The sequence below is a fragment of the Glaciecola sp. 1036 genome, assembly GCF_050306235.1.
GTDB lineage: Bacteria > Pseudomonadota > Gammaproteobacteria > Enterobacterales > Alteromonadaceae > Glaciecola.
In genome coordinates, this window is record NZ_JBLWFH010000014.1 from 1 (window position 1) to 57671 (window position 57671).

The 57671-nt window shown below is 41.0% G+C and carries 55 protein-coding genes (1 of these 55 running past the window's edge); 20 read left to right on the top strand and 35 right to left on the bottom strand.

The window, feature by feature from the left end:
* Positions 1-63: 63 nt before the first annotated feature.
* From ACNKW3_RS16470 to ACNKW3_RS16480, 3 genes are all read right to left on the bottom strand, one after another.
* Positions 64-1116: an AAA family ATPase gene (locus ACNKW3_RS16470; RefSeq protein ID WP_427400422.1), complete on the bottom strand. Its 1053-nt coding sequence runs from the start codon at positions 1114-1116 to the stop codon at positions 64-66.
* Between the two features lie 36 nt (positions 1117-1152).
* On the bottom strand, positions 1153-2295 hold the full coding sequence (locus tag ACNKW3_RS16475; protein WP_427400423.1) for an HNH endonuclease: 1143 nt from the start codon (positions 2293-2295) through the stop codon (positions 1153-1155).
* Positions 2296-2438: 143 nt separating this feature from the next.
* Positions 2439-4232 carry a glycoside hydrolase family 9 protein gene (locus tag ACNKW3_RS16480; RefSeq protein ID WP_427400424.1) on the bottom strand — a complete coding sequence of 598 codons (1794 nt, stop codon included), beginning with the start codon at positions 4230-4232 and terminating at the stop codon, positions 2439-2441.
* 270 nt (positions 4233-4502) lie between these two features.
* Here ACNKW3_RS16480 and ACNKW3_RS16485 point away from each other — a divergent pair, with 270 nt between their 5' ends.
* The 7 genes from ACNKW3_RS16485 to ACNKW3_RS16515 all read left to right on the top strand — a co-directional run bounded on the left by ACNKW3_RS16485 (position 4503) and on the right by ACNKW3_RS16515 (position 9765).
* Positions 4503-5318 (top strand): CPBP family intramembrane glutamic endopeptidase, encoded by an 816-nt coding sequence (locus ACNKW3_RS16485; protein WP_427400425.1) that lies wholly within the window; start codon positions 4503-4505, stop codon positions 5316-5318.
* A gap of 126 nt (positions 5319-5444) precedes the next feature.
* Complete coding sequence (locus ACNKW3_RS16490) at positions 5445-5648, top strand: hypothetical protein (protein WP_427400426.1); 204 nt, start codon at positions 5445-5447, stop codon at positions 5646-5648.
* An 80-nt stretch (positions 5649-5728) separates the two neighbouring features.
* A complete protein-coding gene (locus ACNKW3_RS16495; protein ID WP_427400427.1) occupies positions 5729-5923 on the top strand; it encodes a hypothetical protein in 195 nt (64 codons plus the stop codon).
* Between the two features lie 274 nt (positions 5924-6197).
* Positions 6198-7658, top strand: coding sequence for an amidohydrolase family protein (locus ACNKW3_RS16500; protein ID WP_427400428.1), 1461 nt, complete (start codon positions 6198-6200; stop codon positions 7656-7658).
* A gap of 3 nt (positions 7659-7661) precedes the next feature.
* Entirely contained in the window at positions 7662-8660 is a 999-nt protein-coding gene (locus tag ACNKW3_RS16505) for a helix-turn-helix domain-containing protein (RefSeq protein WP_427400429.1), read from the top strand.
* 312 nt (positions 8661-8972) lie between these two features.
* On the top strand, positions 8973-9164 hold the full coding sequence (locus ACNKW3_RS16510; RefSeq protein ID WP_427400430.1) for a CsbD family protein: 192 nt from the start codon (positions 8973-8975) through the stop codon (positions 9162-9164).
* A 202-nt stretch (positions 9165-9366) separates the two neighbouring features.
* On the top strand, positions 9367-9765 hold the full coding sequence (locus ACNKW3_RS16515; RefSeq protein WP_427400431.1) for a GFA family protein: 399 nt from the start codon (positions 9367-9369) through the stop codon (positions 9763-9765).
* Between the two features lie 55 nt (positions 9766-9820).
* Here ACNKW3_RS16515 and ACNKW3_RS16520 read toward each other — a convergent pair whose 3' ends face one another.
* Both ACNKW3_RS16520 and ACNKW3_RS16525 read right to left on the bottom strand, forming a co-directional pair.
* Positions 9821-10378: a hypothetical protein gene (locus tag ACNKW3_RS16520; protein ID WP_427400432.1), complete on the bottom strand. Its 558-nt coding sequence runs from the start codon at positions 10376-10378 to the stop codon at positions 9821-9823.
* A gap of 11 nt (positions 10379-10389) precedes the next feature.
* Positions 10390-12837: a DUF7619 domain-containing protein gene (locus tag ACNKW3_RS16525; protein ID WP_427400433.1), complete on the bottom strand. Its 2448-nt coding sequence runs from the start codon at positions 12835-12837 to the stop codon at positions 10390-10392.
* Positions 12838-13028: 191 nt separating this feature from the next.
* Here ACNKW3_RS16525 and ACNKW3_RS16530 point away from each other — a divergent pair, with 191 nt between their 5' ends.
* On the top strand, positions 13029-15203 hold the full coding sequence (locus tag ACNKW3_RS16530; protein ID WP_427400434.1) for a winged helix-turn-helix domain-containing tetratricopeptide repeat protein: 2175 nt from the start codon (positions 13029-13031) through the stop codon (positions 15201-15203).
* Positions 15204-15208: 5 nt separating this feature from the next.
* Here the strand turns inward: ACNKW3_RS16530 and ACNKW3_RS16535 are convergent, their stop codons facing one another.
* Positions 15209-16120 (bottom strand): winged helix-turn-helix domain-containing protein, encoded by a 912-nt coding sequence (locus ACNKW3_RS16535; RefSeq protein WP_427400435.1) that lies wholly within the window; start codon positions 16118-16120, stop codon positions 15209-15211.
* Between the two features lie 226 nt (positions 16121-16346).
* On the opposite strand from ACNKW3_RS16535, the gene ACNKW3_RS16540 reads away from it, so the two are divergent.
* The 3 genes from ACNKW3_RS16540 to ACNKW3_RS16550 all read left to right on the top strand — a co-directional run bounded on the left by ACNKW3_RS16540 (position 16347) and on the right by ACNKW3_RS16550 (position 18666).
* Entirely contained in the window at positions 16347-17198 is an 852-nt protein-coding gene (locus tag ACNKW3_RS16540) for a hypothetical protein (RefSeq protein WP_427400436.1), read from the top strand.
* Between the two features lie 55 nt (positions 17199-17253).
* Positions 17254-18099, top strand: a complete 846-nt coding sequence (locus ACNKW3_RS16545) for a hypothetical protein (protein WP_427400437.1) — start codon at positions 17254-17256, stop codon at positions 18097-18099.
* A gap of 111 nt (positions 18100-18210) precedes the next feature.
* The gene (locus ACNKW3_RS16550) at positions 18211-18666 is read left to right on the top strand and encodes a DUF2721 domain-containing protein (RefSeq protein ID WP_427400438.1); all 456 of its coding nucleotides are present in this window, start codon (positions 18211-18213) and stop codon (positions 18664-18666) included.
* Here the strand turns inward: ACNKW3_RS16550 and ACNKW3_RS16555 are convergent, their stop codons facing one another.
* The 6 genes from ACNKW3_RS16555 to ACNKW3_RS16580 all read right to left on the bottom strand — a co-directional run bounded on the left by ACNKW3_RS16555 (position 18667) and on the right by ACNKW3_RS16580 (position 26945).
* Complete coding sequence (locus ACNKW3_RS16555) at positions 18667-21327, bottom strand: response regulator (protein ID WP_427400439.1); 2661 nt, start codon at positions 21325-21327, stop codon at positions 18667-18669.
* Between the two features lie 105 nt (positions 21328-21432).
* Positions 21433-24051, bottom strand: a complete 2619-nt coding sequence (locus ACNKW3_RS16560; RefSeq protein ID WP_427400440.1) for a response regulator — start codon at positions 24049-24051, stop codon at positions 21433-21435.
* Positions 24052-24157: 106 nt separating this feature from the next.
* Positions 24158-25432: an HD-GYP domain-containing protein gene (locus tag ACNKW3_RS16565; protein WP_427400441.1), complete on the bottom strand. Its 1275-nt coding sequence runs from the start codon at positions 25430-25432 to the stop codon at positions 24158-24160.
* A gap of 184 nt (positions 25433-25616) precedes the next feature.
* Positions 25617-25904, bottom strand: coding sequence for a high-potential iron-sulfur protein (locus tag ACNKW3_RS16570; RefSeq protein ID WP_427400442.1), 288 nt, complete (start codon positions 25902-25904; stop codon positions 25617-25619).
* 178 nt (positions 25905-26082) lie between these two features.
* Positions 26083-26754 carry a flavin reductase family protein gene (locus ACNKW3_RS16575; protein WP_427400508.1) on the bottom strand — a complete coding sequence of 224 codons (672 nt, stop codon included), beginning with the start codon at positions 26752-26754 and terminating at the stop codon, positions 26083-26085.
* The gene (locus tag ACNKW3_RS16580; protein ID WP_427400443.1) at positions 26754-26945 is read right to left on the bottom strand and encodes a CPXCG motif-containing cysteine-rich protein; all 192 of its coding nucleotides are present in this window, start codon (positions 26943-26945) and stop codon (positions 26754-26756) included. Before ACNKW3_RS16580 ends, ACNKW3_RS16575 begins: the two co-directional genes overlap by 1 nt.
* Before the next feature lie 205 nt (positions 26946-27150).
* On the opposite strand from ACNKW3_RS16580, the gene ACNKW3_RS16585 reads away from it, so the two are divergent.
* Positions 27151-29310 carry an exonuclease domain-containing protein gene (locus ACNKW3_RS16585; RefSeq protein ID WP_427400444.1) on the top strand — a complete coding sequence of 720 codons (2160 nt, stop codon included), beginning with the start codon at positions 27151-27153 and terminating at the stop codon, positions 29308-29310.
* Here ACNKW3_RS16585 and ACNKW3_RS16590 read toward each other — a convergent pair.
* A complete protein-coding gene (locus tag ACNKW3_RS16590) occupies positions 29307-30149 on the bottom strand; it encodes a substrate-binding periplasmic protein (protein ID WP_427400445.1) in 843 nt (280 codons plus the stop codon). The two genes, ACNKW3_RS16585 and ACNKW3_RS16590, sit on opposite strands and share 4 nt — an antisense overlap.
* 111 nt (positions 30150-30260) lie before the next feature.
* Here ACNKW3_RS16590 and ACNKW3_RS16595 point away from each other — a divergent pair, with 111 nt between their 5' ends.
* Positions 30261-30536 carry a TIGR03643 family protein gene (locus tag ACNKW3_RS16595; RefSeq protein ID WP_427400446.1) on the top strand — a complete coding sequence of 92 codons (276 nt, stop codon included), beginning with the start codon at positions 30261-30263 and terminating at the stop codon, positions 30534-30536.
* 81 nt (positions 30537-30617) lie between these two features.
* On the opposite strand, the gene ACNKW3_RS16600 is transcribed toward ACNKW3_RS16595, so the two are convergent.
* The 6 genes from ACNKW3_RS16600 to ACNKW3_RS16625 all read right to left on the bottom strand — a co-directional run bounded on the left by ACNKW3_RS16600 (position 30618) and on the right by ACNKW3_RS16625 (position 35299).
* Positions 30618-31304: a DUF4919 domain-containing protein gene (locus tag ACNKW3_RS16600; protein ID WP_427400447.1), complete on the bottom strand. Its 687-nt coding sequence runs from the start codon at positions 31302-31304 to the stop codon at positions 30618-30620.
* A 160-nt stretch (positions 31305-31464) separates the two neighbouring features.
* Positions 31465-31887: an OsmC family protein gene (locus tag ACNKW3_RS16605; protein WP_427400448.1), complete on the bottom strand. Its 423-nt coding sequence runs from the start codon at positions 31885-31887 to the stop codon at positions 31465-31467.
* Between the two features lie 144 nt (positions 31888-32031).
* The gene (locus ACNKW3_RS16610; RefSeq protein WP_427400449.1) at positions 32032-32457 is read right to left on the bottom strand and encodes an FKBP-type peptidyl-prolyl cis-trans isomerase; all 426 of its coding nucleotides are present in this window, start codon (positions 32455-32457) and stop codon (positions 32032-32034) included.
* Between the two features lie 118 nt (positions 32458-32575).
* The gene (cynS, locus tag ACNKW3_RS16615; protein ID WP_427400450.1) at positions 32576-33025 is read right to left on the bottom strand and encodes a cyanase; all 450 of its coding nucleotides are present in this window, start codon (positions 33023-33025) and stop codon (positions 32576-32578) included.
* Positions 33026-33319: 294 nt separating this feature from the next.
* Positions 33320-33994: an aldo/keto reductase family protein gene (locus ACNKW3_RS16620; protein WP_427400451.1), complete on the bottom strand. Its 675-nt coding sequence runs from the start codon at positions 33992-33994 to the stop codon at positions 33320-33322.
* Between the two features lie 120 nt (positions 33995-34114).
* The gene (locus tag ACNKW3_RS16625; RefSeq protein ID WP_427400452.1) at positions 34115-35299 is read right to left on the bottom strand and encodes a serine hydrolase domain-containing protein; all 1185 of its coding nucleotides are present in this window, start codon (positions 35297-35299) and stop codon (positions 34115-34117) included.
* Positions 35300-35608: 309 nt separating this feature from the next.
* Here ACNKW3_RS16625 and ACNKW3_RS16630 point away from each other — a divergent pair, with 309 nt between their 5' ends.
* The 3 genes from ACNKW3_RS16630 to ACNKW3_RS16640 are packed head-to-tail and all read left to right on the top strand — an operon-like array spanning position 35609 to position 39101.
* A complete protein-coding gene (locus ACNKW3_RS16630) occupies positions 35609-37801 on the top strand; it encodes a TonB-dependent receptor (RefSeq protein WP_427400453.1) in 2193 nt (730 codons plus the stop codon).
* A gap of 3 nt (positions 37802-37804) precedes the next feature.
* Positions 37805-38893 (top strand): PepSY-associated TM helix domain-containing protein, encoded by a 1089-nt coding sequence (locus ACNKW3_RS16635; RefSeq protein ID WP_427400454.1) that lies wholly within the window; start codon positions 37805-37807, stop codon positions 38891-38893.
* Between the two features lie 10 nt (positions 38894-38903).
* A complete protein-coding gene (locus ACNKW3_RS16640) occupies positions 38904-39101 on the top strand; it encodes a hypothetical protein (protein WP_427400455.1) in 198 nt (65 codons plus the stop codon).
* 15 nt (positions 39102-39116) lie between these two features.
* Here ACNKW3_RS16640 and ACNKW3_RS16645 read toward each other — a convergent pair whose 3' ends face one another.
* Positions 39117-39773, bottom strand: coding sequence for an NAD(P)H-binding protein (locus ACNKW3_RS16645; protein WP_427400456.1), 657 nt, complete (start codon positions 39771-39773; stop codon positions 39117-39119).
* Positions 39774-39986: 213 nt separating this feature from the next.
* Between ACNKW3_RS16645 and ACNKW3_RS16650 the strand changes: the two genes are divergently transcribed.
* The 4 genes from ACNKW3_RS16650 to ACNKW3_RS16665 all read left to right on the top strand — a co-directional run bounded on the left by ACNKW3_RS16650 (position 39987) and on the right by ACNKW3_RS16665 (position 42747).
* Positions 39987-41018: a hypothetical protein gene (locus ACNKW3_RS16650; RefSeq protein ID WP_427400457.1), complete on the top strand. Its 1032-nt coding sequence runs from the start codon at positions 39987-39989 to the stop codon at positions 41016-41018.
* 70 nt (positions 41019-41088) lie between these two features.
* On the top strand, positions 41089-41400 hold the full coding sequence (locus ACNKW3_RS16655) for a hypothetical protein (protein WP_427400458.1): 312 nt from the start codon (positions 41089-41091) through the stop codon (positions 41398-41400).
* A complete protein-coding gene (locus ACNKW3_RS16660; RefSeq protein ID WP_427400459.1) occupies positions 41381-41623 on the top strand; it encodes a hypothetical protein in 243 nt (80 codons plus the stop codon). Before ACNKW3_RS16655 ends, ACNKW3_RS16660 begins: the two co-directional genes overlap by 20 nt.
* A 128-nt stretch (positions 41624-41751) precedes the next feature.
* Positions 41752-42747: a S41 family peptidase gene (locus tag ACNKW3_RS16665; RefSeq protein WP_427400460.1), complete on the top strand. Its 996-nt coding sequence runs from the start codon at positions 41752-41754 to the stop codon at positions 42745-42747.
* A 68-nt stretch (positions 42748-42815) separates the two neighbouring features.
* Here the strand turns inward: ACNKW3_RS16665 and ACNKW3_RS16670 are convergent, their stop codons facing one another.
* From ACNKW3_RS16670 to ACNKW3_RS16740, 15 genes are all read right to left on the bottom strand, one after another.
* Positions 42816-43808 (bottom strand): AgmX/PglI C-terminal domain-containing protein, encoded by a 993-nt coding sequence (locus tag ACNKW3_RS16670; protein WP_427400461.1) that lies wholly within the window; start codon positions 43806-43808, stop codon positions 42816-42818.
* A complete protein-coding gene (locus ACNKW3_RS16675) occupies positions 43805-44332 on the bottom strand; it encodes an ExbD/TolR family protein (RefSeq protein WP_427400462.1) in 528 nt (175 codons plus the stop codon). Before ACNKW3_RS16675 ends, ACNKW3_RS16670 begins: the two co-directional genes overlap by 4 nt.
* Before the next feature lie 3 nt (positions 44333-44335).
* Entirely contained in the window at positions 44336-44893 is a 558-nt protein-coding gene (locus tag ACNKW3_RS16680; protein WP_427400463.1) for an ExbD/TolR family protein, read from the bottom strand.
* An 11-nt stretch (positions 44894-44904) separates the two neighbouring features.
* On the bottom strand, positions 44905-45567 hold the full coding sequence (locus ACNKW3_RS16685; protein WP_427400464.1) for a MotA/TolQ/ExbB proton channel family protein: 663 nt from the start codon (positions 45565-45567) through the stop codon (positions 44905-44907).
* Between the two features lie 114 nt (positions 45568-45681).
* On the bottom strand, positions 45682-46077 hold the full coding sequence (locus tag ACNKW3_RS16690; RefSeq protein WP_427400465.1) for a hypothetical protein: 396 nt from the start codon (positions 46075-46077) through the stop codon (positions 45682-45684).
* Complete coding sequence (locus tag ACNKW3_RS16695; protein ID WP_427400466.1) at positions 46077-46883, bottom strand: tetratricopeptide repeat protein; 807 nt, start codon at positions 46881-46883, stop codon at positions 46077-46079. The genes ACNKW3_RS16690 and ACNKW3_RS16695 overlap by 1 nt, the downstream gene beginning before the upstream one ends.
* The gene (locus ACNKW3_RS16700; protein WP_427400467.1) at positions 46873-50088 is read right to left on the bottom strand and encodes a tetratricopeptide repeat protein; all 3216 of its coding nucleotides are present in this window, start codon (positions 50086-50088) and stop codon (positions 46873-46875) included. The genes ACNKW3_RS16695 and ACNKW3_RS16700 overlap by 11 nt, the downstream gene beginning before the upstream one ends.
* Positions 50088-52151 (bottom strand): hypothetical protein, encoded by a 2064-nt coding sequence (locus tag ACNKW3_RS16705; protein ID WP_427400468.1) that lies wholly within the window; start codon positions 52149-52151, stop codon positions 50088-50090. The genes ACNKW3_RS16700 and ACNKW3_RS16705 overlap by 1 nt, the downstream gene beginning before the upstream one ends.
* A gap of 9 nt (positions 52152-52160) precedes the next feature.
* Positions 52161-52700, bottom strand: coding sequence for a hypothetical protein (locus ACNKW3_RS16710; RefSeq protein WP_427400469.1), 540 nt, complete (start codon positions 52698-52700; stop codon positions 52161-52163).
* A gap of 2 nt (positions 52701-52702) precedes the next feature.
* A complete protein-coding gene (locus ACNKW3_RS16715) occupies positions 52703-53866 on the bottom strand; it encodes a DUF3570 domain-containing protein (protein ID WP_427400470.1) in 1164 nt (387 codons plus the stop codon).
* A gap of 20 nt (positions 53867-53886) precedes the next feature.
* Entirely contained in the window at positions 53887-54174 is a 288-nt protein-coding gene (locus ACNKW3_RS16720; RefSeq protein WP_427400471.1) for a DUF4266 domain-containing protein, read from the bottom strand.
* A 12-nt stretch (positions 54175-54186) separates the two neighbouring features.
* The gene (locus ACNKW3_RS16725) at positions 54187-54672 is read right to left on the bottom strand and encodes a TlpA disulfide reductase family protein (RefSeq protein ID WP_427400472.1); all 486 of its coding nucleotides are present in this window, start codon (positions 54670-54672) and stop codon (positions 54187-54189) included.
* Between the two features lie 12 nt (positions 54673-54684).
* Entirely contained in the window at positions 54685-55356 is a 672-nt protein-coding gene (locus ACNKW3_RS16730) for an outer membrane beta-barrel domain-containing protein (protein WP_427400473.1), read from the bottom strand.
* A gap of 12 nt (positions 55357-55368) precedes the next feature.
* Positions 55369-56130, bottom strand: a complete 762-nt coding sequence (locus ACNKW3_RS16735) for an SH3 domain-containing protein (RefSeq protein WP_427400474.1) — start codon at positions 56128-56130, stop codon at positions 55369-55371.
* Between the two features lie 4 nt (positions 56131-56134).
* Positions 56135-57671 carry the 3' portion of a hypothetical protein gene (locus tag ACNKW3_RS16740; protein ID WP_427400475.1) on the bottom strand. It continues 1151 nt past the right edge of the window, so 1537 of the gene's 2688 nt are visible here — the last part of the coding sequence; its start codon lies beyond the right edge, outside the window; it ends in the stop codon at positions 56135-56137.

The window sequence follows — 57671 nt, forward strand, 5'->3', positions numbered from 1 at the left end:
ATATTTGTTTCTCATAACACTTCCTATCATACTTCATTTTGAACATAAAAAGTGTCTAGTGTTTTAGGGGAAGATCAATTTTTGGGGATTTTTCTTGGCTTTTTGGCAGAAACTCTTAAAAATACCATTTACTAATTCAAATTTAATATTTCCATCTGATGACACTCCTTTCGGCTTTATGCCATCTATAAAATCTTCGTAAGTAAAAGAGGGGTGGAATTGTACTATTTCATATCTTGTTCTGTCGCCTTGACACACGAAATCCAGACTTTTTTTGACTTCATAAGTTTTTCCGGTACCAGGCGGTCCATAGAAGATTACATTAGGAGTGTCCTTATCAACTATTTCCTTTGTGTTTGCAAACTTCCATAAAAATCTTGAGATTAAAACCCTTGTAACCTCAGAACTGTCTAATTCAAAAATTGTGTCCACAATTTGTCTGATTTCGTAATTTTTTTTTAAATTTGTTTTTTTGTTAGGTTTGTCTTTATTTTCTAAATTTGTTTCTTGCTTTTCTTCTGAAAATTCTCGATAAAGTTCATCAATAGTCTCATCAGAATATATGGATAAAAAGTCGCAGGGGTGTTCTAGTACCGCTATTTTTCTAAGAAATTGTTTAGCCGCATATTCAGCACCTTCAACTATATCAATCTTCCCTAGAGGATGTTCACATTTAATAATGTTTTCCAGAATCGTTTTAACATTTTTTTCATAGAAATATCTTGCTTCTGACTCATTAGTTTTACCCCCTACTTTACTACCAGAGAGATGTTTCAAAATTGAATAAGTTTTTCCATCATTATTCATCTTAACTTCAAAGTTATTTGCATTACCGGGTTTAGAAGAACCAAAAAATTCCGGAGTAGTGCGTTCCAGGAAGTTACATAGATAATTTCCTGGTAAGTTAGCATCATCGTTAGCTTTTATATTGGTGTATTCTCTAAGAGTTAAATTACTTTCCCTTATTTTTTCTCTATAAATCTTCCATTGTTCATTTATTTTAGGGACCTGTTCAGAAATTTTATTTTTTTCCGTTTCAGGCATATCTTTTAAATAACTTGCCCATAATGTTCTTAGTTCAGATATCCGTTTTTCATCTAACTTACAATTTTCCATTTAACTTCTTCTTTATACAATTTTTAGTTTTTATTATCACAGTCTAAACTGCATTTCCCGATGAAACGCTAAATAATCCTGATGCTTTTTGGACACCAAAATATTCATTTCTGGATGAATACCTAGGGTCTGGCGTTCTTCTAAATGCTCAGAAATCATTATCTTCCCTTTTTCGCTAAAGCTGATGAACCCAAGATCAAATGCTTTATCAATATTTGCTAGGAGCAACAGACCATTGTAAGGATCTAGCCTTTCTTCATTATTTGATTTTGACCACGGTTTTATATGTGAAGCGATTAAAAATCGGTAATTCGGATATTGCGTAACAGCGCAACCTTTCCAGTAGCCAATTAAATTTTCCCTAAATTGTCCTTGACCCACTCTAGCATTCACCATCACCGCTTTTTGAGTATCGGGAATATTCTTGTCCAAGATAATTTCATCGATGTCTTGCTTGATATCAGCTTGGGTAATATCTAAAAGAAAGTCTTTGTAACTGTTAATTGCCGCGCTATACATACCTTTACCGCGAGCGTTGTATTCTTTGAACTCTTTGACTTCGTAGGTTTTACTTACGATTTTTTGATATTCAGTAAATGAACTTATTCCCAATAAACCTTTATCAGAAACACCTACTTCATCCATCCATTTCGGAATTGAGTTTTTAAGCGCACCAAGATAATTTTGGATTGTTTTATCTGACTTACCAATTGATTTTGCCCATCTGCCATATTGCTCTTCCATGGAATCAAGATTGGATGTTAAGCAATTTCTAAGCACCGCTGCAGATTCAGGAACGAGCAATAACTCAAAAAGGGTTTCATCAAGGTAGGCAAAATTAACTAGCTTTTTAATATTTGAATCTGTTGCAGATTTAATCGATTTAAAAGCTTGCTGATTTTCAGGCGCTACATCTAGATGCCACCATCCAGAAGATTGTAGATGATAAAAGGGTAAGAATGGATTTTCAGCATCATTCTTCTGTTTTAAACGAGAAAAATGCCAACTAAACCGTTGTTTTAATAAATCATCATAGTAGATATGGTTATTCTGAATATGTCCTAACTCGATCAAATCCATTACTGCGAACATCATACAAACTTTGTGAGGTTTGGCGTGTCCCGATGATTTATCCGGTTTCAGACTTTGGAATTTTTCTGCATATTGAGCCAAACTCATTTCATTGAAACCATTATCGCTCGATAGCTAGATTTCAAAACTGTCATATACAACATAACTTTCCTCCATGAATTATGAGTGATATCTCTAGCCCCTCAAAGGTTCATCCTATGACAATATCACTCATTTTCAAAATTTATTCCCTACTGCGCTCCATGTAAAGCAGCTAACACATACACCAAAGGTGCGTTCCAGTTGATGGTGACCTCGTTTGTGGCGTAGCTGCACCAATCATCTACATATGTGGTGGCGGGTTGGTCGCCTGTGTAGTTACAGCCGTCTTCTCGTCCTGGGTGCGGGCCGCCAACTAAAAAGCCGGGCACTGGTGCGCTGACATCATCGGCAAACGACTGTCTGTGGTGAGGGTCTTGTGGCGTCTTGCTTCCATTGCCGGTTACAAAGGAATAATCTGTAGGGTTTTTCCCTAACACATAATCGATTAATCCAATGGCGGCGTTCACGTATTCCACCGATGCGGTTTGGCGATAGGCTTGCATTAAAATAAAGGCTTTGTTCATCGCGCCTGAATTGCTGCCCCAGACAAAATCATTGGTTTCCATGGCTACGCCATAAGCTGAGTTTGAGTGGCTGTTAACTATGCCGTCGGCTACCGCAATTAGGCTATTTTTCAGGCTGATATAGGCGTCTGTGGCGAGCATATTTTCCCCTTCTGCCAACAATGACACATAGGCCAATCCCATTGTATTTGGCCAACCAGGAATGCTTGCGCCTGTGGCGTATTGGTTAAAATCATCTAAATATTGAGCATCAGCGGTAAGCAAATAAAGCTCTGCGGCAGCCCAAGCGAACTCGCCAGCATAATTTGAATCTTGATAACCGCCGGTTTGAATATCCGCCGGTTGCACGTATTCAACGTTTGGATTTGCTACCGCCCATGCGTAGGCGTCAATAGCGGCTTGAGTATAGCTTGCCGCTTGATTAGCGTATTCTGGAATATTGGCATAAACACGACTAGCGGTCGCCATTACACCCGCAAAATTGAGGGTGGCGCCTGTGCCTTTTTGCACTACATATCGCTGTGCGGTGGCTTCGTGAGGCATTACCGTACCGGCAAAAGACGCAGTAGTTAACTTATGATACACACCGCCATCGTTGGGATCTTGCATGCTAGCCATCCATTCTAGATTCCACATAATCTCATCTAAAATGTCGGGGGCGTTATTGCTCGATTCTGGAATATTGCCATTCCGGGTTTGATAAAATTCAGGATAGTGAATATAAGCGGCCAATAGGGTGTAGGTTGAAATACCGCTGTTGACTATGTATTTGTTGTAATCACCAGCGTCGTACCACCCTTTTGGTGAACTGATTACTGTACCTTCGGGCCGTTCAGCAGTGGCCGCTGATGCATGCACTAATACTTGGTCGTCAGGATGTCCTAAAGGTCGCGCCCAATCGCCCGCAAATTCAGCGGTTAACTCCATGCTTGCACGATTAAAATAATAAGCTTTAAGGGCAGTATCATGCACATTGAGAAAGCTGTCTTCGCCGATGGTAAACACTGGAGAATCATCAAATTCTGCAACCCGAATCACATAAGAACCCCCTGCTGTTAAGTCACTAAAATCTGCCAATTTAACGGCTTGATCAGCCGGTGCCCAAGTTGCTTCATCCGATAAATTGCCAGTAAATACTGCACTGTTGGTGTCTGTGTTAATAACTTCAAAGGTTGTGGCCGCACTGGTAGGCACAACCGCAACTTTTGCGAAGCTGGGCAAATAACCGATTTGATTGACTTTGATATCACCTTCCGGTGCCGGCGGCGGTGGAGGTGGTGGTGCAGGAGGCGGTGGTGTTGGGGGCGTACTAGGTGATGATGAACCACCACCGCCACAAGCTGAAATAGCAATACTAAGAAATGATAAAATTGCGAATTGATAAAATCGTTTGGAAAAACCAAGGAAACGACTGCGCATATTAAACTCCATATCAAACATACCTGAAAGCGCTTACATAGATGAGTAAATTTTTTTGATTGCACGGATATTTGATTGGTCCTTTTGCGACGAATCTGATACTCGTAAAATCACTTAAACTGTAAATTGATTGTTAATTTTACGTAAATTTACAAATATCTCCATCGTTAATTTGTGTTTTTTTCATTTCCCATTAGGCTTAGATATAAAAAAAGGCGCACGGATAATCAATATTCGCCTCTTGTTCAACAAAAGCGTAAATGGATTTATATGCAAAACTCCACACAAACTCTCATTCGCATTTTCAAAGCTTTCGTGTTCTGGGCTGTGTTCCAGCTACTGTTTTTTAGTGGTGGGTTTAGTTTTTTGTTTCCTATGCTTCCAAGCTGGGGAATAGCTATTGTGATGGGTAGCGTGATCATAGCGGGTACCATGTTGACGACCTGGGTATTTCTCAAATTTGACGAACTCACTTGGCGCGATTTGGGGATGCTGCCTAACCGATCTTCATGGCTTAAATTGATTGTTTCTTTGCTTGTGGGCATTTTGTTTTTTGGCAGTTTTTATGTGGTGTATTATCTGTTTACGCCCATTACCATAATGCCTGTTGAAGGAAAAAACCTCCTTACTTCTTTTATCCTAATATTGTTAGTTTTTCTCGCGTTAGGCACTATGGAAGAAATCGCCTTTCGTGGCTACTTTCTTAAGAAACTTGCCAGTGCCATCGGAATTCGAAGTGCCATCTATATTACCTCTATCGCCTTTGGTTTTTATCATGGATTAAGCTTTGAAAGCGTTTCTGGCCCTGCTATTTGGGGGCTTTATTATGGCGTGCTTGCCTACTGGACCAAAGGCTTGGCGATTCCCATTGGCTTTCATGTGGGCGTTAACGTAATTCAAGGCATATTTAGTGAGAAAACGAAATGGATAGAGGGCATCTGGATGTTCGATTTCGTCGACAAGTCATCGCCTTTTACCATTGATCAAGTCACCATAGCATTGCAGTTGCTTTTACTGGTGGGTGGTGTGTTATTGGTTGAATATTATTTACGTGTAGTACAGCCGAAGCAAAAAAATCTGGATTAATGTGATTTTTCAACACTTATTTGAAACTCTCCTAAAGTACAGGTGTTTTTATAATTTCCTTGAGTAAACTTGAATCAGGCAATCAAGGGTTGATTGCCTTAACTTAATTTAAAAAGGAATTTACATATGCAAGTACTCGATCAAGCAAGTATTCAACAAGTGAATGGCGGATGTGCTGAGCTCTGCTGGGGCGATTTTGATGCTGGCGAAATGGCCGCGCAAGTGGCTGGTGGCGCCATTGCAGGCAGTTTAGCTGGCCCTGCAGGTGCAGCAGCGGGTGCCGTTGGTGCGGCTGCCGCTTATATTTTTGACGTATTGTGGACTGACTAAATTTTGGTCTTTTACGTTTAGTAAATAAATGGCATATTACTGCCTTGGTAAGATGCCATTTATTTTTCAAGAGGAATGAGATGAAACAAACATTAGCATTGAGCAGGCTGCCTATAGCCTTTTTAGCCGCAATTATTATCGGTGTTCTTACGTCTTTAGCATTAGATTACTCATTGCCGACGGACTCATCATTTGTTTCAATTGCAAAGGGGCTTATTACTGGGTTATTGGTCGGAATTTCCATGATTATGATCCTCAAAAAGAAAGCTGTTTAAAAAATTGTAGTTAAATTTTTTGGTTTTCTTTTTAGAGATGTAATGGATGTGAAATGAAAGTTTTTAGACGACTTTCGATACTATTTGCACCCCGTGCTGCAGGACTATGATGCTAAAAAGCATAATCATCTTCAACTAAAGCGCGTCAAAACTTGCAAAGCACTCCTCAATTCTCCTACATTCATAAGTGCAAAATCATGATTCTGGACGCCTTAAGGAAAATTAGACGCTAGGCTGAGATTCACTTAGTGATTGAATACGGAGCTAGTTCCCAGTGAAGAAAAAACTCAAAGTCTTTTTGAAGATATTTTCAATTGTCTCTTTTATTTACGGCGCTTGGATGTTCTATCAACAAATGCGCATTCCTGATGTTCAGCGTTTATCTGGCAATGAAAATCGTTCCTGGTTGATTCAAAACGTTAATGTGTTGCCCATGGATAATCCCGAGCAGCCTGTGTTGTATGCTCATTCTGTAGTAGTTGAAAATGGCATGATTACTCAGATCTTTCCTAACGCTGACATAAACAATCTTCCCAACCTATCTTCATTAGACATCATCGATGGGCAAGGCATGTATCTGACGCCTGGGCTTACAGATGTCCATGTACATGTGTTAGATGAAGCTGAATTAGCAGCCTTTTTATATTATGGCGTGACCGCTATACGCAACATGAATGGATTCTCGATGCACCTAAGAATGCAGGCATCTATTGAGAATGCACAATTGTTAGGGCCAAGCTTCATTACCACCGGCCAAATTCTTAATAGCCCCGGCAGTAATTTCAATGGATTTCAACAAAGTGTGCAAACCCCTGAGCAAGCGATAGCTGCAGTTGAAAAGCAATATCAGCAAGGATTTCGGCATTTAAAAGTGTATTCAAACCTATTTCCCGATGTGTTTGACGCTATCAAACAAAGTGCGCAAGCACTTGGTATGAGCATAACAGGGCATTCGCCAGAGGGTCATCGTCACGATGGCGTTCCCTATGAAAAACCCTTTGAAATTTCTTGGGATGAAAGTGTAGGTCAGGGTTTTACCAGCCTTGAACATATAGAAACCATTGCCTGGCATGCGCTGCGCGACACTATGAACGAAACTTCTATGCGAGCTGCTGCACAACAATTAGCTACCTCTGGGGATGCAGTAACACCCACTTTAATTGCACATCGACGATTGGTTAAGGTTGCGCAAAGCAAAGGCGGCTATCTTCATCAAGAAGACAGTGACATGATAAACCCTGTGATTCCTATTATGGAGATTGGGGCTCAAGAATTTTGGTCGAACATGGACCCTAACGGTTACGAATTACCTCATGCGATGTTTTTCCTAGAAGCAACCAAGATGCTTCAGCAAGAAAATGTGCCCTTGTTAGCAGGTTCAGATGCCGGTGGTTTTGGTTTGATCCCCGGCAAATCCTTACATGAGGAATTAGCGTTAATGTCGGAAGCTGGATTGTCGAATTATCAGGTTCTGCAAGCGGCTACGAAAAATGCAAGCTTAATTGGGTTTACTAAGCTAGGGCAAATAAAGCCGGAATTCACCGCTAATTTACTATTGCTCAAGCAAAATCCTCTTGAGGATCTCCAGAACCTATCACAAATCGAAGGGGTAATGGTTAATGGTCATTGGATTGATTCAGGTGAACGAGAAGAGTTAAAACAAGTTGCCAAGGACACCAGATTAACCCGATCATTAGTGCGAATTGCGGAAATCAGAATTAGCGAGTGGTTTTAAAGCATGATTAATCAGTCGGTAAGCCTAATGTTGGCTACCCTATGTTTCATAGCGGTATATCTACCCAAAGGTGCTCACTTGTTTGGTTTTCGGTTATTGATGCTGATTAGTGGTGTCGGTATGCTGCTTGACTATGGGCAAAACGCTTTGCAATTATTTACGGCACCCTATGCCATTGCTATTATTTTTGCGCTAGGCCCCTGCTATTACTTTTTCATTAGTTTTTTGCTACGCCAACCGCAAAAACCTATACTGATGATACTGCATGCTATTCCAGCATTAATAAGCCTGTTCTTTTTACAATATCCTCAAGAGCTGATCTTAATAGGTACGCTGTCTCAATTTGCATATATAGTATTTTGCCTATACCTGATCCGGCAATATCATTTGGCCATTGTGCAAATAACCAGTGATGCCTATTCCCACCAGCTAAAGTGGATCATTCCCGTGTTTTACATTACTGGTGTGAATAAAACACTGGAACTTGTGCGACTAAACCTGCAACCAGAACTCGGTCCGCAAATTAACAATTTTTGGCAAATGCTAGGTAACCTGGTTACCTTTGGCTTGGTTGTGTTTATATTAAAACAGCTCGTTTATTACAGTAAAGTATTCAAAGAGTGGAACAGTCTTGCATCTGGCGAGCACTCACCAGAAAACCAAAACGCAGAATCTATTTTTAAACAGATAAAACGCTTCGTATTAGAACATGATTTGCATTTAACGCTTCGACTCACTATTCGCAGCATAGCGGAACAAATGGGCATTAGTGAAAAAGATATATCTTGGGCGGTAAATCAGGGAGGCAATACCAATTTTAATGACTTTATTAATGCATTGCGTATTGAGCATTTCAAGCAGCAGGTTAGCATTCAAGGGCAATCATCTAATCTGTTAGACCTAGCTTTTTCCTCGGGATTTAATTCTAAATCGTCATTTAATGCGGTATTTAAAAAGCACACTGGACTTACACCTTCTGCTTATTTAAAGGCATTGACATAAGCAAAAGAAAAAACAAAGGAGTCGATAATCTACTCCTTTTTCATGGAAATCGAAGAACTAGTATGCTTCTAATGTTTTGCACTAGCACTAACTGTCAAACCTCTGTAAAACTTACAAGCAAATTGAATAAGATTGCTACATAACTTTTCAGTAATTTAATGCCAAATTCTTCAACAATGAAAATTATCAATAAATTTCAATTGGTTATCGAGTATTCGAATCTACTTTTAAACTGGTCTAACCCTTGCAACCTTGAGGCTGAAGGTCATTAATGACCAATAATGTTCAACAGCAACCAAAGGAGAATTCGTTATGAACAGCGATATCGCAAAAGGTAACTGGAAAGAAATGAAAGGTAAAATCAAGCAGCAGTGGGGTAAACTTACTGATGACGATGTTGACCAAGCTGAAGGTAATAAAGACGAGCTAGCGGGCAAAATCCAAAAGCAATATGGGAAAAGCCGCGAAGAAGCTAAAAAAGAAGTCGATAGATTTTTTAGCTAATAGCTTAAAAGTAAAAGCGCCTGTGGATGAGAATCCGCGGGCCTTTCCGTTTCTACGAACCGAAAACCTGTCGGTATTACCCGTCCAACCTTATTAATCCCCCGCAAAGTACTTTGTACCTGTAGCAAAACCTTAACTGTCTATTTATACAGTTTGTGCTATATTTTTAATCAATCTCATCTCAAGGTAAAAGGAATAAGCTATGAAGGGAAAATGTTTATGCGGCAGTATTGAAGTGGAAACACAAGAACAAACTAACCTGGGCTTATGTCATTGTTCCATGTGCCGACGCTGGACTGGTGGACCTATGTTTGCCGTTCATTGTGGAACAGACGTCAAGTTTACAGGCGATACTCCTTTTCGATACGCTTCTTCAGATTGGGCGGAACGAGGGTTTTGCGGAAAATGTGGCTCGCACTTGTTTTATCATCTATTACCAAGCGACGAATACATGCTACCTGCCGGCTTATTTCAAGAAAATGATTTTGCGCTGGTAAGCGAAATCTTCATCGACGAAAAACCAAATTTCTACGAATTCAAAAACGACACCAATAAGCTTACTGGCCAGCAAGTATTTGAGCAGTACGCTCCAAAAGATTAATTTAGCTAGAAGCACGGCCAATACTCAAAGCATTGGCCGTGCTACCGCTAACTATTCACTTCATTTGAGTTGCCAACGAAAGCCTCTTTTTACGCAGAAATACCAATCCACCCAGTAGTAACAACAACATTGAGGGCACTGGTGTAGTCACTATCTGTTGACCAATCTCGATGTCGGTAGATGCACTGATGTCATAACCTGAATTTTCAAGAAAAGCACCGTAAAAAGCACCATCAAATATTCCTAGAATGTCTACCACCGCACTACCTACTGATAAAGCCTCAAACGTCAGGGTCACAAGTTGGATATTGCTATCCATTATTGCCGGAAACGCCAGCCCTGCAAAATTGTTCGGCCCAAAAGAGGCGTCGAAAAAGCTTGGACCAACGGCGAAAGACGTTAAGCTTAAAATGGGTGATAAAGGTTGCAAGTCAAAACCGAAACTCAGTAAGCCTTCTGTCGTGATATCATTTTGCAATTCTACCGCTATGGTGAAGGTTTCGCCCACCATTATATCGCTGTCGCTAACCACCAAATTGGTAATGGGCACAGCATGCGCCGCATTAATTGATAAATAGAACAAACATGTGAAAATAAACATTCTTGTTTTCATTTTACTTCTCCCTAATTGATTGTTGAATTGAATGTTACATAACAGCGATACCAAGCTTGGTAATCACTAAAATCTATATCTTGATCATCGTCATAATCAGCTTCTTCAATGAAGTTAGCATCGCCTGCGGTGGTTCTTAGGGCAGACATGAAAATGCCGCGGTCTATGTTATCCACATCAGCATCGCCATCTAAATCGCCACAAACTAAGGGCGGTTCGATGACCTCACAAGCATCACCTTGGCCGTCGTTGTCACTATCTGCCTGATCTAAATTGGCTGTATCTGGACAGTTATCATCTTCATCCGCTATGCCATCAGCATCTGAATCTGGGGTCACCTGCACATCAACGCTTAGGTCTTGCCCTTCAGAAGTGGTATAACTAATTCGCCATGTAAGGGCCTTACAGATATTGGCATCGGTGTTTGCGCTAAAACTCACGGGATCTATGCTATGCGTAGAACCAAGAGGCACTACAGTTCCGATAACTGTGGGATCTGTATCATCCGAGCGGCCAAATCTGGCACTTGCGTCAGTGACCACAACCCCAGGTGGCGGATTAAGAATTTGTGCCCTAGCGTTGTGGGCAAACGCTGTTCCCTTGTTATACAGCACCACTGACCAGTCATCAGTAGAAGTATCTTGTTGGAAACAACTGACCACACCTAAATCTGGCAGATTGGGCAACGCGGGATCTTCAATGGCGTGCTCTACCCAGTTGGTATCTGTTCTAATTTGCTCAGCATTGGGGAAAATGATGGTCGCTTTGTTGCGAATTCTATCTCCTGGTAAAAGGTCTTCGCGTGCATTTATGCTAAATGAGACGGTCCGGGGCTCACTTGGTGGCAACAATGGATCTTGCCAGAGTATGACACGCTTATCGGGATCATAGCTCCCTCCATTGTTCACTATCAGGGTAGTGTCATCTAATTCCTCTGCCAGCACATCGTAAATTTGCACGTCAATGGCGTCTGCTTCTCCGATATTTTCATAGGTAATTTGATACTCGTGCAACCGCCCAGCTTGGGTAATACCATAACCTTGTGAACTCACAGGTGGAACGGCCGTTTTATAATTTGGATCCCTGGCGAGTAAAGCATCGCATCGAGCACGATCACAAGGTCCATAGGAGCAACAACAAGCGGGCGCCGGTATACCGTTGCCGTGCACGTCTCTTAATTCGCATGCTTGAGGCGGTGGAGGAGATGGAATCGGCGTAGGGCCCGTAGGGAAAGAACCCGGCCCGCTGTTGTTTAAACAGGTCACCACGTTATTTACGACCAAACAAGGTTGTGGTGGATTATTATTTTGATTCAGTAGCGCTGGAGGTCGACAATTGGGTGCGCTGGCACAGGCATTGTCACCACAATCAACTCGACCATTGCAGTTGTCATCTATGCCGTTGTTACATATCTCGGGGAAACCACTTCTGGATGAATTATCAAATCGAGTAATAAATACATCCGTATTACTTACACCGTCTACATCGATAGCACCTGAAGTCGCAACCGCAATATTCAGCAAAGCAGAGTTACATTGAAAAATGCCCGAACTCGCATTTACAGGTCCGCTACCGATAAAAGGAGGCAAGGTCATGGTCAGGGTATTGGTGTATTGACTGCCATTTGCTAAATCGCCCACTCCCATAGTGATCATGGTTTGATTATTGGAAACCAGTGCAGTTGATGGCGAGCTATTAACTAAACTAGTTCCCAGTGGCGGAAAATCAATTATTTGGGTTCCATTTGCAGTATCTGGACCACTATTGGACACAGTTAAATCATAGTCAATTGGACTGTTCACCTGACCGGCAACTGAAGGGCCTAGTTTTACTATGTTCAGGTCAGCTTGGTTTGTTGGTGGTGGGTTTACCGGGTTTACTGCAAAGCGCATTTCACTCCATACTGACAAAGCACAGCCATTGTAGAGTTCAACCGACGTAATATCACCAATGTCGGTAGCGCCCACAAAGATATTAAATTGCCCTGGTGGAATTGCATGATCTTCAACGCCCAATGAACCCACAAAGCGCGCACGGCCCTGACATTCAGCAAACATAAATTGAAAGCCAACCGCCGCTAAAGGTTGACTAAAAGTTATAGTAATAAAATCGGGAAAGAATGAGACAATTCTATTGTTCGGATAAGTTAATCCAGACGGACTCGGTGTAGAAAAATTAAAATCAACATTGTTCAAGCTAAATTGCACTTGTTGAGCGCCAAAGACAAAGCCTAAATTTGCATTGAAATCGGTCCGAGTGGCGTTTTGAAATGCCACATCGCTGGTAGAAAACACCAGTCTGGCGTCTACTGAAACTGGTAAGAATATTAAAAATACAGCAATCAGTAGGTATTGCTGAAGCCAATTTTTTGTTGTCTTGATTTTGCTTATTTTCGCGAGACCAATGGAAAACCGCGCACGAAAAGATTTGTTAGTTTGGGTATAAATTTGCTTCGTCATAATTGCCTTTCTCCCTAGACAACCTTGCTCAAAACACGCGAAGGTATAATTAGAAATAAAAGCTATCTCAACCTAATCCAAAAGTTCTATGGGAAATCTATGGGAAATCTATGATCACGGTTAAAACCCATTTATACTGGGATAAAGCAGGTAGCTTATTGAAGATTTAAAGGATTAATCTGAAGGTGTCTATGCAGGAATTTAGTGTTGATAAATGGCGAGTATATCCATTAGAAAACCGAATTGATGATGGCGAGAACAGTGTCAAGATAGAACCAAAAGCAATGGAATTGCTTGTTGTATTGGCAAAGGCTGAAGGCAATCTAGTCACACGCGACCAAATATTTGAACAGGTCTGGAAACATCAGGTTATTGCTGATCATGTACTGTATAATTTGATTGCAAATTTGCGCAAAGCAATGGAGCCAAATCCTCACAAACCTTCGTTTATTATCACCGTACCTAAGAAAGGCTATCGTTTAGCCCAACAAGTATCATGGCAACAAGCGTCACCGGTAGTCCAAACACAGACAGCACCCCCAACAAAAAAATCATCGCCTGTTGCTTGGCTAGCAATGCTTGGGATTTTATCTGTAGTAGCGGTGTTTTGGTTTATCAATCAATCTAGCAACCAACTCGAGGTTATCGAATCTGAAACTGAGCAGCCTCAAACGCCAACACAAACGGCGATTGCGGTGTTACCTTTTCAAGTGTTTGACGATGAAGCTGATACGCGCTTTTTTGCTGATGGCTTGGCAGAAGAAATTATCCATCAACTGGCTTCTGCTCCAGATTTATCGGTTATTTCCCGCTCTTCGTCGTTTTCATTTAAAGACCAAACCATAGATAGCCAAAGCCTAGCTAAAAAACTGGGAGTCAATTATTTATTAGAAGGCGCGGTAAGAAAAGAAGGCAATACTTTACGTATCAATACCCATCTAATTAATGCCCAAGACGCTACCCACGTCTGGTCTAAAGTATTTACTGCTGAAGAACAAAGCCTGTTTAAGTTACAACAGGATATCAGCATTGCCATTGTGACCTCGTTAGAACCCGAGAATGTTTCAATAACGAGACAAAAATTTAGGCAACATCCTGAATCGGGTGATGCCTACATGCACTTCTTACGTGGCAACGCAATGGCGGCAAGAGCCACACCAGAATATACCAGAAAGGCTCTGGCCGAGTTTGAAAAGGCCATAGAATTAGAACCTGACTATGCATTAGCACATGCGTCGATCGCATTAAACACCTTAGTATTATTCCAACAACGAGTCATTACAGCAGAGGACACTGTAGATCCTACGCTCAAAGCAATTGAAACCGCTTTGCAAATAAACCCTTTTCTACCAGAAGCAATAGTAGCCAAAGGTCTTTTTCATTCCACCTTTAATCAAAGGTCTGAAGCAGAACAAGCATTTGAAGAAGCCTTGTCGTTAGACCCAAATTCGGCGCTAGCTCACCATAATTACGGCTATTTATTGTGGATTAATCAAGATTACAGTGGCGCCTTGAAACACTTTTCAATTGCCTTGACCTATAATCCTATGTCTGCGATAACTAATTTCGCCGTGGCGGATTCACTGTTTTCTTTAGGCCAACTAGAGAAAGCGCTTGCCCAATATATTCATTGTACCGAATTATTGCCCGACTACCCTGCTTGTCATTTGGGCATAGCCAATTTGTATCGTTTTACCTTGCAATACGACAAAGTTGATAAGCATATGGCAAAGGCAAAAACTTATCTTTCAGACCGAGACTTTTATTTGTACTACGCCTCGTTAACGGACGCCACTTGGCGCGATGAGTTGCCTCAAGCCAATAACCTAGCTGCAATTTTATATACACACAACGGCGGCACTTATATTGGTTTACAAATCAAACTGATTTTAGCGAGTTATGATAATAACCTGGACCAATGGTTAGAGAACACATTGGCATTAAAAAAAGAATGGCCAGACAGTCAGTCCTTACCAATGGCATTGGGTCTTTATTATTATTTTCAGAACGATTGCAGCACTTCAACTGATTATTATGAAACTGTGCTTTCAGACAACCCGCAATATGCAAGCAATTTCAATGTCATGATTTGGGGCGTTTCTCACATAGCCAATCTTGCCTACTGCTATAAACAGACAGAGCAAAACGAGAAATATAGTCAAATGATGACATTGTTAGACCAACAACTGAGTACATATCAACTAAAAGATTTTACGGTACCCGGAGTGGCACTAACTACACTTAGATATAAGGTTTTATCCGAGTCTTCTGCGGTTTCTGATAATCAGCTTGAACAACTTAAGAAAACCAATAAGGTTTTGGATTTTTTAATTAGCCAAGATCCTATATTTCAAGCTACGAACTGAGAATATTATTTTTTGTTAGCTTCAAGCCAAGCATCAATTTGCTTATCTACTTCGCTCGGATAAGGCACGCCATCTTCGACGCCAACATAGACCAGGCACATGTCTTCTCGTTGGCTAAAGACTTGATGATATTTATCGATCCAAATTCTTAAGTGCTGGGCGAGTTGTTTGCTGGCAGGAATTAAATCATAAATTTCAGGATTGTTTTGTAGATCCTCTAAAATCGCCTGATTGTGTTTGTAAATGCCTGTATCCGTATAGGCACGCATTTGATCACAAATGAAAGTTTCTTCGTCATTCATCTGATCCGCATAGTAGCTAAAAAACAACTCAAATTGCCTTTCTCGCTCTATGCCCAGCCTATCTTGCATCATAGTCACCAGTTGATTGCGGCGCTTTACTTGAGCAATAAAAGCAGTAAACGCATTCTCTTGGTGTTGATCGATACGCTGCATAGTTTGATATAGGTTTTGTCGCGAATAATGGTCATAGCCAACAATAGCTGCCAAAACAACAAAACACATAGCAACACCAGCAAAGACGATACTCTTGCGATTAAATTTTGGCTTAAGACTAAATTTAGCTTCGACAGGCGTAAGGTCTGGCATACTAAAACCCACACTTCTTGTGGTTTTTATCAATGCCTGATTCTCACCATCATCACCAAGCATCTGCCTTGTATCAGAAACCAGACGAGATAGTGACCAATCACTAACAACTTTTCCTGGCCAAAGAGCCTGATGTAAATCGTCTTTATCTAGCGGATTAGGGCTGGCTTGTGCAAGCAACAATAATAGCATCAAGTTGCGCTCTGGTAGATTCACTTTTTGCCCATTTTTAAATAGGCTTTTATGTTTAAGGTCTAGATAAAAGTCGCCAAAAGCGTAACCCTGTATCTCCCTATTTTCTGTTTCCACCCAGCAAGTCCTAAATCTAAAGGTTTTTCCCTCTTTGTTTTAAAGTATAAATTGCTAAACAAGTTTGAACAACATTATCTCGTTGTTAGTCAACTCAATTCGTTAGCTAAATGATTGGATATTAAAGAAAAACAATTATGTACATAAAGTAAACAACCTGTATAGTATTAACAATCTATGGAACTTAGGGTAATGGGTTCCGATCAATGCGAGTCATTAGTTTAGTATGAAGGCTTTATTATTAGTCGTTACAGCGTTTTTCACTGCCACCGCAATGAGTGAAGAAACACTCGTATTGTATTCTCGTAACTACACAAATCCTTACGTTAAAGCGCATATAGATAATATTGTTAAGCTGTCAGAAGAAAAGTTCGGAAAACTCCACGTCATAAAATCGCAAGATATGGAACAAGGCCGGGCATTTGCTGAACTGGTCAACGGCAATATAGACGTGATTGTTACCGCGCCTACTATAGAAAGAGAAACCACTGCCCGTGTCCTCTATGTCCCTTTAGACAGAGGCTTACTGGGATTTAGGATTTGTATGAAAAATGCAAATTCCCCTGCATTTAACCGAGTTAGGTCGGCCATGGATTTGCTAAACAAAGAATTAGCTATAGGCGTTGCAGAACATTGGCCAGATAACATTATCTTTCGCGATAATGGGTTTAGGGTCACTTCCGTATCAAAAAGAGAATCACTGTTTTTAATGTTGGAACGCAACCGGTTTGACTGTTTAACACGTAGCGTGATGGAAATTGATGACGACATTAAAAACTACGGTAATGGTGCTTTAATAGAAGACGATGCTCTCTTGTTCTTATATCCCAACTCTGATTTTATATTTATTAATCCAAAACGTCGGTCATTACATGAAAGATTAAGTATAGGTCTTGGTATGGCCATTGAGGACTACAGCTTTTTTACTATCTTTGAAGAGTTTTATGGTGATACTTTAGAAAAGCACAGAGCCTTTGAACGTAAGCTAGTATTTATGCAAAACAACACTATCTCTCGGCAGGCGCTTTCTGCGATTAACCATTTTGGTATCGCGAGTTTTATAGTGCCTATAGAATAAACATCTCCGGTGTCAGGTAATTGATGATGTGTTTGATAAGCAGGTCGTATGCTCAATGAAAGTCGTGTTTTCTTTTATCTTTTTGGTTACCTTCAGCCTGTGCACACAAGCCCAGGAAAAGTTAATCGTCTGGGACAAAATATACCAAAGGGAATATCTTCGTAATTTCCTGCAGATGGCATTGAATCACACCGAAGAAGGGAAACAATATCAGCTTGTTCCTTCTATTGCCCTTGAGCAAGGTGATGCATTTGACTATTTAACTCAAGGCAATATCGATATTTTCATCAGTGCAGCAGATAAAAACCGAGAGTCTTCTTCGTTACCAATCTTCGTGCCCACAGATCGAGGCTTACTTGGATTTAGATTGTGCTTTACGCAAAAATCTAATCCAATATTTGAGCAGATAAGGTCAGTCGACGCCATGATAAAGCTGGATTTTAGTTTTGGTGTTGGATCGGATTGGCCTGACTTGGGCATTTATCAACAGAACGCTATAAAAACAGTGTCTGACAAAATAAATTCAAACCTAACAGCTATGATCATTGATGAGAAGTTTGATTGCTATTCTCGCAGTGTGTATGAAATTGACGAAGAATTACACTTGTATGAAGGTACTGACATTATCGTTGATGAAAACCTGTTATTTATTTATCCCAATGCAGAATTTATTTACATAAATCCGCACAAGTCTGAAGTTCACGCTATTTTGCTGCAAGGCATAGACGCGATGCTCAAAGACGACACCTACTTTACTTATTTTGACGACAATTATGCAGACGTACTGCGCAATCATGGAATATATGACAGAAAGCTGATTTTTTTAGAAAACAATCAGTTGTCTGAGCAAGCCATAGATGCGGTTAACCGATTTGGTGTTGCCACCTTTATTCAAAATTAGCATTTACCAGAGCAAAATTGACTACTGTAATTGCCCATAAAGTGACGCCTTAATTTGCTATCATCTGCGCTAAAGCATACACTGCCCCAAAACAGCAAAACAAAAACATCTATGGAAATTCAAATAGATAATTCATCCGTGGTGCAGTTAATTCAACTTTCATTGGTACCGGTATTTTTGCTCGTTGCTATTGGTCAAATGCTAAATGTGTTAACCGGCCGATTGGCAAGAGTCATAGATCGCGCGCGCTGGTACGAAGATCAAAAAAATGAAGGCATCATTACTGCCTACAATGAAAGGCAAAAGGACGAACTAAATGCCCTGCGCAGACGCATGCGATTCTCCAACTGGGCAATCAATTTTTTAACCGGCGCTGCGCTTTTTGTGTGCGGTACCGTAGTACTTCTTTTGCTAAAAGGCATAGTGGCTCCCAGCATAGACAACTTTATTCTTGCACTGTTTACCTTTGCTATGACCGCAATAACGGGCGGATTGATTTGCTTTTTTATTGAAGTGAGCATTGCCACAGCGACGCTAAAAATACCCGATCCTGATGGCTACGACTGATTAAGAAGTTTGTAAGCAGCGGTTAATTGCTTTGTATAAGGTGTCTTTTTCGACGGGTTTAATTAGGTATTCATTCATTCCAGCGGCTAAACAATATTGCGACTCTTCGTCTGCGCTATTGGCAGAAAGACCTATTATGGGGACGGCATCTAATTCCGAGTGAGTTTCATACTCGCGAATCTTTTCTACCGCCTGTAAACCGCTCATTACTGGCATCATCACATCCATTAGAATCAAATCGAATTTTTGCTGACGATATTGATCACAGGCTTCACGGCCATTTTTAGCGTACGCAACGTCAGCCCCGCAAGCCAATAAATGTTCGCCTGAAATTAAGCGCATAATTTCACTGTCATCGACTACCAAGATCTTTTTATTGCTTAAGTTTGGTTGTTTATTAAGTAGCTCTCCAGTGTGTTCAATTTGTCGGGACGCGAGTTCAAGGGCAATTTCAAAGCAAGCTTCACATCCACCGTTTGGACGGTTTTGGATTGCCAAGGTGGCATGCATTTGTTCGCAGATATTGGAGGCTAACGTAAGCCCTAATCCAACGCCTTTATTCGCGTCGGCGGTATGATTATGGATATGATCCAAACTGGAAAATACAGTTTCTAAAATTTCATCAGGAATACCAGGGCCAGTATCACGCACAAGCACCATCAAGATGCCGCGATTATTGGTAACGTTGAATCTAATATCAATAGAAATCTCACCAGATTCGGTGTACTCCCATGCATTGGTAAGAATTGAAGACAAAACTTCCTGGATTCGCTCTTCATCCCCAAGCAAGGTAAAGGGAATATCATCGTGATAAGTAACATTAACACTTAATCCCTTTTCATTCGCTTTTTCCGTACAAGTGCCTATCAGAGAGTTCAACATTTTATTAGGGTCAAATTCAGCCTTAATAATTTTAAAGGTCTTGGTCTCCATTTTCGCCATTTCTAAAATGCTAGTAAGCAACTTGAGTAAACGTCGAGAAGACACACCTATAATTTTAATGTACTTAGTCTGGTCATTGTCTAGTTTAGTGTGGCTGATAAGATCTACTGCACCGATTATGGCAGTTAAGGGCGTGCGAATTTCATGGCTGAAACTGGCCAAGAATTCAGTTTTCATACGCGTAGCATTTTCCGCTTTGACTCTGGCATCTTCTAACGATTGTGCTCTTAAATAACGCTCTGTAGTATCTAGTCCTGTACCAACAAGCTTCTCGGCGAATCTGGTGTCGGTGAATTGTCGACGTGCAGCTATGGTGATATAGGTTTGATCATCATCATCTAAAGTAGCTACTCGGTATTCAACATTGACGCTGGATTCATTGTTCAGTGCATGCAAGATCGCATACTCAAATTCAGCCCTGTCTTCCCAATAAACTAATTTCATCCAATCTTCAAAATTCAAATTTCCAGAGTCAGATGCGTAATTATGCAACTGGCACATTTTTCTATCCCAATAAATGGTTCTTGAGGCAAAATCGTATTCCCAAATTCCTATATTGGTGGTTTCAATGGCGCGCGCTAGTCTGTTGTTGACCTTGCGCTGAAGATCTTGATTGAACACTAATTGACGATTATTTCTTGCTATTTTCCAGCGTAATCCTACTTGCATGAGTAAGTACAAGCCGCCGCAACTGGCTAAGAACATGAACAAATAAACGGCTTCATTGCGACCATCAAAAAATGACAGGTTTTGGTTAATAATGGTCGAGCCTTTTGGCAAATCTTTTACCGTAATGCCGAATTTCTGCATGCCTATATGATTGAAGATATGCTGTAAGTCAGCATTGGCAGATTTTGGAATACTAGCCTCACTTACAGTGGATATTGCATATTCGGCAATAGTCTTACCCAAATGTTCAGCAGAAAATACATAGCCTCCTACTACATCACCTACTATAAGCGTGCTCCATTTTACAAACACTGGTTGCATGATATTTTCAGAGAGTATTTTGCTAATTTCCGCCGGTGAGCGATAGGGTTCGGGATCATAGGTAAACACTGGGGTGAAAATAATGTTTTTATTGGCAGCTATGCTATTTAAATCTTTTATCGCTTTTTCAAGAGTAGTGAAGTGGTAAAAAGCAATATCATACCGACTTATTCGATTCAGTTTAGTTTTAAGGGTAGACATATTTTCAACAGGGTTTTGGATATTATCCTGAGCGATAATAATAAAGTCATTAAAACCCGTTATGCCAGCCACTTCGCTGATAAACGCAGGATACTCGCTGCGAGTGTTAAGTACACTGTAACCCTCTTCTCTTAACAGATATTCATCATCGTTAATTGCCGACATTGTCGTAAGGATGTTAGGCAAAATTCTGCGGAAGTCCTCAGCGTAATCTTGCAAATTCACGCCATCAAAAAAAGCGTAATCTATGCGCTTATTTTGATATTTTATCCGCAACATTTCTAACATAGCGGCTTTTGCTTCTGGCGTGGTTATGCGATTTTCGTCAATGTATTCGACAAAAATAGAAGCATCTGGATAAGACGCCTGGAAGTGTTGTTTAAAGCTACGAAGAAAATTTCGATTCCAAGGAATGTCGCCTGAATAGTTCATTACGAGCAAGACTTGAAACTCGGAAATTGTCCGAGTTTGTGATACCACCGGAAAAACCGATAGCATGATCCAGCTAAGTATTACCCATCTGCGCATTCGTAACGGCCCCTGTATCGGCAAAAACGAACTGCCCTATCAAGACAGTAAAGCATAGTTTTTACACTTTAGTCTAAATTGTCTATAAATCAGCTATTTAATCAACTAATTTATTGCCGAATACAACTCTTTTCTATTCACTGGCTTGGTCAAGTACTTGTTCATACCAGCATCTTTACAATTTTTCTCGTAACCTTTTAATGCGTGAGCAGTCAACGCAATAATTGGTGTAGGCTTTAAATTCATCGACCTTTCATAGTTTCTAATATGTTTAGTCGCTTCGATACCATCCATAGCGGGCATTAACACGTCCATTAAAATAACGTCGACCTTTCTTTCTTTAAACGCTTCTACTGCCAAATTTCCATCATTGGCGTAAAACACTTCAGCACCGCAATCAAGCAGCATTTGTCCCACTATGGTTTGATTAATTTCGTTATCATCGACCACTAAGATACGTTTGCCAGAAAAGTCCGGCATGTCTATCACCTGATCTTCCACCTGTTTCTTAGCCAAGCCTTCCACAATCTTAATAGGTACCGACAAGGTAAAGGCACTGCCATGACCTTCTTTACTTTTCAGGGAAAGACTACCGCCCATAAGCTCGGCAAGCTTCTTAGAAATACTTAAGCCTAGGCCAGTACCTTTGGAAATAGTTTTGCCTTGATTTTGTACCTGCTCAAAACTCTTAAAGATGCGTTTTTGATGGCTTTCATGAATACCAACACCAGTATCAGTTACGGTAAAACTAATCTTTCCTAAATTGGGTTCACCAAATTTGGGTTCAAAACTGATTTCCAGTTGAATTAAACCCTCTGAGGTAAATTTTAAGGCATTTCCAATAAGGTTAAACAACACCTGTTTAATTCGAGTTTCATCGGTTTCAACCACTTCCGGGACATAGGTAGGATGTATTAACTTAAATTTTAAATTCTTACGTTTTATTTCTAACCGGAATGAAGCGATAGTTTGTTGCACCAAGGTTTTTAAATTCACCGGTGACGTTTGAATATCCAGCTTCCCGCTTTCAATTTTACTCAAATCGAGTATGTCATTGAGAATATTTAATAAACCACCAGCGGATGATTTTATCATGGTGGCATAATTGGATTGGTTTTTATCCAGACGAGTATGGGCTAACAGATCTGCCGCGCCTATCACACCATTCATTGGGGTTCGGATTTCATGGCTCATATTCGCCAAGAACTCAGATTTGGCTCTAGTTGCCTGTTCCGCTTTTTCTCGCTCTAGTTGCAGTTTTTGTTGATACAACACACTATCGGTCACATTTAATACTGTGCCAACTAATCGAATTACATTATCGTTGCTGTCTTTAACGCTAGTGATATGACATTCCAGATAGTTAGTATCACCATTACTCAACGGTACTGTATAACTTACTTTACAAGAGGCACCTAAATTAACCGAGGCAATTAACGCGGAGTCCAATTCGAGCTTTTCTTTGCTATCCTCTACACACTCGTACCAAGATTCCAATGTAGGCTTAAATTCATTGGCTGGCACATTGTGATGAGTCATCATGGCCTTATCCCAATACAAGCTCTCTTGTTCCAAATCGTATTCCCAAACCCCAATATTGGTAGCATCTGTTGCCGCGTCCATACGCTCATTAATTCGCGTTAGCCTAGTTTGAGATTCGGATAATTGTTTTTGGTTATTACGCAACAATCGGTTCCAATTGAGCATAAAAATAACCAAGCCGATTAGCATGGAAGTAATGACGACTAGATAAAGTAACTCGTTTAAAAACATGTCGATGAAGGTTTGGGGCTTATCCAATGCTTGATGCGGCGCAGGCAGTTGATCAATGTCGATTCTATGAATATCCAGGGCTGCATAATTGAACACATAAGCATTGGGCGAAAAGGATTCGTCTTGCAGAGGGCTTCCTTCAAGGGCCTTCTTTATTTGCTTAGCAACTTCGGCAGCTGCTTGTTTGGAGACTAATACATATCCGCCAACCACGTTTTCCGATAACAACATGTCATAGTGTACAAACACTGGCTGACTGATTAGACGAGCCAAGCGCTCGGTGATTTCAACTGGATCTAAGATTTTTGATTGCTCGATGGCAAAAAAGGGCACCACGATAACAGGCACATCTGGATCCAGTGCTGACAACCGAGTAATGATTTCACCGGTTGAATTAAATTCAACAAATTCAGTGTTAATTGGCAGTTGTGCTAGTTGCTCAGAAATTTTATCTATTCGTACTTTGTAGTCACTGTCAGATTTAACCAGCACATACACCTTATCGCTATTTGTGATTTGGGCTGCGGTTTCTGCCAGGGTTTTGTAATCAGGTGTGAATGAGATTTTGTGACTATTGTGGTTCTCTTTTAGTTCTGATGGAATCAGGATTTCAATGAAGAACTTTTGAGCATTATCAAATACAGATGGTTGACTTTTTTTATTGTATAGAGAAGCGGATAAATTCGAATCAAATAAAATGACATCAATATTTTCATCCTTATATTTTTCTTGAATCAGGGTTCGAACAGACGCTCTATATTCTGGGAAGTTAAATCGATATAAATCCAAATATTCGGTAAAAATTTGAGGGTCTTTATAAATAACACTTAATTGATTGGCCAATTCAGTATTGAAGTTACTGTAAAACCCCGAATCATTACTGGTTGAATAGAGAATCAAAACACTGGGCGATTTCGCAAAAACAGCCGAGGTTGTGAGACCTAAAAACACAAATATTACTGAATTCCTAAACCACCTATACATTATGCCCTGTTCTCTGAAAATCCATCTAATTAAGCGATTACATATACGACTGTTCGTGCTTAATATTTGTACGCTAATTCACTATATCAAGTTTTGCCAGATTAATACCATAATGTTCAGGAATAACTGGTTTGATAATACTAATTTGTTGATCTGTTTCACTCAAATCAAATTCTTCTGCAGCACAATAATCCATGTTTTTAAGTGAAAAAATCGTCCTTACTACTGGTTTTAACGGTTGGTCTCGATTGATTCTAATAACAACTGCTAGTTTTTTGTTATTTAACATGACCGCGCTACCGGCTGGATATATTCCGATTGCCCGCAAGAATTTTACGGCTAATTTTTGATCATAGCCGTAATCCGGATTACAAATCACTTTTAACGCTGCAGCCGGAGATGCGGCTTTTTGATAAGGTCTATGGCTGGTCATAGCATCAAAACAGTCAACAATTGCTAGCATTCTTGAATATTTATCTATCTGCTCTCCTTCCAATCCGTAAGGATACCCTGTACCGTCCAAGCGCTCGTGATGTTGCTCAATTGCAATGCGTTGTTGATTGTCAAAATGCAACGGCTCTACTATGTCCAAAGAATGCTGAACGTGAGACTGAATGGTCAACTGTTCTTCCAAACTTGGAGGATCCATTTTATGAGTGACACTTTTTGGAATTTTGGTCATTCCAATATCGAAAAGATAGCCAACTTGGCAAAGCTTTTTGCAGTCATCGTAAGATAATCCCAAAGCATCAGCAAAATAACACATAAGCACAGCACAATGCGCAGCATGATTACTCAGGTATTCGCCTCCATTGCGTAGCATACTCACGCACAATAACGCATTGGAATTTCGTTGCAAGCTATGCATAACATCTTCTAGGATGACGTCGATTTTCTTGAAGTCTATGTCCAAGCCCTTTTCAATATTAATACGTTGATAGTGGAATACTTCGTTTAAGTCTTTTACTAGGTTTTCAGCAAACTCCACCTCTTCTGCATAGGTAGCCGGCGCATCATAATGCTTTGCCAGCAATTTACCTTTACCGCCGTTAATGTCAGGAGTAACTGTTTGATTAGCGTTGGATCTAACGGCTAAATAGGGTTTGAGTGAAGAGACAGTTTTTTTGCGATCATTTAGCGCTTGAATACTTTCCACAGAAGCTCGCTTAGTACGTTCAACCACTACTCGCTGAACACCAGAGGCGATAAGTTTTTCGATAATCGAAGGGTGTTTGATTTTACCCCGATGTTTGACTGTAAGATTGCCTGTTTGTTGGGCAATACTGTGCACAAGCATACCGGGTTTTAGCTCTGATATTGGAATTGTAATGTACTGTGGCTGCATCATAAATACACAAACTGCTAGTTATTTGCTTATTTATCGGCAACTTAAGGAAATTTATTGAGTAAATAACCTGATATCGAAATAACGTCGATATCAGGGTGAATAGATGAGGGATATTTCTGTCGTTAAGTGGCTAAAATCATTGTGTAATTAGCCACTTAAAACTGGATCTTAGCGCACTAAATCTCTATTGTGCCATCCACGCTTGGCACCAGCCATTGGCATTGACTAATTTACCAGGGAAAATACCGCAAGGACGCCATTCAGCGCCGGCTTCACCTTGGATATATTTGCAGTTTCCACAGGTTTTACCTTCAACTTCTGATTTATGTGTGTACTTTAGAGCTACCGCTTGAGCATTGTCTAAAGACAATTTCTCTTGTGCATTTGCACGTAGCGCAATACCGCCCAGAGTCACACCTATCAAAGTTGAACCAGACAATTTTAAAAAGTTACGACGGTCAAGTTTCTTCATTGCTTTTCCTCTAAAAAGACTGTAAATGATAATTATTCTTTTTTATCATCTGCCTAAAACAACAAAGGCTCACCCGAAGGTAAGCCATTGATAAGTAATTTTATACTTATACACTAGCAATTTAGATTAGCAACAAAGATATTAAGTTCAATTGATCTAGATTAAATGTACAGATAAATTAACAAATATCGAAATCCTTTGTTTTGGGGGGTTTCCAAATGGAACTCGGTTGGGACTCAGGCTTAGCATAGCTCAATCTGTCGATTCTGCTTGTATTGTGATAGCTATCTAATCCAGAAACACAAATACTATGTGCAGCTTCAATATCTAAGTATCCATCGTCAGCAATGATAGTGGAAGGCAAGAAGAGTTCAATTATCTCGCCTATCACCAGTTCAGTCTTATTCAACTCAATTAGTTGAATACTTTTTACTTTCAAGCCGATTTTAATTTTCGCTTCAGCTACATAGGGCGCTTTGATCCCTTGGCTAAACTCTTGTGTTAGATTTGTCTGTTCAAACTCACTTACGTCACTCTCATATCGCGCCGAAGTTTGATGAGCTTGCAACAGCATATTTGAGTTCACGTGATTAATGGTAAATTCGCCTGTCGTCTTCAAATTACTTAGGGTATCTCTAACCACTGTATGCGGGCGCATCAGCATGCCCATTAAAGGCGGATTTGCTCCCACATGAAATACCGAACTAACGATGCATAAATTGGTATTACCTTCAGCGTTTCGTGTGCCGATTAAATTGGCACTTTTAAAGCCGCTTAATGAATTAATTAAATTTGCTCGATATCTTTGCTCTAGTCTGTCAATCTGATCTCTTGTAAATTGCTTCTGCATCATTCATCGTCTCGCTTAGCAATAATGTTTACACCAAACCCAGTATCCTCAATAAACACCTCTATGGGCGAACAACATATTTGGCAATCCACGATTTGATGTTGATTTATATCGTTAATTTCATCGATCTCTATGTCATTTGACGTCATGCAATAGGGACACTCAAATGTTTCAGCTCTGCTTAAGCTCATGAATAAAACATCACTTTAGGGTTAGTTTAAAATGACTAATACGCCTAAGTTAGCTAGCCGGATTCATTCTTTTAAATGCTCGAAATTGTCTTTTTTGTAATCTAACGAGTACGAATTGAGCATCATTTCAATTAAATAACCATTGACAATCACTGTATATTAAACCAGTATCTATTCCCCTTTTGAGCAACGTTATTTTTAGTCAATGCGTGATTTACCTACTTTTTATTATCATGATCACTTCGTTGAATTCCTGAAATTTATACGGAATACCTGCACGCATTTGCTACACCCTGAGCATCTCAAATTTCTAAAAGAATTTGATGAAGCAACTAAAGATCAACAATGCCTGTTCATACGATGCGTTAATCGCAAGCTTCCGGTAATTAATAGCAAGAGTTTAATTTTTGTCGAACTTGGCGACATTCAACAGCTACTATCAGATTTGAAACAAAAGGGTTGGTTAAGCGAGGTAACTGAAAAAGATAAAGGCCGTTTTATAAACGCGCTTACTAAGGACGGTCTTTACGACCTGGCAAATTCGCCCTTAATTGAACTAACCACATCTGTTAAAAAAAGCTACCCCAGACAGCTCTTGGTAGAAGCCTGCCATGCAATCTCGGGGCGAGATATTTGCGCCACAGATATTGCCAAAGAGTATGTTGTGCGCGCGAAGGACGACATCATCGATTACTTTTTGTTTCTGTATTTTGGAAACTGTCGAGACCGCTTAAACCAATTCAGTATGCGAGATTTAGGGATAATGCGCACCAGAGAAGAAATCGCTCAGGTACAAAGTCGCTTTGAATGCAAACACCAAGCTCTGAGCGTTTTTCAGTTAAAACATTTACGTAGAGAACTTAAAACCCTGCCCCTGCAAACGGCCAACGAAATCTTAGCCTTGTATCACAGCTTACCGGAAGCCGTGGGCGAACAAGCTGAACTGGAAAAAAATAAAATCGCTTTTTTGTTGGCAAATAGGCTAATTGAACATGATGTCTTATTGGCATTGCCTTTGTTAAAACAAATTCAACATCAAGACGCCCAAGAGAAGTGGTGTAGAGAAGCATTTAAACAGGGAATGAAAGAACAGGTAGAAGCACAGTTGTTGAGCATTATTGACAACCCAATAAGTGATCATCTGGCATTTTTTGCAGAAGACTTTTTAGCCAGAAAGTATCAACAAAAACGCACCAGTTTGATGACCGATATGTTGCGTCAAGGAAACCGACACCTTGTAATAGACGAAATTTATAAAGGCTCGGTAGAAAAAGGCGTTATCACCCACTATCAAAATCAAGGACTGCTCGCTTTTAGAACAGAAAACAATTTATGGCGAGCTCTGTTTTGTTTAATTTTGTGGGAAGAGATTTTCGACACGCCTGGCATGGGACTGGCAACGGAATTTGACTATATGCCAGAAAGCTTAAAACAAAATAAGCTGTATGAATCAGCTGGTACGCAAATCGAAAACACACTAGTACATTTAACATCTGGCGAAGCTTGGATAAATGCTGTTGTACGTTCGTTAGCAAAACATGCACACAAGCCTCAAAGTTTATATTCAGCCACACCTACCCTTATAGAAGAATTAAAATATTTAACTCAGCTTTCTGATCCTTTAGGTTTGCAGGGTATTTTGCTCCGTATGGCAAAGGATTGGCATGGCACCAAAGATGGTTTTCCAGATATTACTGTGGTCGAAAACAATCAAATTAGATTTGAAGAAATAAAAGGCGAAGGAGATGCCTTAAGACGAAATCAACTATTGCGTATTCAACAATTGCGCGAATTGGGGTTTGAGGTACAAATCACCACCGCAGAATTTGCCATAGATCCCATGCAACCCTATGTTGTAGTCGATATTGAGACTACTGGAGGCCGTGCCAATCAACATAAAATCACCGAAATTGGTATGGTTAAAATAATTAATGGTGAAGTCGTTGATCAGTGGCAAAGCCTGATAAATCCGCAACGAAAAATATCCAAATTTATTACCCAATTAACCGGTATAGATGATGAAATGGTGTCTGAGGCACCGGTTTTTGAAGAAGTCGCAGATCAAATTGAAAACTTCACTAAAAACAGTATTTTTGTTGCTCATAACGTTAATTTTGACTACGGTTTCATACGCGAAGAATTCAATAGAATCGAGCGTATCTGGCGCAGACCCAAACTTTGTACCGTGCAACAAATGCGCAAATATTTTAAAGGCCTTGAGTCCTATTCTTTAGCCAATTTAACCAAGCATTTCGACATTTCTATGCAGCGCCACCACAGAGCCATGTCAGACGCCATGGCAGCCAGTGAATTGTTGAATCTAGTGAATGAAAAGCGTCTGCAACTGCAAAATCAAGCACATTAGTTCTCTACCATGCATTGTTCCCAAAGCTGGGAATCCACATTGGCTGGTATCTGGGATTTAGGCTGTTGAAAAAAAGACTTTCTAATCTTCTCAAGTTGATTTGCTTGTCTGAGATTACTTAAGGCTAGTTGCATTTTTTGTCGCTGAAAATCAGGTACTGCTAAATTTAGAGCTAAATAATTTGATGCAATTTTCGATTGCGGCAACATAAAAACGGGAGCTATGTCATGCATGCTTAAATTCGCGGAACCAACATAAGCTTTGATGCTAGTGGCAGAATTTATTAACAAGTCAGTTCGACCTGATAAAAACGGATCCAAGACTCCAATTTTGCTGGTGACTAAAAGCATATTTTGACCAGCCACAAAGCCTAGCTCAGTTAAAATCGCCGAATAAGCATTGTCCTTAGAAACTGCTAACTTATAGTTGGCCAGATCATTCGCTTTATTGACAACAATGTCGTATCGTCGCGCTAGCTTATAAAAACAGTTTTGTCCCGATACTAAGGGACCAATCCAATTAAAACTTGATTCGCGCTCGGGTAATCGCGCAACAGACACTAAACCCGCTGAAGTATTTTGCTCAGCCATTCGATAAGCGCGCTTCCAAGGCAGTTGAACAAATTGGCAATCAATACCCACCTGCTCACAAATCTCTCGAACGATTGCGACATTGATACCGGTAATTGTTCCCTGTCGTTGAAAGTTATAAGGCGGAAAGTGTTCGGTATAAATAGTGAGGTCTACAAAGTTTTGTTGTTGTAAATCAGCTTCGTTCGCACTTCCCACGCCATAGCAAGTCAACAAGATTACAAACGAGATCGAGTTGAATATTCTCAATAATAGACCCTTTTGTTACTTTTGGTTCCATGTGATCCTTTACAAATCACACGCTCTATTAAGACTAGACGGGAATATTGAAAAAGAAAGTATAGATGTGTATTTAGACGTATGACGAGCTATATCCAAGATTTACAACCTTCTGATGTTTCGAGAATAATTGAAATGGCATGGGAAGATAGAACGCCTTTTGAAGCCATTGAAAAACTTTATGGCTTGAGTGAATCAGAGGTAATTACTCTAATGCGGACCAATATTAATCGTAAAACATTTGAAAACTGGCGTGCACGTGTTTCCGGCCGAAAAACCAAACACAAAAAGTTAAGGCACCCTGATGTAGAGCGAGGATATTGTAAAACTCAATATAAGCCAGTGCGTAAACGTTAGAAGCCTTCGAGCCTAAGACCAAATAGCTTGGTATCAATTAAAAGCTTAATTTGAAAAACCCTATAGTTCTGGTTTTGAATGTTATTGAGATTCGATCTTATCGATGTAGGCCCGCCGAAACTGCGGTGTCATGTCAAAATACCAAGTGTAGTAACGTTGATTTTCTGGATTTTGTACCCGCACTTTTTGCACTGGTAATTGGTCTTTATATATCAGTTCTTGATCAACCCCTACCATTTGGTGGAGTTGTATAAACGCAATCAAATCACTACTGCTATTGATATAGAACGCGGTTTCAGGCGTTTGCCCATTGCCAGATCGCCATGTGCTTTCGATAAAATTATCTAACACCCAATTATGAAAACGTGCAGTTTCAGAATCTCCTGCTTCTTCTGAACAAATCGCCATGCCATAGTGGGCAGTGAAAGAAGTATAGTTTTGTTCGAGCAGTTGACGATTCTCACGAATACACATGATCCATTGTTTCTTTTGCATCAGAGTTTTCGAGGCTTCTTTTACCTTCTGTTCAAGGTCACTGCGAGGGGCGTAATAAGAGGTTAGCGGAAATAGTTTTAATAAGCGATCAAAGTCTTGTGCTGTTGCGTCTTGTGTTAATAATTTGCCGACCAGTTGACGATAGTCAGCGTTACTTTTTTCATAATTTAGGACTTGCTTTTTCTTTTCTTGAGGAGATTCCGTTGATGTTGCGCCGCAGCCGCTTAGCCATAAACTGGTGAGTAAGAGTAAACAATAAAGAAGCGTTTTCATTTGCAAAAAGTAGTTGCCGAAGTTAATGACCATCAGAAAGGTTTTACTATATCACTTTGAAAGGATTTTTGATCCCGCTTTTCCTATTTGCTGACTATTCTTGTAAAAGCGAGATCAATTATTGATTTGCAATTTTTAAACAAGCTTACACTAAATAAAATTATTTTATTGTTAGGCTTATATCGCAGTTGAGTAACTTAGAAATTGGGCAATTCTGTTTTGCGGATTCAGCGATTTGATTAAACTCATCATCACTTATGCCACTAACGGATGCTGACAATTCCAGTGCAGACGATGCAACCTTGAATCCATCGCCATCTTTTTCCAATGTAACAGTAGCTTTGGTATTTAACTCTCCCTCTTCGAATCCATTTTCTGCCAATGCAAATGACAAAGCCATCGTAAAACAAGATGCATGAGCAGCAGCAATTTGCTCTTCAGGATTAGTGCCTTTTTCATCTTCAAATCGCGTGTTAAACCCATAAGGTTGATTATCGAAAGCGCCTGATTGTGTGCTCACATACCCTTTTCCCGGCTTACCTAGACCTACATATTTAGCTGTCGCATAATTTTTCATGCTCATCATTTTTTCCTTTACAAATTATATGTACTAATTGCTATGCCATTGAAATTAAAAAGATCAGTTTTCATTCTGTAGGCTTGTACAACGTCATGAATAGGTTTACATTTTTACCTGATTAAACTCTTATGGTTTGCCCCCAATACTTTATTCAATTTCTATCAATCTTACATCTACTATCATAACGGCGTTAGGCCCTATCTTACCGCCGTTACCTTTTTTACCCCAAGCTAAATCCGGTGGGATTACAAATTCATATCGAGCACCTACTGGCATAATTTGAAAAGCCAGTTGCAACCCTTCGATAGCCTCTCTGACGAAAAATGATTCTGGTGGGCCTTTTTTGTAAGTATCATCAATGACGCTACCATCCGCCAACAAAATTCGTTGATGGACTTTTATGCAATCTTGCATACTTGGGCAAATACCGTCTGCATCTTCAATAATACGAAACATAAGCCCAGACTCTAGCACTTGCACACCATCTTTTTGAGGATAGCGCTGTAAAAATGCTTCGGTCAGGTTTCGGTTTTTTCCTGCTGAGCCTTTTGCTAGTTTCTTCTGTTTTGCCATTGTAATAACTGATAGTGAATACTTGAAATAGGGGCGGAAAAATAGCAGTTAGCCTCGCATAAATCAAACATAATGGAGGCCACCGCTACACATTGGATACGCGTTTAAGGCTGATAGACTAGTACATTTTATAGGGTAAGAACTTTCCAGACATGACCACATGAACCCGATCCCCTTTAGGATCTTCTTCCCGTTGTAAATCCATGGAAAAATCAATTGCACTCATGATGCCGTCACCAAACTCTTCGTGAATAAGTTCTTTTAACGTAGTGCCATATACGTTGACTAATTCATACCAACGATAGATCAAAGGGTCTGTAGGTACTTCAGTGGGTAAAGAGCCTTTATATGGCGCTATTTGCAACCAAGCCACAGCCTCATCGGTTAATCCTAACAAATCACCTACTTTCTCAGATTGTTCTTTGGTCAATGCCATTTGGCCTAAACATGCGGCCGTACTCCACTCTTTAGACTGTCCAACCACTTCGGCTATTTCTGCCCATTTGATGCCCTTGGTAATCTTTGCCGCTTGAATCATGGCGGTAACTTCTTTGCGATCTGTAATCATAGTTAAGGTTCCATATAAAAAGGTGAATAAAAATTACAGGCAAAAAAAAAGGCCATGCGAATTCATTAAATGAATTTGCATAGGCCTCGATGCCTGAAAGCGCTATTGCGCTCAGCTAACATATTGTGATCACAGAATATGAAGCATTTACCATGCCCAACGAAACATTAACTTATATTTCAATTGGTTAGACATGCAAAGATTGCTCTATTTAACTCGATCGAACCAAGTTGGTTCATTTCATATTCAATCAAGCACCGTTATTGATCAGATAATCAAAAAACTAAGGTCGCCTTAATTTTGCTTATTCTTGTCCGTAAATACTGGCATATCTCGGTCATCCCCATAATCCTCGACTTTTTCCATCTGCGACAAGGTGTTCATGTCTTCTTCGGAGATCTCAAAATCTAACTCAGCATTACTTTTCATATGATCAGGGTTAGTGGATTTTGGTAAAGGTAATAGCCCGAGTTGAAGGTCATACTTAATACATAACTGTGGCACAGAGACATCATACTTGTCTGCAATAGCTTTCACTTTATCTTGTTTTATCACAGCGCCGTGGCCAACAGGAGAGTAGGCTTCGACCAAAATACCTTTTGACTGCACATACTCAATTAAATTTTTAGGTACATTACTAATGTGCGCTAAAACTTGATTTACCATAGGCTTGATATTGCCATAATCGATAATGTTTTCTAGATCTTTTTGTTTAAAGTTTGACACACCAATAGCACGAACTTTTCCAGATTGGTAGGCATCTTCTAATGCTTTCCAAGCTTGCAGATTACCTGCAAAATAATGTTCATCACCTCCAAAATCAGCCCAAGGTTGAGGACTGTGAATAATCATCATATCTAGGTATTCAAGACCCATTTTTGGAACTTTCAGTTGATTGTGTAGTGTATAATACTCATTAATCATGCTTTCTCTCCTTTCGCAGTTTGCAAATTTAGGATGCGTATTCACATCCTCTGTATGCTAGTTTGTTCTGCGAAAGAAGCGTTATGGATTTGAAGGATACTTTGAGATCTTTGCCTAAAACTATGAAACTAGCATAAAGGCCTGAATCTATAGTTACTCTTATGCCTACTTGACAGTTTTACCATAGACTGCATCTCTAAAATTTTTATGCAAGCGAATTGGATCATAAGGTAGCAGTTGGACAAATAGCACAGCGACCAATTCATTTTTCGGATCGACCCAAAACAAGGTGCTGGCCATGCCATCCCAGAAGAACTCGCCAACTTCACCATAGTTTTCTTGTGCATCCACCGGCTCTCTGAGACGCACGGCAAAATCGACGCCAAATCCCACTTGGCCTTTTGAAGGTAGCCAACTACGCTCAGTCACAGCCGGATCTAAATGGTTTGATGCCATGGCTCGCACTGTTTCCGCTTTAAGCAATCTCGCGCCCTCTAATTCACCTTGATTAACTAGCATTCTTGCAAAGCGCGCATAATCGTCGATAGTCGAAGTTAGTCCCCAGCCCCCTGGCGTTAAATTAACGTCTGAGACATTAATGGCTCCTTCTGTTTCAGGAATTTGAGTTAAAATGCCCTGTTCAGACAAGTTATATAATGGCGAAAATCTTGTCATGTTAGCATCGGCAACCTTGTAGCCTATGGTGTTCATATTTAGCGGATCGAATATATTTGCTTGGATATAATCATCAAAATTTTGGCCAGACAAAACCTCCACAAGACGAGCTTGTACATCCACAGAAACCCCATAGCTCCATTGCTCACCCGGATGAAATGCCAGAGGTATGCTTGCAATTTTTTGTACGGTTTGCGTTAGGGTGTTGGAAACCGCATACGCGTTAGCAGCTTTAACCATATCCCCGGTACAAGAATCATTTGGTCCCGAAAAACCCGCTGTGTGCCTGGTTATATCGCGAACAGTAATTGCTCGTTTAGGGGGGGCTAGTTGCATTTCACCATCAGCATTTACCCCTGTACATACTTGTTGATTAGCGAACTCTGGCAAATACCAAGCTAAGGGATCATCCATTTTAAATTTGCCTTGCTCATACAATTGCATAAGCGCAACCCCGGTTACAGGTTTTGTCATCGAATAAATACGCACAATGGTGTCTCGATTCATTGGCGTTTGTTGCTCCAAATTTGCAAAGCCAAAAGCGTTAAAATAAACCTCTTTGCCTTTCTCAAATACTATAGCCGAGACGCCAGCCACCTGACCTGACTCTACATAGCCTTTGAGGGTTGTATTCATGAGTTCAACCGATGTTTGATTGACTATTTGATTTTTCATTGCTGGCTCTGATTTTCCTGAAGTGGCACTACAAGCATAAAGCAAGGATGATAATAAAACACAACTAATAAAGTACTTTGAAGGCAAAGACATAAGGTTACTCGAATAAATAGGGTTACTAAGGGTGCAATACTAAACTAATCACAAGCAAAATGTTAAACAAAAGTTAACTTTGTAAATACAAGTGAAACAAGGTAGTAGAAAAGCCGAAAATCGCCAGTACTTTCTTGCAAGAATTTTGAAATTGCGTAGAATCTCATAATATATTTTGTAAATGATACTTATTCTCATTTTTATTACGGAGCTTAAATGGCAACTTTTACCCGTTCAAGTAAAATTAATTTGGTATTTACTATTTCTCTGATCTCTTTGTCTTTAATCTCAGCTCGTTTAGCAAATGCGCAGGAAAGCGAGCAATCTGAGTCCCAAGTAGAAGTGATAGAGGTAAAAGGTAATGCTTCACAGGTAGACCTGACTAAGCGCTTTGCTGGCGAACAAATCGCTAGAGGTGGCCGAGCTGGTATTTTTGGGAACCTAGACTTTTTAGATAGTCCTTTTGCGGGCACTGCCTACACAGCGGATCTCATTAAACAGCAACAAGCTCAAAACATTGGTGATGTGCTGTTAAACGATCCCACTGTTCGTGTAACAAAAGGCTTTGGAAATTTCCAAGAAGTCTACATATTGCGCGGCTTTCCGGTGTATTCCGACGACATTACCTTAAACGGTGCTTTTGGCATTTTGCCAAGGCAATATGTCGCGGCTGAAATGATTGAACGGGTGGAAGTGCTAAGGGGAGCCAATGCCTTTGTTAATGGCGCAGCACCAGGTGCTAGTGGTGTTGGTGGTAGTATTAACCTAGTACCAAAACGCGCGCCTGTTGGCGGCATTCGAAACGCGACTCTTGGCTATGAAGAAAGTAGTATATTTTCAGCCGCCGTAGATTTAGGACAACGCTATGGTGAGAATGACCAGTGGGGAGTACGTTTTAACAGTTTGACTCGCGGCGGCGAGAGTATCATTGATGGACAAGAACAAGATTTATCTGTGCTAGCCCTTAATATCGATTATGCTCAAGACAATCTACGTTTTTCAGCCGATCTTGGCTATCAAGACAATCATATTGATGCCCCAAGACCTCAAGTAACACCTTTGGGTGATATTCCAAGCGCGCCAGATGCTGATGTTAATTTTGCGCAACCATGGACCTTCACTGACGAATCACAAGTTTTTGGTGTTTTGCGCGCCGAATATGACATTTCTGATACCACTAAGACTTGGATCGGTGCCGGCTTTAGAAAAGGTGAAGAAGAAAACGACCTAGCAAACCCGACAGCGGATGCAAATGGAATTGGCAGTGCTTATAGATTCGCCAATACCAGAGAAGACGAAGTCTATTCTGTTGATGCAGGTGTCAGTCATGACTATCAACTCTCTGATACCAAAAATACCCTGATAGTGTCAGGCGCTATCATTGATCTTGAGTCTAAAAACGCCTTTGCTTTTTCAAACTTTGCAGGATTTGCTACTAGCATTTACCAACCAACGGCCATTACGCCGCCTGCCACTGACTTTTTTGTTGGTGGCGACTTAGCGAGTCCCTTAGTAACTGAAAAAGTACGTAACCAAAGTGTTGCTATTGCCAATACCACAGCATGGCAAGATGAAACGGTTTTGACCACCATAGGCGTGCGCTATCAAAGTATAGATACGCAGTCGTTCAATGCTGCTGGCGGCGACCTGTCAGGTAGTTACGACGACAGTAAATTCACACCAGTAGTTGGCATAGTTGTAAAACCATCAGACCAGTTTTCCATTTATGCGAATTACGCGGAAAGTTTAACCCCAGGCGCATCTGCACCTGACACTGCCAATGGTTTACCAGTGGTAAATGCGGGTGAGGTACTAGCACCTTTTACCGGAGAGCAATACGAAATAGGCTTTAAATATGACGGTGGCAACATAGGTAGCACAGCTAGTGTATTTAATCTCAATCGTCCTAATTCTGTGATTGAAAATCAAATCTTTAGTGATGGCGGTGAGCAACAAAGTCAAGGCGTTGAGTTTAGCGTTTTTGGTCAGCCAACTCAGAATTCGAGATTGATTGCTGGGGGGACTTATGTAGTCGCGGAACTCGCCAATACTCAGTCTGGAATAGATGAAGGCAACACCCCAATTGGTATTCCAGAGCTTCAAACTAATATCAACTTTGAATACGATGTCACTGATATTGAAGGCTTAACCTTGGACGCTCGGTGGATATACACCTCAGAGCAATATACCAATACCGCCAATACCATTGAACTAGATGACTGGAATAGATTCGATCTTGGTGCCAGATACAGCTTTATTTGGGCTGATACCATTGTGGATATTAGAGGACGAATTAACAACCTCACAGACAAAGCCTATTGGGCTTCGACCGGCGGATATCCGGGAGCCAACTATTTGATTTTGGGTGAGCCAAGAACTTTGTCTTTATCGGTTAGTTTTGATTTTTAGCCTATGCAAGCAGTCACCTTTAAACGTTGGGAATGGACCCATAAATGGACCAGTTTAATCTGCACAGTGTTTTTGTTAATGCTGTGTATTACTGGCTTGCCGTTAATTTTTCATGATGAAATTGATGCAACTTTAAACCCAGCGGTTTGGGAACCCAAACATCCTGATGGTCCTTATCTTTCTTATGATCAGATTATGACTATTGGCTTAGCTCAAAGACCTAATGAAGTGCCGATTTACATGAGCTTTGATACCGATAGACCTGTGGTCAATATTACCTCAGGGCCAACAGGCGACGCCGACGCTACTGACATGCACTTCGCTTCTTATGATCTCACCAGCGGCGAGTTAGTCCCACCGGCAGATGTGGGGGAATCTGTGATGGAATTTATTCTGCAATTGCATACTGACATGTTTTTAGGTTTGCCTGGTATGTTGTTTTTGGGCTTTATGGGCTTTTTATTTGTGTTGGCGACTGTAAGCGGTGTGGTGGTGTATCGCCAATATATGCGAAATCTAGCGTTTGGAACCGTCCGAAAACAGAAAAATCGACGGCTAAAATGGCTAGATCAGCATAACCTATTAGGCATCACCACCCTTGCATGGGTACTGGTAGTAGGATTAACAGGCGTAATCAATACCTTAGAAAAACCCATTTTGGATACTTGGCGATCGCAGAATTTGCAGCATTTATTGAGCGAGTATCAAACCCAGAATAGCACTATTGCCACCGCAAATGCCTCTATTGATCAAGCCATTCTTGCAGCTAAACAAGCCTTGCCAAATATGCAATTACAGTTTGTAGCCTTTCCTGGCAGCGACTTTTCAACCAACGAACATTATGCGATTTTTATGCATGGGGATTCTCCACTCACCAAGGAACTTATTACGCCATTACTAGTGAAAGCGTCTAATGGAGAAATTGTTGGAGTAAGTGAAATGCCTTGGTACGCAAATGCCTTGTCCCTTTCTCGTCCGTTGCACTTTGGCGATTATGGTGGTTTAGGATTGAAAGTGCTTTGGTTTATTCTCACCTTATTTACGCTTTGGGTACTAGTCACAGGCTTGTATTTATGGTGGAAAAAACGATGAAGGAAAACCTGTGACAACAATATCCAAAGCCAATCGAGCCTTGAGCAAATGGCAAATATTTAAATGGCCCAGCATATTATTTGTGCTGTCCTTTTTTGGGTTAATTTTAGCGTTGTTGGTGGACGGCGCTGCCGACTGGTTTGCAGTGGCAGCGATTGCTGTATCAGTGATAGTGCCTGTGAAGTTTCTGATTCGCCGAGAGAGTTAGGCTCCTCAAATTGTTTTAAGCGTTCTCAATATGCGAAATGGCTTGCTCAACCTGAGTATCACCATTGGTTAACTCTAAAATTTTTCGGCGAATGTGAGGTTTTTCAACAAGTGCGGCCAACACATTAGCAACATTGCCCCGATTTACCTTGCCGTAAGAAATGGCATAGTCGAGTGTAACCTTATTGTCGGCTTCTTCATCTAAAAGGGTACCAGGTCTTAATATTACCCAGTCTAAGGATGTGTTAACTAAAGCTACATCGGCCTGTTTTTTAACTTGCATGTAATACTCGAAACCTTCCCCTAAATCCTGATTTCTGCCAGATTCAGGAAACGCCGATACTAGATAGAATCTTTTGATGCCAAGCTCTTCAGCGAGCTTTGCTAAAATAGCAGGCGTCTTACCGTCAATCTTGCAAGTACGATCTTTACCACTACCTGCAGCCCCCGCGGAAAATACAATAATGTTATGGCCAGCCAACATCTTTTTGTAATCTTGTTCTTCAAGTTCCATCATGTCACCCTGAACTGGCGTTGCACCTTGTTGTGCAAGTTCTTCGGCTTGTTCTGGTTTTCGATGTAAAGCAGTAACCTCATGCCCCTGTCTGATCAATTGAGGCAGAAGCCTGTGACCTACACCACCTGTTGCTCCAATAAAAAATATACGGCTCATAAAATCTCCTTGATTGTTACAATTATTTATAACCTTGGGATTATTACGGCTCATTTCTACCTGCGGTCACAGGTTTAATATTAATAGGCAATAAATTCAGAGTAATTCCTCACAGCTTAGCTAAAGTATTCCATTTAGCGCTTGTGTTCCCCCTGATATTTGGTAATTTAGATTTGTCGTTTTTTTAATCCATTCACACAAAGGACTGTCAGCATGGAGAAGATCTCTAGCCTGTTTGTGGCAATTTTACTTGTAATTTCATCAACCGCTTTCGCCTCTTTCGAGCAGTTTAGTTCAGATGTTAGAGATTCCTTTGATAAAGATGCATTAGAAGCTGTTGAACTTATTCATAACGCAGAGAACAAAGGTAAATTCCAAAAGGAAATGATGGCAATGGCGGATACTATCTGCGAGTCATCTGCAGACATCATTAAAAATGAAGAAAATTTATTAGCCTTAACCGAACAGCAGCAAAAACAATTCCTTAAGTGCCGAATATATCGATATGCCAGTGGTTCAATATATACTTTTGGCTCAAACAGCGCGAGAAAAGCGGTTGATGTTCAATTACTCAAGCAAATAGTGAGTAAAGAAGTGACCAATACACTTAACAAGCAAGCGCGATTACTTACTCAAAATGCAATGATAGTCGAGCGAGAAAAAGCCCAACAAGAAGCCGCTAATGAAATAAGCCAAATGTCATTTGAAGAATTTCTGTGGTTAAAGGAGAAAGATTTTGTCGAACAAGTGGATTCAAAAACTGCTCAAAAAGGTAGATTCGCTGCTTTTCATAACGCATTTAAAACAAGAGAAAACGAAATAAAGACCCACCTTGAAACCCAAATTGGCTATGAAAAGCTGGGTGAATATCGGGAACAAAAGTGTAGCCAATCTTCTGCTAATCAACACGACAAAATCTGTAATTTCATTAAAAAAATGGATAATGACCACCAATATGCAATGGTCAGCAAAACTGTAAAAGATCTGGATGACAAAGCTTACTTTGAATATTTTACGGAGTGTACTAAAGGCTACAATAATGCGATCAAGTGTCTTTTTTACGGTCACAACAAATCAGGTACCAAAATAAGAGCTAAGAAATTGCAACAACAATTAATTGACAACACAACTTCACTGGCTGAACTAGAGCAAATTGAATCTCAATATTGTGGTGAAAATAGAGATTTATGTGATATTTATAGAAAAGCAAAGCGTGTAATCAAAATGAAAGAAAAAGGGAGATAGGATTTGAGCGCGCTGAATTGTGCCATGCACAAGAATGACAAAATTGTTAGCTTTTTGGAAATAGGTCACTGTGAGTAGAGAATCAATAGAAGTTTTTAGAGCACTAAAAGAAGAAAATATGAAATACTGGATCGCAATTTTAGTCTCACCAATAATGGGGCTTTTTGCTATAGGAGTGACGTTGGCAAGTACGCTCGGTTTGATTTTGGGGTTCTTCTATTTAGCAATATTTGTCCAATCAATACGTGGCGTAATGTACACTGCCCGAATGAAAAAAAAGCTCCAGCAAAATCCATCTAAGTTTAAAAGAAGCGATGTTCGGAAAGGCCCGGTTATTATGGGTATTCCCGGAATCTATTGGTTTGTTAGCCTTACCCGTTAATAATCTTCTTAATGACGACCCTATTGTTTTGCAAAACCCAAGTCACAATAATGTTGAAGAAGTACACCCTACATTTGGACCTGAGTTTATTGCACAAAAGCAGAGAATACGTGAGATGCTAGTGCGTTTTGTTTCAGAAAATGACCCTATACGGCAGGCTCTTTTGGAGATCTATGTGTCTGTAAGCTTGAACACACCGCATAACGACTTCGACAATCATTAAGAATCTTATCGCGGTCTTAAATTACAGTTGTTTCAGTTTTCGGATGTGTAGGTTCTTTGAGTAATTTCACCTATTTTTTACTTTAATCCCTGCATAATAAGCCGGTATTTATAAATTCAGGAAGTTTTATGTTGTTGTCTACCTTGTTTGTCGTGCAGTTTTTAAGCTCAAATTCGGTTGATATTTCCGAGGTAATTCAAGACACTCAAATCAATATCGAGCGTTTTTACGTTGAACAACGAAGTATTGAAACTATTAATCAAAGTCTCTCCGCACCACAACTTTTGCAACAACTGGATCAAGCTGAAACGCCTGATCAATTGGCAAAAAACTTAACTCAGCATCTACAAAAATTTGATGCCCATTTCACTGTACAATATCAATCCGAATCGACATCTGCCCTTGAGGTAAAAGAAAGCTGGTTTTCCAAGCTTGCACGAAAAAATTATGGCTTTTCCAAGGTAGAGGTTTTAGAAGGAAATGTTGGTTTATTGGTCTTTTGGGGTTTTGCAGACCTCAACCAAGCAGTAAAGGATAAAATATCCGCAGTAATGAGCTTATTATTAGATGTTGATGCGTTGATTATTGATCTGCGCGCCAACGGCGGTGGTAGTGGCGAAACGGTACAGTGGCTAAGTAGTTACTTTGTAGATGGTAAAGTGCACCTGAATAGCTTTTACACCAGATACAATGACTCAGAACAGACGTTTTGGACTCATCCTCAGATCAATTACGACCATCTAGAGCAAATTCCCTTGTACATCTTAACTAGCGATCAAACATTCTCTGCCGCTGAAGAGTTTACTTATAATTTCAAACATCTTGGTCGAGCAGTCATTGTTGGTGAGCCAAGCAAGGGCGGCGCTAACCCTTGGCGTTGGTTTAACCTGACGCAGGGATTTCGCTTAGGCATACCAACCACAAAGGCCATCAATCCGATCACTCAGGGAAATTGGGAAAGCAAGGGCGTTCAACCAAACATTGTTATCAGCGCTGATAATGCCCTAGACTTAGCTTATAAGCACGCCTTAGAAAGCTTACTTGAAAATGCAGACAACGGATACAGACGTCAAGAGATTGAGCAACAATTACAGCGAATGAAAACTAACTCGACAAAAGATTGAGCATTTTGCTGGCTAGTCTTTTGGTAATGCAAATTAACATTGGCCCATTATCGAGCCAATGGTAATGGTTAATAAGGCAAGAAGTTGTAGGCGTATTCCAGTTCGGTGCGAGTGACATTGGCAGAACCAAATTGAATTGCGCGTATGCGGCTTATTAAGCGTTCAACTAACTCTGGCGAACCTAACTCGTCATCAACTAACTCAACTGACGATAAAGTACCGTCAGGCTCAATAATGAGTTTTACTGTTAGCTTACCCTCGATCGTGGGGTCGTTGCGTAGCGCTCGACGATACAGTGAGTAGACTGCGCCTTTGTTGGCATCTAAGGTTTGTCGAATCTGATCAAGATCGCGACTGCCCACTACCTGACTTTGCTCTTCAATACGTTTTGTTGCTAGCGCTGCTTCACCTTCAGAGGCGGCTTGGAATTCAGTATTGCGACGCCCTTCTAATTGACCTGCGGCACCAACATCAGTTGAAAATTCACTGTTCTGCAAGCCGTTACTGGCAGCTAAGTTAGGAGCACCAATAGTGTTACGAGCTGTTTCTTCGGCTTGCCCGCCACCTTGGGTTTGTTGCGTATTGGCCAAGTTCTGCAGTTGTTGGGTATTGCGCATACTAGCTAAGGTGTCTGAAAACGCTAATACACCTTTGGACTTAGCATTGTTTCTTGCTTGCTCAACTTTGTCTTCTTCGGTTATTTCTGGTTCCTCTTCAGGCACAGGAATTGGCGGCTGATCTACCTCTGGCACTGGTTCTTCTATAGGCTCTATTTCAGGCTCAGGCTCTGGTTCTTCGATAATCTCGGGTTCAGGTTCTGGCTCAGGTTCCACTTGTGGCGGTGGCGGCGGTGGTTCTTCCGCTTGAATGATTCGTGCTAATTGCGGTGGTAATTGTTCTTTCTCTTCTCGTGGAATTTCAGGTAACTCCACGTTAATCACGTAATAGGCAAACGCCAAAGTTAAAACTAATAAAACGATGGATATAGCGCCAAACTTTTTGTTTTCTTGATTCGCACTTTTCCAAGGAAGTTGGCTATCAAAGTATACGGAGGTTGTCATTTGCTACCTCCAGAACTCAGCGCAGATCCGGTATCGGTCTTATTTTCTACTGCCAACGCTAAATTGGTATAACCGGTAGAAGCACAAGCCTGCATAATTTGTTTCAGCACTGAATAAGTGACTGAACTATCACCCATGATGGTGATCGACTGTGCTTGCTTTTCTTCGTCTGTTAAATTGGTGCGACGAGAAGTATGATGATCAAGCTCAGCTTTTAAGCTTTCAATTGCAGTTTTATCAGCAAGGCTCAATAATTCTGTTGTTGTGATAGGTTGCCCTTGCAACAATACAGTGTCTTTGGTCACCAAAATCAATAAGGTTTCTTTGGCTGGTGTATCTGCGGTAGAAACAGGCAAGCTAACATCATCATCTGATTGCAACACCTGCACATCTGACGCATTCAGCATCAAAAAGAACACCAGAATAGTGAAGATATCCATCAATGAAACCAAGCTTAATTTTGACTTTGCTTGATTGCGTTTATGGTGTCTTTCCATTCGTTTCGCGCGCATCGACTTTTTCATAGCTTACTCCGATGTGGGCGTGGTGTTTGCGGCTGATACGGGTGCATCAGCCAGTGAAACTTCGGGGAATAACTCAGCATCTACAACTGAATTGATCAATACATCTTCATAAGAACGGGTATGGTCTATCAAGCTAACAATGGTTTGATAATCAGCATCTGGTGGTAATAACAAGGTAATATTCTTTTTATCCACCCCTTTGCTTAACAGGCTTTGTTTCACTTGCTTTAACACTTGCTGCATGGTTTCAAAGTCATAAGTTGTCACTTCCAGACCTTCAACTTCAACTGTGATGTTAGGAATAGATTGCACTAAATAACCTTGAGGAAAAAATACGTCTAACCCATTGGCTGTTACTTCAAGTTCTAACTGCTCTTTTTTGATATCTTCCGCACTGGCCTCGCCACTTAGTCCTGGCAAGGTTAACTCAACCACGGTAATGCGTGAAAACACCATCATCATTAGCAGTACTGGTACCAAAACAATCATGAGATTCATGAAAGAGGTAATGTCCAGTTCGGCTTCCTCTTTGGGTGCGCGTTTTAGTCCTCGAAGTCTCATAGTAATCCTTACTAATCGCTACTGCGGGTTTTCAACTGTATGTTCTGAGCGGCTACTAATGTGTTTAAACACTTAACGCCCGCCATTTCCATGCTATCGATAATTTCGGTTGTTTTGGTTTGTAACAACGCATGAAATCCCAATAAAGGAATCGCCGAAATCAAACCAAAAGCAGTGGTGTTCATTGCAACTGAGATTGAAGACGATAACAGACTGGCTTTTTCTGACGGGTCAGCATTGGCAACCGCTGAGAATGCGGCAATCAAACCAATGATCGTACCTAACAAACCCAACAAGGTCGCAATATTCGCTAATGTCGCCAAGTAAGGCGTACGTTTTTCCAAACGCGGCATTGTTTCCATTAAACCTTCTTCCATCGCGTATTCAATGTCTTCACGGCGAGGAGAGATAGACAAACGCGCAATACCTGCACCAATGACTCGACTGATAGGCGCTTTGCTTTGCTTGGCTAGATTGATGACTTGATCAAATTTTTGCTGGGCTAGCAATGGCTCTAATTCAGAAAATGCTCTGCGATTAGTGGACGTTGCTGATAGTAAAAAGATATATCGCTCTAGGGTAATAGCCAATCCTACGGCCAAAACCAAAGCGATGGGTAGCATAAATGAGCCACCTTCTTGAAAGAATCGCGTGATGGTATCTAAGATATCCATACAAAATTACTCCACATGGTTGAGTTAAGTTAATTCTGTTGTACAGTAAAACATTCATAAGGCTTGTTGTGTATGGCAAGTCCTTTTGAGGTGTTTATTTTAATACTTTACCAGTTATTGCTCTGTTTGTACTTCTTCTACTTTTTCTGTAGATATTTCTTTTATAATCTGCATGTTACGCAAAAATCTACCGCGTTCTATTGGCGTTAGTTTATCTACCACAGGTTGCCATTGAGTAGTTGCATCAATACGTTTATGAGTTGGCAATTGCCAAGGCACTATAGTTAACACTTGCGGTTGCTCTTTGTTGCCCCTGATAGTGTCTTCTAACCGCAAAACCGGGCCACTTGAAGCCGTTGGATTTCCCTGCGGTTGTGGCTCCACACTCAGTGATTCAACTTCTTCTTTTTCAGTTGACTGGACAGTCTGGGCATTTTCCTGTGGATAAGTCAAAAAGCTCATTTGTAAGCAAAGAATGCCAATAAACCAATGTTTGCTATCAAGTTTCATTATTGACTACCTCCCATGCTGTTAAGTTGACGTTCCACATCCACCAGCCATATGTCTACTAGCTTGATCTCTTTATCTAACGCCTTATCTTGTTCAGATTCAGACTGTTGCGCCTTTAGCAGCGCGGCATAGATGCGGTAGTCTTCCAGCGCCGCCGCCTTATTAAGCAAATAAAGATCGTTTAAAATGCCGCGGTTACGATAACTAACGGCATACGCAGGTTGGCTTTTAATTGCATTGGTGTACAAGGTGTGAGCCTGCTCGAAATTACCTTGCTCTCGCAAAATACCCGCTAACCGATTGGCCGCTTTCGCATTATGCCTATTTAAGGTTAATGCTTGTTGTAGGCTTGCGATGGCCTCATCCGTTTGCCCCAACGCTAAGTAGAGATCAGCTTTTAACACGTAACTAGGGCTGTTGAGTTGCCCTAAACGACTCGCCTGATCAAACTTAGTCAATCCAATTTCATATCTTTCATCAGCCAATGCCTGTATAGCTTCTACCATCAGCGTTTTAACTGGCGCTGTCAGTATCTGTTTATTATTCAGATACATATCTGGCGTGATTTTCAAACGATGAACTAAGGCTTCTTCCGGTGTCATCTCAATTGTCGCCGATGTCGCCGGATCTAGTTCCCCAGCTAAAGGCGCTTGCACATTAGGCTCAGTTTCAGTTGCTGTTTCTTTTACCACTTGCGCTGGCTTGTTTTGCTCTGGCGCGGGTGGCGGTGGCGCCATGCTATTAAACAAACAGCCACTTAACCCGACTGTCAGACTTAGCACTAGCAGAACACGATTAAAGTTCATTTGCAGTTACCTCTTCTGTCACTTCGGGTTTGTTATACCTAGCAGGTAAAAAACCACTCAAAGCTTTAAAGCTTTGTTTAATAAAGTCGTCGTAAATACCGTTTTGAATACGCGCAATATTCTTCTCGTGAATTTGAATTGCGGTTTCCTCAAAGGGGAAGGCTTGTTCTTCTAATAAGTACTCGTATTGTTCAGATTCTAACGCCGATAGCCCATCTGGACGTTCCGAATCCATCAAATCATTTGCCAATGTGGAATATAGAGTAGCCAAGCGATAGTTGGCCTCAGTCGTATATTGCGCCACGGCAAAGGACATTACACGATCATAACCATCAATGGCATTTTGCAGCGCTTTTTGTTTGGCATGTAAACTTCTATCCAATGGTATGGTGAGTTTTGTACGCTCGAAAACAATCTCTGCATCTTGAGCAAATACCATAGCTGACATTGCCGCCAAATAGCGAGAACGTGGTGTCCCTACTGCGCTAGGATCTGATGATGACAACTTTAATTGCGCCTGCATCATCTTGTTCAGCCAATAACGTCTATTGGCATCTTCATTTGTTTCTAGATAGTACTCACTTAGGTTAAACCTTGCTTCATTGGCCATGCCCATAGGTTCAGGAAAAGCGTGGGCATAACGTCTAAAGCTATCCAGCGCCATTTCTCTATTATTGGCCTTTTCAAAATATTCCGCAGCGTTAAACAGGGATAACCGCCCCTGTTCTGATTTCTTATCTGCGTAAAAACGTCCAAGCAAAATACGAGCAGCAGATTCCCAATCCTGCACCTGCTCATAGGCAAACAGCAGTTGGGGTTCAATGTTTGCACTTAGCTCATGTTTTGGATATTGCGCTTCAAAAGCTTTCCACTTATTGATCGCTTGATGCCAATTCCCCAATAATGCGTTGTAAGTTGCATCATCATATTGAGCCACAATAGAAACTTCCGCATTCGGCGTCTTTTTAACCAAACGTTGCAAATGACCGACCGCAATTTCTAACGCCTGACGCTGAGGATCACTAAGGGTAAAACTGGTCAAATCTAAGGTTGCCAAAAAGGCCGGGGTTAAATTCGCACTCAGTAACGCACTTTCACCTTGTTTATAAATAGATGCGGCCAAGGTTTCGGTTAACTCAGGTACTCTTTCGTCTTGTGCTGGCAGACGCGTCAGAATGCGTTCGTAAAATACTTCTGCTTGGGCATATTGATTCAATGCATAATGGCTGTGGGCCATTACTAAAATAGAAGAGTTCGTTTGCTGAGTTGAAAATTGGTGCAGCTCTACAGCCTCTTCTAATGTCCATTGGGCCCAATGCATAGCCGCTAGATAATGTTTTTGTTTAAACAAATCTTGCATTAGGTTCAGTGCAATGGCTGGTGATCGTCGGTCAGCGGCAAAAGATTCTACAAAGCGTTTTTGGCTTAACTGTTCAATTGAATATACCGGATCGCCGCTCAAGGTATCGGGTAAGGCGTCTTCTGGCATTTGCTGATACGCGAGAATAGCAGCATAGGCCGCCTCAACCGCCATTGGGTTTATCTGGTCTTGATATGCATAGGTTTCAAATGCTCGAATGGCTTCTTGATAACGTTTAGCACTTAGTAAAGCTTCAGCCATGTAGAATCGTAACTCCGCTACCTTAGCAAGCAATTCCAAGTCGTTTTCATAGGTAAACACATAATTTTGATAATACTCGATGGCATTATTTAGTGCTTCATCGCGTAATGCTAACAAGGCATCATTGTCAACCGATCGCCACTGGGACAACTGCGCTTCAGACGCTTGTTGACTGGTGAAGGCTTGAGCGAAATCATTGTTATTTTGGCCCTGTTGACGTTGGGCAATCAGCTTTTCAATGCCTTGGGCTATGCTGTGTTCGGTTTGCGCCAACTCAGGCAAGTATTGTTGCAAATATGGCGATGCCTGTTGACCTAACGGGGTATTTAAACTGTTTACAACACCATTACCTAGTGCATATTGAGTAACAAAATCGCGTTTTGCTGTGAGGACTTTTTCAGGGAATCCGCCAAGGATATAAGCGTCTATATGGCGAACAAAAAACTCTACTGAACGATCATGAAATGGATATTCTTGAGCAAAAGCTAACAACACAGCTGCGCTATCTTGATATCTGTCGTCATCCAAATGTTGTTGTGCTAATTCTTCGTATACCAAATGCTCGTAAGGCTGTTGGCCCTGAGTGCGATAAAAGCTTTGAATGGCTTGATCATTTCCACGATAAGAAAAGGTTAATGCCATTATGCGCAAGCTGTCCTTAACTAAACGTAGGTTTCCTTTGGTGAGCGCTAGATTATCCAGAGTCGTAGAATCAATATCTGGCAGATTCGGTAAGCTATGCGCCAGCATTTTATTAAACCCGATTAATGCATTGTCGTAATCGTCGAGTTTGAAATAACTCCACCCCAGCATATAGGCAGAAATACTGTAAAAGTTACTCTTACTTGATGCTGGTGAGTTTTCTAAAACTTGGCTGTAGTAATTGATTGCTTGAGAAAAATCCTGCTGGGCAAAATAATGTTCACCAATGCGAAAATACAATTCAACATGCTTTTCAGATATTGCAAAACTGGTCGTGGAGAAGGTGGCTAAAAACTCTTTGGCAACGTCCACACTTTGCTCTCGTTGCCCTGCTAAATCCATGGCTCGGGAAAGCTGATACATGGCATCCATAAGTTTGATATTAGTGCGCTGTTGTTCGTCGGTTAAATTCTCTCCAGGAACAGGTTCGCTAACCTCATTCTGATTCAGCACTTTGAGATAACCTGCAATGGCATCATCGAAATAACTTTGTTGTTCAGAATCACCTTTTTCCAGCGCTTGTTCAGCCAACAACATGCGAATATCTGCTAAGCGAAAAGCTACTTGACGTTTTTGTTCCGGATCACGCATTAATGGCAACAAAGCTTCATACTCGTCGCGTTTTTGCTCCAAAGATAACGGCGGAATCTCGCGCTTAGTAGGCGTAATTGTTACCTCCTCCATATTGCGCGCTGGCACTAAATTTAAACTGGAAAGTGGTGGCCTTTCGCTTCGACCTGCCGTTAAACGTTCGCGCTCAGCTCGTTGTATTTCACTGAGCACTTCATTTGTCGGGTCTTGCTCGTCTTCTTGCCAAAAGGTAAGACTACAACCGGTAATTGTGATGACAACTGGGATAATTAGTAGATAACGCAATTTCATTATGGGTTATCTCCAGCACGACTATTTCCCATAACAGGCTGGTTGCCACGCATATCTTGTAAACGAATTCTGGCTAATCTGGTATTTACGTATTGCTGTTCAAGTTGCGCAACTCGCTCGTCGACCAAGCCATGTAAAAATTGCTTTAAACGTGCATCCGCGGTTTCAAATACCCGCTGAGCACTGACTTTTTGCTGTTCGATTTGTCCGCTAATACGGTTGATACGTTGATACTCTTTGGCAAAATTAGAGGTGTCTTGTTGCGCAATTACCACAGAGTCATAAGCTTTTTGTGCCTGCTCGTAAGCAATTTTCATATTGTCTAATAAACGCTTATGCTGCCAACGGTTAGCTATGTAATCATATTCCATTTGCCAACGTAAAATACCCTCTAGACGGGCCAGCCTTTCAGCATAACTTGGCTTAAGAGGACGCCCTCTGGGTGGATCCTTTAACAAGCGCTGATGTCGTTGTTCAGCTTGCGCTAGCCTAGAATGATGATTTTGTATGTCAGGCGATAACATAGAAATCATCAATTCCATGCGCTGAGCTTCGTTGCTCGGCGACAACCTGGTTTCCAGGATTTGAATTTGCTTTGCCGCTTGGCTTAGCGCTATTTTTTTCTCTTCTAGGGACAATGAATCGCCTCGTTGTTTAAAAGCTAATTCACGTTCTTGTAAAAGATTATTTAGGATGTCTAGATGTGCTTGTTTTTCTGCCAATATCTGTAAAATTTCTACTGATTGTTGGCGCACTCCGAGCAAATACTTAGCATCAAAGTCACCTTGAGTATCTGAACTACTCAAAAACAGACGCTTTACATCCAATAAATTATCCGGCCATTGGGTTTGGTAGGTATCAAGGAAAGTCGCTTGATCTATGGATTGTTTGAACTGACCTAATGCATCTAAACTTTCGGAAATCTGGTTAATGGTATCTTCTAGTGCATAGTAGGCATCAGCAAATAATCCTTGCTGTTGATATGCGTAAGCCAAGCCATAACTCGCCTGTAGACCAAATAAACCGGTTTCGTTTTGACGTAAATGACGCCATGTCGTGATTGCTGGCGACCACCGATTTTGTTGAGCTAAGGTCCAGCCCAAGGTCAAGATAGCTTGTTGGCTTTCACCACCTTCGTGGGATACTTGATTAATTACTGCCAGCGCATTCTCATCATCTTGTTGCTGTAACAGGGTATAGGTCAAATTCAAATTAAGATGATCAAACAATGCACTTTGTTCTTCGCGTAAGGCTTGTTTTTCTTGATCTTCTAACCGACGCTCGGCGACCTGATTGGGATCAGAAGAAAACCAGCGCCAAGGCGAAATAATGTCTAGCAAATCTCTGGATAATTCGCTGGCCATGGCCAAAACACCACTTTGTGCTCTTTGATGGGTAATCAAGGCTTGTTTGGCTAGAATGAAACCCTCTCTCGCTTGTTCGTATTCAGCATTGTTGAATGCTTTTGTGGCGTCATTAGCCAGTAAATACGCTGGAAAGATGGTGCTTTTATGGATGTTATTTAACAGGCTCTGCCAGTCATCCCCTGATTGCATTCTGTTGTGAGCCGCTAAGTAAGATAGCTCCTGCCATTGGTCAAATTCCAAGTATTCTTCCAGTTCACCTTGCGTGATAGCTTGATAGGCTTGTTCGCTTAGAAACTGCTGTTTGTTGTCGAAACCGGCTTTTGCTAACCAATACCAGGTGTTTGCTTGCACATAATCTGAGGTGGCTTTGCTTAGCAAGTCTAGAAATATTTGTTGAGCGTCGTTATACAGGCCAAGGTTCAATTGCGAGGCGCCGCGCATTAGTGCCAAGCGATCTTTATCGTCCTGACTTAAGGCTTGAAAACTATGAGATGCATAAGCTTTGTCAATTAATCCAAGGGTTGTGACAAAATCATTTTGAAAATAGGTGTATAGAACATGATAGAAATCTGCTTGCTGTTTTTCTGCCGAAACGAGTTTAGTATTTGCCAACGCCACAGCACCCAAGGTACTTAAAAGTACGCTTAGTGTTATAACAACTAATAATGACCGGCGTAGGCAATTGGGCAGTTTCATATATCTCTTTTATAGGGTTTTCGCAGTAAACACTGGTTGTTGTTTACTTGTGGAATCCACAATATTCAATTCGACAGCAACTGGGTCTTCTCCTTTTTCAAAGGATAAACTTACTGCTCTTTTGTACTCTCGATTTTCAGGACCTATGCCGACAAAATAAGCGGTTAATTGATGTTCGCCTTGAGAAAGATTTCCCACATATAAACGTTGTACACCGCCTCTGTAGAGAGCACTGACTTGTCTTTCTGTGTATAAATAATTTGTTGCGACTTCGCCATCCACTCTGAGTTCTACCGCGTCTAGCGCAAAATACTCACCAATATCCATGGCCAGATAAACCGCTACTTGGGTCGAAGAAGGAAACAATAAATCTTCTTCTAAAATGAACAGATCACGGTTTAAATTGACCATTGCCTGGCGTAAGGTTTCGATTTCTTGGGCTAGAGCCGAATCATCTTCTTCTGGTGTTTGAGCATCGACAAAGAAGGTGATGGCAAACAGTGCCAAGGCGAGGAAGAAAAAGGGATTAAGTTTGGATAAATAGCGCATAATTAATACCACACAGAGGCATAGATTTTGAAAACATTCGCCGAAAAACCGAATAAGGGTTCTTCGCCCACGGGCGCATCAGTAACAGTGACATCACGAAAATCATCGTAATCAAAGCGCATATAATCATACTCAAAATGCACACTGCTCTTTTTAAATGTCGCGGTCTCAGAAAACTTCCACTCATAAGATAAGTGTAATCCTGCAGTAAACCCTGAATAGGTGCTCATTTCTTTGTCTCGCGCCATAAAGTTGAATTCGTTCTCGCGACTAAATAAATCGCTATAAAAATCTGCCGCTTCTTGGCTGTAGTGCCGCACAAATACGTCAATAATGAAATCATCGATGGGGTGTATGTAGCCCAGTTTGTAATTGGTGGCGTCTATACCCCAAGAGTCTTGGTAAATTCTAGCGTCCGCATAAAGTGCAGCGCGATAAGGAAGATAATAATTGGCGTTAATTGAGTATGCGTTGGACGAGCGGGTATTAGGGTAAGATTCTCGGGTAAATCTAAATCCTCTTTCACTATTAGGGTCGACAAAACGAATGCTTCTATAAGGGTTGTTTAGATATCCTTCATCCGATACATGCTCAGATGCAAATCCCATGATCAAACTCTTGGTAAGAATTTGAGTAAAGCTGAAACCGAATTTTTGTCGATCAGCCTCTTCTAAAAAGTTCTCATCCCCTCTAACACCGACTTCATCCCATCCTTTGGACCAGGAAAGGGCAACTGTACTTAAGTCGCCAAAGAAGCTTTGGTTGATACCAACGTATACCGAATTGGCTTCAAAATCATTTTCACTACTGTTGGTGTAACTGACACTAAGCAAGGTTTTTTCATGTAAAAAGTCACCGCCAACTGTGGCTTCTTTACGTTGTTCTTCATAGGGTGAAGCTGTGGCTCTTACATCAATAGATGCGCCACTCACCGTGTCTACGTAATAGTTAGCGCTTATAGATACGTGATTCCCAATTTGTTTGCGCAGCAGTACTGAAGGACCATCGATGCTAACGCCATCACCTTCGTATCTGTGGTACATGACATCAGAACGATCTTGCGGTAATACCGAAGCATTTACCAAGTTTGAAAAGGTGAATAGTCCCCCGAGGAGCAGACTCCAAAGACATAGGGTAGTAATTGTGGATTTCAGATTATTCAACATGGTCTATCGCTTTAGTCTTCTTAGTTACATCCGCAACCGCCACCAGCTGTGCCATCAGCACCTCTGGCTCCCTCTCTTGATTCTAAAACGTGCTTGGCGTATGCCAAGGCAATGGGGTTTCTTCCCACTGCCATGATAGGGTCTGCCAAATTACTGCGCTCGTAGGGTTTGACCCAAGGCTCAAGTTTAAAATTGTTCACACTATCGCCCAATTCAGAAAAGGTAGAACTACAACCCCCTAGTCCCAATATGCAGCCTAATAAAATACATTTACTGCCTATTGTTTTGCTGAGTTTCGTGGTTCTCATAGCTCAATATCCTTATTCGCGAAGTAGCATTTTTAATGCTTTTTCGTATTTCTTTTCGTCACCCGTTCTATAACCCATGTGCAATAATCTTTGGTTTCCATCTCGGTCAATCATAACCGTTGTTGGCATTGCACTAACATCATACAACTGGCTTACTTGACCTTCTGAATCGTATAAAACAGGGAAGGTGACCTCTATATCATTTAACAACACGTCAGCTTTTGATGATTCGTCATCTACGTTAACTGCCAAGATCTCAAAACCTAAATCTTGATATTCTTGATACATGGCTTCCATTTTTGGTAATTCTTCACGACATGGACCACACCAACTGGCCCAAAAGTTAACTAATACGATATTGCCTCTTTGCTCAGATAAGCGAATATTGCCACTTTCTTTGCTCTTGAGCGTAAAGTCTGGCGCTTGGGCATCTGCATACACAAAGCTGGCAAACAAACTAAAAATTAAAGCAAGCAAACTGTTTAATAGCGTTTTCATTGGCGACCTCTTCTAGAAGAAAAACGAAACTGACATTGTGAACGTTAAGTTGTGAACGCTCTTTTCTTCGCCAATAATATCGCTATTAAATACATGATCACGTACATCAAATCGTACCGATAGATAATCTGTAACAAGTAAACGATACCCAGCACCTGCCGAAATGGTAAATCTTTCGTCATCAGCAAATTCTGTATTGCCTGCACCTAGGGTGAAAAAGAAGTCCGAATTGAAGACCCAGTTCTCACTAAAAAACACCTCACCATTTAGGTTGTAACCCATTGATAAATCGTAATAAACATAATCACGTTGGTCGTCAGTAAGAAAGGGGGCTCCACCTGACAACACTTCAAAACTGGTCTCTCCAGCAGTAGCTTGACCATAGCTAGCTTCGACAAAAAAGTTTTCATTAATATGGTATGCCAAGCGTGCACCGAGAAGCACATCAGAACCAAAATCTTCAATATTAATAACGCCAGCGAAAATGCCTATCTCTACGTTTTCGGAGTCAATGTCGAATTCGTCAATGCTTCTACGTTCAACACCAGGATCAATTTCTGGTAACTCATTTTGTTGGGCATAAGTGACACCTGAAATGCTCAACAACACAAATACACTGGCGAACAAAATAGAAAATCGGTTTTGTGGTTGGATAGGATAAAAATTGCTGAAAAATAAACTCATTGCAGTACCTTGTTAAAAATATATGCTAGCACCGACTAACCACTGGTCGATACGCTCTTGTTCATCTCTGTCGGTTTCCGCGATTAAACTGCGATATTCCGCTCGAATCAGTACGCCATCCATTAAATAGTAGCGAACGCCAAGTCCCACTTCATAATGACTACTGACCCTTACTTCGTCGCCAGATTGCACTAGATTAGCGTTGGGTGATGTGCGGATTTCACCTGTGCCCAAAGCTAAATATGGACTAATTTTCCATTCAGGAAATACCGTATGTCGCATTCGCAGCGACCAAATTTTGTTATCTGAAAAATTCCCCAAAGCTTGGGTATAACTCGCGTCCACACTTAGATTTTTAGTCCAAACCCAAGTTCCAAATAATGTTATGGCTGCTGTGCTATCGAGTGCGCCGCCCATCAGGCTGACTTCAAAATCTCGATTTTGGAAATCCTCGAAACTGCCTTCTCTTGGCATGAGTGCAACGCCGTCTTCCAACATAGTCGCACTTAGATCATCACTGTAGATCCAACCTTCAATTTCATCGTCTTCATTTCGGTGCGAAACTGTGCGAATTTTGTACCATTTGGTGCGCTCTTTTAAAATTTCAATTTGCTCGCCTTGGGCTATTACATGGAACACTGGATACTCTGATGCTGGGCCAGAATGCACATTGATATAGGGAGAGGTAACAGTGACCTTAAGTTCTTCCGCGTTGGCGACAACACTGATGTGTAACACAAACAAACAGAATACTGTGGTAAAAAACCTCTTCATCCAATCAATCCTCGGGCGCATCAAATGGGTTGTTATAATATTGGCCACCCACGTCCAGCCATTCTGCAATTAAGCGAAGTTCTGCGTCAGAAAGCCAACCTTGATGACTTCCACCGCTGGCAAAAGGTGCAAAGAACCTGCCACTATTTATAGCACCAGACGGGCGCATACTGGAAGCTACGTTGACTGTTTCTGTGACAGGAATAGGATTACCTTCACTATCCAATATAAATTCACCTTCTTCATCCACTTCAAATACCGGATTACCTTGAGCATCTAGTACAGGAATTTGACGATCCAATAAGGCGCCATCGACAATTTCTTGTTCTTGGTCATTGTTCATTAACTCTCTATAGCTAGTCATGAAATCGTTATCTTCTGGCGCAGGCGTTTCGGACAAATCAAGTTGTCCAGCTGGCACCTGTAGCATGTCATTGGCATCTGCTGGACTATGACAACTGACGCAAGTATTGTCAGAAATCACGTTTAATTGTTCATCCAATACTTGGCGAGGCAATGCAAATAAGGGCGCTATATGGTCAGGGTAGTTAATCACTGAACGACATAAAGCGGTCCAATTTTGCGCACAAGCTTGGGATATAGGGAGTGGGGTTTGCAAGTCAGCATAGGCTAGGCTAAATGATGCGCTTGGGGTATCAGTGCTTGGATCTGTCCAAACGTCTTCGAAAATCGGATCTGACGTCAATCTTGCCACACCTTGAATACGCGATAAGGTTTGCGCCATGGTCTCACCAAGGTCAGCAAATAGCGCGGGGTTAGCGCCAGGAAAACCTACACCTGTACTAGGCGCACCAGCATTAATAGAAGGCGTTTGAGCATCTATTCGACCGTGTGGTGCTTCTCCGGTTCTTTCGTGACATCCGATGCAGGTTTTACGTTCACCAGGCATCAGTTGTAGCCAGTTGTTATGACGCGGGGTTATTCGCTTTCCATCTTGATCTACAACACTGACAAAGAACGGAATATTAGCGGGAATAGCGACTTCCACCGAACCATCAGGTTGAATTGGCGTGTACCCTACGATTTCTCTTAGTAGCTGATTGCGAGAACGGCCAAAGGCCGCACGATTAAAATCTCTTACATCACGATCAGGAATAGAAACGCTTTTCACTATTCGTAAAAAACGGGCAGGTCTTTGCTGCGCAGTGGTTTGCGATGGATTAGCGGTTGTTGCAAGCCCAAAAGGACTGGTATCTATTTCATCTACTTGATAGATACTCTGGATATGCAACACACCTAAGCCTTCGTCAATTAACGCGGTATTGCTGCGATCTATAGTTGTTTCAGGATTTGCAGGGAATGGTTTGGCTTCCATTGCCAAAATTTCACTCACTACACGGTCTTCTATGGGTAAACCTAGGGACAACTGGGTATCTTCAATGGGGTCGTACATCCAAACCCCATATACCGGAGGAGCTTGCTCATAGCCTTCTGCGTTAATATTTTCTTCGCTGCAGGGCGCTATTGTGCGCGCCGCATCTTCTGGGCTACCCTCTGGCAATGGCGTGTATAATCGGCAC

Bases quoted from the DNA above. Each gene is read 5' to 3' on its own strand.
- ACNKW3_RS16690 (WP_427400465.1), bottom strand. From the start codon at position 46,077: ATGAAACTTGATAGCAAACATTGGTTTATTGGCATTCTTTGCTTACAA.
- ACNKW3_RS16725 (WP_427400472.1), bottom strand. From the start codon at position 54,672: ATGAAAACGCTATTAAACAGTTTGCTTGCTTTAATTTTTAGTTTGTTT.
- ACNKW3_RS16670 (WP_427400461.1), bottom strand. From the start codon at position 43,808: ATGACAACCTCCGTATACTTTGATAGCCAACTTCCTTGGAAAAGTGCG.
- ACNKW3_RS16475 (WP_427400423.1), bottom strand. From the start codon at position 2,295: ATGAGTTTGGCTCAATATGCAGAAAAATTCCAAAGTCTGAAACCGGAT.
- ACNKW3_RS16710 (WP_427400469.1), bottom strand. From the start codon at position 52,700: ATGCGCTATTTATCCAAACTTAATCCCTTTTTCTTCCTCGCCTTGGCA.
- ACNKW3_RS16720 (WP_427400471.1), bottom strand. From the start codon at position 54,174: ATGAGAACCACGAAACTCAGCAAAACAATAGGCAGTAAATGTATTTTA.
- ACNKW3_RS16515 (WP_427400431.1), top strand. From the start codon at position 9,367: ATGAAGGGAAAATGTTTATGCGGCAGTATTGAAGTGGAAACACAAGAA.
- ACNKW3_RS16545 (WP_427400437.1), top strand. From the start codon at position 17,254: ATGAAAGTCGTGTTTTCTTTTATCTTTTTGGTTACCTTCAGCCTGTGC.
- ACNKW3_RS16705 (WP_427400468.1), bottom strand. From the start codon at position 52,151: ATGAAACTGCCCAATTGCCTACGCCGGTCATTATTAGTTGTTATAACA.
- ACNKW3_RS16730 (WP_427400473.1), bottom strand. From the start codon at position 55,356: ATGAGTTTATTTTTCAGCAATTTTTATCCTATCCAACCACAAAACCGA.
- ACNKW3_RS16550 (WP_427400438.1), top strand. From the start codon at position 18,211: ATGGAAATTCAAATAGATAATTCATCCGTGGTGCAGTTAATTCAACTT.
- ACNKW3_RS16495 (WP_427400427.1), top strand. From the start codon at position 5,729: ATGAAACAAACATTAGCATTGAGCAGGCTGCCTATAGCCTTTTTAGCC.
- ACNKW3_RS16525 (WP_427400433.1), bottom strand. From the start codon at position 12,837: ATGACGAAGCAAATTTATACCCAAACTAACAAATCTTTTCGTGCGCGG.
- ACNKW3_RS16580 (WP_427400443.1), bottom strand. From the start codon at position 26,945: ATGAGCTTAAGCAGAGCTGAAACATTTGAGTGTCCCTATTGCATGACG.
- ACNKW3_RS16510 (WP_427400430.1), top strand. From the start codon at position 8,973: ATGAACAGCGATATCGCAAAAGGTAACTGGAAAGAAATGAAAGGTAAA.
- ACNKW3_RS16480 (WP_427400424.1), bottom strand. From the start codon at position 4,232: ATGCGCAGTCGTTTCCTTGGTTTTTCCAAACGATTTTATCAATTCGCA.
- ACNKW3_RS16735 (WP_427400474.1), bottom strand. From the start codon at position 56,130: ATGAAGAGGTTTTTTACCACAGTATTCTGTTTGTTTGTGTTACACATC.
- ACNKW3_RS16520 (WP_427400432.1), bottom strand. From the start codon at position 10,378: ATGAAAACAAGAATGTTTATTTTCACATGTTTGTTCTATTTATCAATT.
- ACNKW3_RS16565 (WP_427400441.1), bottom strand. From the start codon at position 25,432: ATGATGCAGCCACAGTACATTACAATTCCAATATCAGAGCTAAAACCC.
- ACNKW3_RS16605 (WP_427400448.1), bottom strand. From the start codon at position 31,887: ATGAGCATGAAAAATTATGCGACAGCTAAATATGTAGGTCTAGGTAAG.
- ACNKW3_RS16485 (WP_427400425.1), top strand. From the start codon at position 4,503: ATGCAAAACTCCACACAAACTCTCATTCGCATTTTCAAAGCTTTCGTG.
- ACNKW3_RS16700 (WP_427400467.1), bottom strand. From the start codon at position 50,088: ATGAAATTGCGTTATCTACTAATTATCCCAGTTGTCATCACAATTACC.
- ACNKW3_RS16610 (WP_427400449.1), bottom strand. From the start codon at position 32,457: ATGGCAAAACAGAAGAAACTAGCAAAAGGCTCAGCAGGAAAAAACCGA.
- ACNKW3_RS16675 (WP_427400462.1), bottom strand. From the start codon at position 44,332: ATGAAAAAGTCGATGCGCGCGAAACGAATGGAAAGACACCATAAACGC.
- ACNKW3_RS16470 (WP_427400422.1), bottom strand. From the start codon at position 1,116: ATGGAAAATTGTAAGTTAGATGAAAAACGGATATCTGAACTAAGAACA.
- ACNKW3_RS16635 (WP_427400454.1), top strand. From the start codon at position 37,805: ATGCAAGCAGTCACCTTTAAACGTTGGGAATGGACCCATAAATGGACC.
- ACNKW3_RS16625 (WP_427400452.1), bottom strand. From the start codon at position 35,299: ATGAAAAATCAAATAGTCAATCAAACATCGGTTGAACTCATGAATACA.
- ACNKW3_RS16570 (WP_427400442.1), bottom strand. From the start codon at position 25,904: ATGAAGAAACTTGACCGTCGTAACTTTTTAAAATTGTCTGGTTCAACT.
- ACNKW3_RS16665 (WP_427400460.1), top strand. From the start codon at position 41,752: ATGTTGTTGTCTACCTTGTTTGTCGTGCAGTTTTTAAGCTCAAATTCG.
- ACNKW3_RS16530 (WP_427400434.1), top strand. From the start codon at position 13,029: ATGCAGGAATTTAGTGTTGATAAATGGCGAGTATATCCATTAGAAAAC.
- ACNKW3_RS16715 (WP_427400470.1), bottom strand. From the start codon at position 53,866: ATGTTGAATAATCTGAAATCCACAATTACTACCCTATGTCTTTGGAGT.
- ACNKW3_RS16505 (WP_427400429.1), top strand. From the start codon at position 7,662: ATGATTAATCAGTCGGTAAGCCTAATGTTGGCTACCCTATGTTTCATA.
- ACNKW3_RS16575 (WP_427400508.1), bottom strand. From the start codon at position 26,754: ATGCAGAAGCAATTTACAAGAGATCAGATTGACAGACTAGAGCAAAGA.
- ACNKW3_RS16650 (WP_427400457.1), top strand. From the start codon at position 39,987: ATGGAGAAGATCTCTAGCCTGTTTGTGGCAATTTTACTTGTAATTTCA.
- ACNKW3_RS16585 (WP_427400444.1), top strand. From the start codon at position 27,151: ATGCGTGATTTACCTACTTTTTATTATCATGATCACTTCGTTGAATTC.
- ACNKW3_RS16680 (WP_427400463.1), bottom strand. From the start codon at position 44,893: ATGAGACTTCGAGGACTAAAACGCGCACCCAAAGAGGAAGCCGAACTG.
- ACNKW3_RS16630 (WP_427400453.1), top strand. From the start codon at position 35,609: ATGGCAACTTTTACCCGTTCAAGTAAAATTAATTTGGTATTTACTATT.
- ACNKW3_RS16695 (WP_427400466.1), bottom strand. From the start codon at position 46,883: ATGAACTTTAATCGTGTTCTGCTAGTGCTAAGTCTGACAGTCGGGTTA.
- ACNKW3_RS16540 (WP_427400436.1), top strand. From the start codon at position 16,347: ATGAAGGCTTTATTATTAGTCGTTACAGCGTTTTTCACTGCCACCGCA.
- ACNKW3_RS16555 (WP_427400439.1), bottom strand. From the start codon at position 21,327: ATGCGCAGATGGGTAATACTTAGCTGGATCATGCTATCGGTTTTTCCG.
- ACNKW3_RS16595 (WP_427400446.1), top strand. From the start codon at position 30,261: ATGACGAGCTATATCCAAGATTTACAACCTTCTGATGTTTCGAGAATA.
- ACNKW3_RS16490 (WP_427400426.1), top strand. From the start codon at position 5,445: ATGCAAGTACTCGATCAAGCAAGTATTCAACAAGTGAATGGCGGATGT.
- ACNKW3_RS16600 (WP_427400447.1), bottom strand. From the start codon at position 31,304: ATGAAAACGCTTCTTTATTGTTTACTCTTACTCACCAGTTTATGGCTA.
- ACNKW3_RS16685 (WP_427400464.1), bottom strand. From the start codon at position 45,567: ATGGATATCTTAGATACCATCACGCGATTCTTTCAAGAAGGTGGCTCA.
- ACNKW3_RS16645 (WP_427400456.1), bottom strand. From the start codon at position 39,773: ATGAGCCGTATATTTTTTATTGGAGCAACAGGTGGTGTAGGTCACAGG.
- cynS (WP_427400450.1), bottom strand. From the start codon at position 33,025: ATGATTACAGATCGCAAAGAAGTTACCGCCATGATTCAAGCGGCAAAG.